The organism is Bradyrhizobium nitroreducens, from assembly GCF_002776695.1.
Lineage (GTDB): Bacteria > Pseudomonadota > Alphaproteobacteria > Rhizobiales > Xanthobacteraceae > Bradyrhizobium > Bradyrhizobium nitroreducens.
In genome coordinates this window covers 2,191,603-2,246,985 of sequence record NZ_LFJC01000003.1, presented here as the reverse complement: position 1 = coordinate 2,246,985, position 55,383 = coordinate 2,191,603, and the positions used below count along the sequence as shown (strand labels likewise).

The window sequence follows — 55,383 nt, the reverse complement described above, 5'->3', positions numbered from 1 at the left end:
GCCATTTCGCTGGTATGCCAGCATTGCCCCGACGGGCGGGAATGTGTCATGTAGACCCGGGTTTTGCGAGATGGCGCACCACCTGCGCCCACGGCCAAGAGAGCAAGAATTCGATGAGAAACTTCCATTTCCCCGGCAGGTCCACGGTCCACGCCACCAACGCGATGGTTGCGACCTCGCACCCGCAGGCCTCGCTCGCGGCAATCGAGGTGCTGCGGGAGGGCGGCACTGCGGTAGATGCGGCGGTGGCCGGCTCGGCCCTGCTCGGCGTGATCGAGCCGCAATCGACCGGTATCGGCGGCGACTGTTTCGCACTGGTCCAGCCGCGGGGTGAGGGCAAGATCATCGCCTATAACGGCTCCGGCCGCGCGCCGAAGGCGGCGAATGCCGACTGGTATCTCGAGCGCAAGATCAACTCGGTGCCGCTGACCTCGGCGCATGCGGTTTCGATTCCCGGCGTGATCGATGCCTTTGCAACCGTGCTGCGCGATCACGGCAAGTTCGGCTTCGACCGCCTGCTGCAGCCCGCGATCAAGGCGGCCGAGGAAGGCTATGTCGTCGCCCCCCGCATCGCCTTCGACTGGAAGAACCAGTTCGAGAAGCTGAAGGCCGGCACCAACACCGTGCGCTACCTGCTGCCGGGCGGCAAGCCGCCGGTGGCCGGCGACGTCATCCGCCAGGCCGAGCTCGGCAAGACCCTGCGCGCGATCGCCAAGGACGGCCGCGACGGCTTCTACAAGGGCGCGGTCGCCGAAGACATGGTCGAGACGCTGCGCGGGATCGGTGGCCTCCACACCCTCGACGATTTCGCCGCGCACACCACCGAGACGACTTCGCCGATCGGCACCATGTACAAGGGCTATGACTTCTGGCAGTGCCCGCCGAACGGCCCGGGCGTCACCGCCCTCTTGATGCTCAACATCCTGTCGCGCTTCGATTTGACGAAGTACGCGCCCGTCAGCGTCGAGCGTTTCCATCTCGAGGCGGAAGCCGCGCGCATCGCCTACATGAACCGCGAGATGCACGTCGCCTCTCCCGAGCACATGAAGATCAATGTCGCCGAGATGCTGGAGAAGGGTTTTGCTGACGAGTATATCAGCAAGATCCGCATGGACGGCATGCTCGACCTGCCGAACGTCGCGCCGCCGATGAATCCGTCGACCATCTACATCACGGTGGTGGACAAGGACCGCAACGTCTGCTCGTTCATCAATTCGGTCGCGCATTCCTTCGGTTCGGCGATCGTCTCGAACAAGACCGGCGTGTTGTTCCAGAACCGGGCCGGCGGCTTCCGCATCCAGCCCGGCCATCCCAACTGCATCGAGGGTGGCAAGCGGCCGTTGCACACCATCATGCCGGGCCTGCTCACCAAGGGCGGCCGCTCCACCATGTCGTTCGCCGTGATGGGCGGACAGTACCAGCCGACCGGCCAGACCCATGTCTTGACCAACATCCTCGATTACGGCTGCGACGTGCAGGAGGCGATCGACATGCCGCGCGGCCTGCACTACGAGGGCCAGTATCAGCTTGAGGACAGCGTGCCGGCCGCGATCGTCGAGGGGCTGAAGAAGCTCGGTCACAAGACCACCAGCGTGGTCGGCCCGCTCGGCGGCGCCCAGGCGATCTGGATCGATTGGGACAAGGGCACGCTCACCGGCGGTTCCGATCCGCGCAAGGACGGCTGCGCGCTCGGCTACTGATCGAGGCGCAAGGGCTGGAAACGTTACCCTCGTTGCGCTAGACACCTTCCGCCTCAAACGGAAGGTGTCTTATGCAGCGTCTCCAGCGCGCGCTTCTCACTCTGATGTCGGCACTCGCGATCACGGTGATCGCCGGCGTGTCGCATTTCGTTTCCACCACGGCCTCGGCCCAGACCGCAGGAAAAACCATGACCACAGCTTCAGGCTTGCAGATCATCGATTCCACCGTCGGTACCGGCGCCTCGCCGCAGCCCGGACAGATCTGCGTGATGCACTACACCGGCTGGCTCTACGAGAACGGCCAGAAGGGCAAGAAATTCGACAGCTCCGTCGATCGCAAGGAGCCGTTCGAATTCCCGATCGGCAAGGGCCGCGTCATCGCGGGCTGGGACGAGGGTGTCGCCTCCATGAAGGTCGGCGGCAAGCGCACGCTCATCATCCCGCCGCAGCTCGGCTACGGCGCGCGCGGCGCGGGCGGCGTGATCCCGCCGAACGCGACGCTGATGTTCGACGTGGAATTGCTCGCGGTGAAGTGACGGCGCAGCCGTCATTCCGGGGCGGCTCGAAGAGCCGAACCCGGAATCTCGAGATTCCGGGTTCGGTGCTTCGCACCGCCCCGGAATGACAGCAAAAGAAGACCGGCCTTTCGGCCGGTCTTCTCGCTTCAGATGCCGCGCGTCATTCCGCCGCGCGCTTGGCCGCGGCTGCGGCGCGATCGATCGCCTCCTTCGCAGCGTCCTTGGCATCGCCCATGGCCTGCTGGCCCTTGCCCTTCACTTCCTGGACCACGCCTTCGCCCTTCATGCGCTCGGAACCGGTGGCTTCACCGATGCCCTGCTTGGCCTTGCCGATCGCCTCGTTGGCGGTACCCTTGATCTTGTCGGTCGTGCTGCCCATGAAACTCTCCTTTCATCTTGCTCGCAAAGACAACGTCCCTGAGCTACGAGGGTTCCGAATTTGGTATGGCTCGCGGTAGCTGCTTCGGGTTAGTTTGCCGCGCACGGAACCAACAGAAAGCAAGTCCCATGACCGGCCATGACCATTCGCACTCCCACCATGATCACGATCATCATCATGATGATCGCTGGAAACATGACGGCGTGCGCGTCATTCCCGGCAATCAGCTCGACACCAACGTGCCTTCGACGGCTGGCATGGACCGTGCCGCCGCCATCAATTTCGCCCGTGTCGGCGCGCAAAAATTGTGGGCCGGCACCGTCAGCATCAAGCCCGACGCCAAGACCGGCGCGCATCATCACGGCCATCTCGAAAGCGTGATCTATGTCGTGAAGGGCAAGGCGCGGATGCGCTGGGGCGAGAGCCTGCAATTCACCGCGGAGGCCGGTCCCGGCGATTTCATCTTCGTCCCGCCTTACGTGCCGCACCAGGAGATCAACGCCAGCCCGGACGAGGTGCTGGAATGCGTGCTGGTGCGCAGCGACGGCGAGGCGGTCGCGATCAATCTCGACATCGAGCCGGTCGAGAAGCCCGAGACCGTGCTGTGGATCGACCCCGTGCACCGGGACCCGAACGAGAAGAAGTAGGGTTGTTCCGAGGGACCCGGTTCGGTGCGACAAAGATTCCGCTGATCCCAGGTCGAAAAATATCCTGAAGCGGTGTCGGATGGCCGTCGGCCCGTCCGTCCTTGGGCTGAAACCGCCCCAAGGAGCCTCCGATGCCCAAGATGATCTTCGTCAGCTTGCCGGTGACCGACCTTGCGCGCGCCACCGCCTTCTACGAGGCGGTCGGCGCGGCCAAGAACCCGCAGTTCAGCGACGACACGGCGTCCTGCATGGTCTTTTCCGAGACCATCTTCGCGATGCTGATGACCCACGACAAATTCCGCCAGTTCACGCCGAAGCCGATCGCTGACGCCAGGACCTCCAACCAGGTGCTGCTTTGCCTGTCCGCGGACAGCCGCGGCGACGTCGACGACATCGTCGGCAGGGCCGAGGCCGCCGGCGGCGTGGCCGATCCCAGCCCGAAGGACGAATACAGCTTCATGTACGGTCGCAGCTTCGAAGATCCGGACGGACACATGTGGGGTGTGAACTGGATGGACCTCGCGGCCGCGCCTCTGCAGCCCGACATGGCGAACGCCTGAACGAAGTCCGTGAGATCAAAGAACTGAAGAGGAGCTTTCACGATGTCCAAGGTCGTACCCTGCATGTGGTTCAACGGCGATGCCGAAGAAGCTGCGAAGTTCTACACCTCGCTCGTGCCGAATTCGGCCGTCACGCACGTCCAGCGTAACGTCGCGGATGGTCCGTCCGGCAAGGAAGGCTCCGTGCTCGTCGTCGAGTTCACGGTGGCGGGGCAGCCGCTGGTCGCGCTCAACGGCGGCATGAAGATGGAATATACCCACGCCATCTCGCTGATGATCCATTGCGACGACCAGGCCCAGGTCGATGGCGTCTGGAATGCGTTTCTCGCCCATGGCGGCAAGGAAGAGCAGTGCGGCTGGCTGAGGGATCGCTGGGGCGTGGCCTGGCAGGTGGTGCCGAAAGTGATGTTCGAGTTCCTGTCGAGCCCCGATAGGGCCGCGGCCGCGCGCGCGATGCAGGCCATGATGAAGATGGTCAAGCTCGACGTCGAGGCACTGCGCCGGGCGTTCGAGGGCAGGTCGGCGGCGTAGTAGGGATGCTCTCGCCATATACACGCGTACTGGCTGCCCCGGTCAAGCCGGGGCATGACAGCGGAACTTGAGGCAAGATCTCGCCGCTAGAGCATTTTCGGTTCTGATTGAATCAGAACCGAAGCTCTAGATTCCTGTTTTGACGCGTTTTCTTCACGCGAACCGGTGTCCACTTCGCTCGAAAACGCTCTAGTAATTGATCCTCAGCCCCACGCCGCCATGGATGGTGTTGCCGACCGGTTGCGGGCCGAGTGTGCCGTTGGCGAAGAGATCCACGATCCAGCCCTTCTGCACGCGGAAGCCGAGGCGGCCGCCATATTCGAACCAGCCCTGGTTGCCCATGGTCGGCACCACCACGCCGTTGCCGGTCACGGTGGCGACGATGCCGCTGTGGCTCGCAAACGACTGCACCCAGCCGCCATTGATGTTGGTCTCGATAGTGCCGCCGAACAGATGCGTCCACTGGCCGCCGATCTTGACGAGACTGGTGCGGTCGGTGCCGGTCGCGATCGTGGCGTCGAACGGGTTGAAGGCCACGGCACTGTCGCTATAGCCGGACACGCGCTGCCAGAGCTGCCAGACCTCGATCGAGGCTGCGACCTCGTCGCGCGGCGAGATGCGGCTCATCCAGCCGGCGCGACCATAGACCGCGTAGTTGGAGGCATTGGTCGAGCTCGTGACGCTCACCGGCCCGAGGCTGGTGTCGTAGCTGCGGGTGTAGCGCGCCTTCTCCCACGGCGTCAGGATGGTGCCGACGTCGAAGAACGGGCGCGACGAGCCCCAGTCGGTGAAGTCGTAGCGCAGGGCGAAGGCGCCGATCGGGGCGCTGGTGATCTTGTAGCCGCCCTCGTTGTATTGCGTGTAGGCGATACCGGCGAGCAGCGACAGATTGTTGGTCAATTCCTTGCGGCCGTGGATGCCGGCCGAGAACGAGCCGGCCGAGCCGAATGCGCTGATGCAATCGCTGCAATTGACCTGCTCGTTGACACCGAGCAGGACCGTGCCGAGCACCCGGTTGGTGATCATCTGGTTGAAGCGCTGGTCGGCGAGGCCGCCGACCGAATTGCCGCTGGAATCGGCGCCGGTCGGTGTCGGACTCGGCGACGGATAGGGATTGGGCGACGGCGAAGGTGAAGGATACGGGCTTGGCGAGGGCGACGGCGAGCAGCCTTCCTCACAATTGGTGAGGTTCAGGGTCGCGGCGGAGGCCGGCTGCTGAATACTCCATGCCAGCGTCACGGTGGCCATGGCCGCCAGTGCGACGGCAAGAACGAGCTCGCGGATACGCACCGTTGCCATCGTCAGCGCCCGCACAGCATGCCGTCGTCATGGACGGCGGGCGTGATGGTCGGCGTGGCGTCGGCATACTGGTTGACCGAGCACAGCCCGGCGCTCGCAGCGCAATTGGCGGCGAAAGTCCAGGGTGGCGTATTGGTCTTGGTGATGCTCACCTTGCCGCCGGTCGACGTGATGATCGCGGTGTCGCCCGGCTGGGTCAGTTGCACGCATTGGGAGCTCGTCGTGCAGACGCTGGCCGCGCCGTCCTGAAGCACCACGACGGAGCGGCCTCGCTGCGAGAGGATGTCGAGCGTGGTGCCGCGCACGCCGATCGTCGCAAGCGGCGTCGTGATCTTGTAGGCGGTCTTCTCGGAATGACCGGTGACGAAACGGAATGCGCCGGTGGTCATGCGGATCGCGACGTCGCGATAGCTGTGCTCGTCGTTGAAGACGGTGCGGTCGAGCTTCAACGTGGCGCTGGGCCCAAGCGACAGATTGGTGCTGTCGGCCATCACGAAGCGCGCGGCGCTGTCGGCGCCGGTGCGCACGGTCTCGTCGCGCAACATGCTGTCGCCGACGCTGATCGGCGTGGTCGTCGCGGCCACGCGCACAACTTCATTCTGGATCACGACGGCTTCGCCGACGCGCGTCTGCGCATGTGCGCAAGTGCCTGCGCACAATGCGGCCGACAACAGAGTGGGGAAAAGCCAGAAACGCAAATTCATTTCGCAAACCGATCGATGTGTCCCTGATCGTACCGGATCGCGCGCGCCTGCGATGTGGCGGAATTATCACAAGCGGCGCTGGACGTGCGTTATGCTTAGTGACAGTTGCGGCGGAATGCGTTCAATGAAAACCGAGATCTTCATTTTTGTCCGCGGTGACGCAAATTTGCCACGCAAAGCATCCCCACAGCAGCTGCTTGAACGGTCTGCAGTTCCGAGAGTGTCGCGAAGCGCAGTGGTTGCTGTCGCAATTTTCCTGGTCGCCCATCTCGCGCTGCTGATCGGCCTGACGACACCCGAGAAGTTCGTCTTCGACGAGGTGCACTACGTGCCGGCGGCGCGGCAGATGCTGGCACCGGCGATGTCGCAGCCGATGCTCAATCCGATGCATCCGCCACTGGCCAAGGAGCTGATCGCGGCCTCGATCGCGGCCTTCGGCGACAATGCGCTCGGCTGGCGTTATCCCGCGACATTGTTCGGCGCATTGGCGGTCGTCGCGATCTATCTGTGCGGCCTCGCGCTGTTCGCCGCGCAAGGGCCCGCCATCGCCGCGGCGCTGATCGCGGCATTCAACCAGATGCTCTATGTGCAGGCGCGCATCGCCATGCTCGATATCTTTACGCTCGGCTTCGGCCTGCTCGCGACCGCCGCCTTCATGCACGGATTTCGACGCGAGCGGCCGCAGGCGCTGTTCGCGCTCGCGGGCGCGCTGTTCGGCTGTGCCGCCGCCTGCAAATGGAGCGGCCTGTTTCCGCTCGGCGTCTGTATCGTCGTCGTCACGGTGATCCGCCTGATGCAGGGCTGGCGCACGCTATTCGCCGACGCGAGGCCGGACGACTGGTATCGGCCCGACCTCTGGCCCGGCCTGAGGCTGCATCATCTCGTGCTGTGCTTCGCGATCCTGCCCGGCGTGGCGTATCTTGCCGCTTTCGTTCCGCTCTATGGATTGTCGCTGCCGGATCTGGTCGAGGCGCAGCGCCGGATCTTCGCCGACAACACCACGACCGCGATTGCCGGCCACACCTATATGAGTTCATGGCCGTCCTGGCCGCTGCTGGCGCGCCCGGTGTGGTTTCTGTTCGACAAGAGCTCGGAAGACAATGTCTCCGCGGTCGTCTTCCTCGGCAATCCCCTGGTGTTGTGGCCGGCCCTGCTCGCGCTCGTGCTCGTGCTGCGCGACTTCGTCGTCGAGCGCCGCTGGGACGCGTTCCTGATCGCGGCGTTCTATTTCGGTCCCTGGCTTGCCTGGGCCTTGCTGCCGCGCACGCTGGGTTTCATCTACTATTATCTGCCGGCCGCCACGGCGGCCTCGCTCGCACTGGTCTATGTGCTGCGCCGGGACGGCCTGCCGCGCTGGCTGCTCTGGGCCTATGTCGGTCTTGCCGGGGTCGGCTTTGCGGTCATGCTGCCGATCTCCGCGGCCTTTATCGGCACCTCGATGCGGAGCTTCGGCCAGCTGATGTTGTTCCAGAGCTGGATCTAGTGCCCGCTTGCGTGCATAGCCTCGGTAGAATTGTCTTGCCTGAATCAATTGTCGCGTGTGGACTGGACCGACCTTCTCGGAATCGGAGAGTCGCCCGGTGAATATGGAGGACCTCAGCGCCAGGCCGGGCCATCCCAATGCCGACTGGTTGCGGGCCGTCGTCGATACCGCGGTGGACGGCGTGATCCTGATCGACGCGCGCGGCGGCGTCCTGATGTTCAATCCGGCCTGCGAGAAGCTGTTCGGCTATTCCGCCGAGGAGGTCATCGGGCGGAACGTCAAGGTCCTGATGCCGTCGTCCTACCGCAATGCGCATGACGGCTATCTACAAAATTACCACATCAGCGGCGAGCGCAAGATCATCGGCATCGGCCGCGAAGTGGTGGGCCAGCGCAAGGATGGCTCGACCTTCATGATGCATTTGTCGGTCGGCGAGAGCAAGCAGGCGGCCGGCGATTCGATCTTCGTCGGCATCATTCACGACCTCACCGAGCGCGAGCGGGTCGAGCGCGAGCTGCGCGAGAGCGCCGCTCGGTTGCGCGCTGTCGTCGACACCGCCGTCGACGGCGTGATCCTGATCGATTCCGACGGCATCATCCTGAAGTTCAATCCGGCCTGCGAGCGGCTTTTCAAATATCGCGACAACGAGGTTCTCGGGCAGAACGTCCGGATGCTGATGCCGGAGCCCTATCGCTCCGAGCACGACGGGTATATCCGCAATTTCATCGCCACTGGCGACAAGAAGATCATCGGCATCGGACGCGAGGTGACGGGTCGGCGCAAGGACGGCACGACCTTCCCGATGGACCTGTCGGTCGGCGAGGCCCAGCAGGACGGCTCCTCCATCTTCGTCGGCATGATCCACGACCTGACCGATCGCAAGCGTACCGAGGCGCAGCTGATGCGGGCGCAGAAGATGGAGGCGGTCGGACAGCTGTCTGGTGGCATCGCTCACGACTTCAACAATCTCCTCACCGTGATCGTCGGCAACGCCGAATATCTGTCCGAGCAATTGGTGCCGCGCGAGGATCTGAAGCGCCTCGCCGACGACATCTGCAGCGCCGGCGAACGCGGCGCCGAGCTGACGCAGCGCCTGCTCGCCTTCAGTCGCAAGCAGCTGCTGCGGCCGGTCGAGACCGAATGCAACAAGCTGATCGAATCCATGTACAAGCTGCTGCGGCGAACGCTGCGTGAGGACATCGAGATCACCACCCAGGCCGATCCTTTGCTGCGGCACGCCTTTGCCGACCCCGCGCAGCTGGAATCGGCGATCCTCAACCTCGCGCTGAACGCCCAGGATGCGATGGCATCAGGTGGACGCCTGACCATTTCGGCGGCGAACGCATCGCTCGATGCGGGCGATCACAACGTTCATCCCGACGTAGCAGCGGGCGAATATGTCGTGATCGCGGTGACTGACACCGGCTCCGGCATGGCGAAGCAGGTGCTGGAACGCGTGTTCGAACCCTTCTTCACCACCAAGGAGGTCGGCAAGGGCAGCGGGCTCGGGCTCAGCATGGTCTACGGCTTCGTCAAGCAATCCAACGGCCATGTCACGATCTACAGCGAGCCGGGCCTTGGAACGACCGTGCGGATCTATCTTCCGGCCGTGCTGACCAAGTCGCAGGGCGTGCCGCTGGCAGTCGAGAAGGAGGTCGCGCAGAGCGGTTCGGAGATCGTGCTGGTCGTCGAGGACGATCCGTTCGTCCGGTCCTACGCGGTCATGAGCCTGCAGAGCCTGGGCTACAAGGTGATTTCCGCCGTCGATGGCAAGTCGGCCCTGCAGGCGCTTGCGGCAACACCGCATATCGACCTGCTGTTCTCCGACGTCGTCATGCCAGGAGGCGTCAACGGGTGGGAGCTGGCGGGCCTCGCCCGCAAGGAGAGGCCCGAGCTGCACGTGCTGCTGACCTCGGGTTACGCCCTCGAAACGCTGGCGGCGAACGGCCACGTCCGGCAGGGCGCCTTGATCCTGGAAAAGCCTTACCGCAAGGCTGAGCTCGCACGGCTGGTCCGCGAGGCGCTCGCCGCACCGGTGCCGGTCTGAGCGCGGACCGCCTGCCGGAGGAACGGCAGGCGGTGATCGTCATCGGATCATTTCGACGCGGTCTTGGTGTCCATGTTCACGACCTGGACGCGGCGGTTGATCGGATCGGCGCCGTTGGCGGTATCCTTCAGCTTGGTCTTGCCGTAACCGACGGTGACCAGATCAGTGCCGTTGAGGCCGTAGTTCTGCACCAGGTACTTCTTGATCGTGTCGGCCCGCCGCTCGGAGAGCCCTTGATTGTACTCTTCGCCGCCGATCGCGTCGGTATGGCCGGCGACTACGAAGGTCGAGCCCTTGAGTGCCGGGTCGGAGAGAGCCTTGCCGAGCGCCTGCACCGAGGACATTGAGGTCTTGGCGATATTGGCCGAGTTGTAGTCGAACTGGATCTCCAGATCGATCTTCGGCTTGGTCGCGGCGAGCTCGGCGATCTGCTCGCGTTCGCCGGTCGAAAGCGAGCGGGTCGAGCGGTTGCGCACCGTATTCAGGAAGGTCGCTTCCTTGGCCTGCGCGGTCGTGTCGGCCTGCGGACCGACGGACAGTCCGCGGGTCGCCGGCTTCGGCTTCAGTGCATCCAGGATCTGGCCGGTGGTGACGTTGTTGTCGCCGGCCAGAGCCAGGCCGGCCGTCATCGACAGCGCGGCGGAAAGGGTTATCGCCTTCAGTCCAAAGAACTTATCAAAACGGGTCATTGTCGTATCCTCGATGTTACGCCTGATAGCGATTTGATGCTGCGAGCATAGGGTGGGTTCAAAAGCCCTGATGTGATCCTGGTCACGGTGGCTACAGCGCTTGCAGGCTCGGTCTCATGTATTTCCCGGCGTTCCGGGCGGTGGAGCGGCCTGTTTCGCGGCCGCTCCGGGGCCGGGGCCGATTGTCCCAATAGCAGTGGTCGTCATCTCCGCAGGAAAGGTTCACGCGGCGGCCGGCCCGGTGTGATCGAAATCACGTTGAGGCGCACGGGCTCCTGGATCGTGCCCGCGGGGAGAGGCCGGTCATGTGTCTCGCCGCCGGCACCGCGTCCGGAGACCTCTGCACGCCGATCATCGCAAAGCCGTGGCCGCGCGGCCCGGCCGCGAACAAGAAATCGGCCAGATGCGCGCCGCGGCAAGGCCCTGTGCAAGCCGGATGTCGCGACCGGCAGTCTCGGTGACCGGCCCAAAGCGCCGAAGGATGGCCGTTGAAGCGCCTCGTCATTGCATCGCAGCAAGAAAATTGTCTTCTCCGCGAAACGTCGGCGCGAGAGAATACGTAATTGCGAAGGCCGGCATGACGCCGGTTTCGTTTTACGGAGGAGACTTTTCGATGAAGATCTTGCTCACGGCCGCAGCCTTTGTCGCGTTCACCCTGTCGCTGTCCCCGGCCTCCGCCGCGATGATGGCGTGCACCAAGGACAACATGATGAAGTCGGCCGCGATGATGGGCGGCACGCCCGACACACCGGCCAAGATGGCGTCGAACAAGGAAATGGCCATGGCCAACACCGACATGAGCAATGGCAAGATGAAGAGCGCCTGCATGCACTACATGAAGTCGCAGAAGGCCATGATGGCGAAGTAGGTCCGGACGACGTCAAGCGGCCGCGCTGTCAGCAGATGGCAGCGCGGCTTTTTCTTTGTGCGTCGGTTGCTTTCTCCCGGCGCGAATCCCGCTACATTGCGTTCTGCAATGTCACGCGCGCCTAAACCGTTTCCTCTCGCCACGACTCAGGCCCGGCAGATCTGGCTGCATGCCCAGCGGCTGGATGAGCGTACCCCGTTCGGCGAGGGAGCACAGGCCGTCGCGGATGCGGTCGCCCATCTCGGCTATGTTCAGATCGACACCATCAACGTCATCGAGCGCTGCCACCACCACATCCTGTTCAGCCGCATCCCGTCCTACCGCCGCGCCGATCTGCGTCAGGCCCAGAGTCTCGACAAAAGCGTCTTCGAATATTGGACGCATGCGCTCTCCTACGTGCCGGCCGGTGACTTCCGCTTTTTTCTCCCGGCGATGCGCGAGCACCGCCGCGAGGGTCACAAATGGTACGCTTCGGTCAAGCCTGCCGACACCCGCAAGGTGATGCGGCTGCTGCGCGCCGGCCCGCTGACGATCCGCGACATCGAGGACGACGTGCTCACCGAGAAGGAGCACCTCTGGCAGAGCCGGAAACCTTCGAAGCGGGCGCTGCAGCTCGCCTTCTACACGGGCGTCGCAACCGTCAGTGAGCGCCAGGGGATGCTCAAGACCTATGAGCTGATGACGCGCCATTTCGGCTGGGACAAGCTGCCGAAGCCGGCCTCGAGCAAGGACATCACGGCCTATCTGCTCGACCGCGCGCTGCGGTCGCAAGGCGTGGTCAGCCTCGATTCGACCTGCCATCTCGACGCACCGCGCAAGAAGGCGGTGGCCGGCCTGATCGCCGCGCGCGTCCGCCGCGGCGAGCTTGTTCCCGTCGCGCTCGAGGGCGCCGGCAAGCAGGAACATTGGGCGGCGCCGGCGGTGCTGGAAGCCGGCGGCGAGGGGGCATCGCCCGATCTCGTCCACATCCTCTCGCCGTTCGATCCCCTGATCATCCAGCGCAAGCGGACCAATCTCGTCTTCGGCTACAACCATCTGTTCGAAGCCTATGTGCCGAAGGCCAAGCGCAAGCTCGGCTATTTTGCGCTGCCCGTGCTGGTCGGCGACGAGATCGTCGCCGCGCTCGATCTGAAGACCGACCGGCAGGCGAGGAAGTTGTTGATGCAGAAATGGACCTGGGTCGGGCAGGGCAGGAAGACCGCAGGCCGCAAGGAGCTCAAGCAGAAGATCGAGGACGAGCTCGACCGTTTCGAGCGGTTTCAGCTCTCGGAGTGAACGTAGGGCCGTCACCTGATCCGGACGACAACCTTCCCCTTCGCTCTGCCTTTTGCAAGGTAGGCGAGAGCTTCCCTGGCCTGCGCAAGGGGGAACACCTTGTCGATCACCGGCCGGATGTCGCCGGCCTTGAGAATCTCGCCGATCTGAGAGAGCTGATTTCCATCCGGATGCACAAACAGGAACGAATATTCGGCGCCCCGCTTGCCGGCGCCGCGTATGATCTTGCGGCTCAGCATGCCGAACAGGAACACCATGAAGAAGTTCATGCCCCGGGCGCGAGCGAATGCAGCGTCTGGTGGTCCGACCAGCGAGACGACAGTGCTTCCGCGCTTCAATATGCCGAGCGATTTCTCGATCGCATCGCCCCTGATTGTGCCAAGCACGGCATCGTAGTCCCGCAGCACTGTCTCAAATTGCTGCTTGCTGTAGTCAATCACCTCGTCGGCGCCGAGGCTTCGCACCAGGTCCACGTTTCCGCTGCTGGTCGTCGTTCCTACCTTCGCGCCAAGATATTTGGCAAGTTGGATGGCGAACGTTCCGATCCCACCGGCACCTGCCGGAATGAACACCTTCTGGCCGGGCTTGAGGCGTGCACGCTCCTTCAGCGCTTGCCACGACGTCAGTGCGACCATCGGGAGTGACGCCGCCTGGACAAAGTCCAGGTTCGGCGGTTTGAGCGCAGCGGCGGTCTCGGGAATGACCGCAAACTCGGCGAGTGCGCCCGTGCCCATGTCGAAGATGCTGGCAAAGATTTCGTCGCCCGGCTTGAACCGGGTCACCAGGTTTCCGACTTCGACCACCACCCCGGCCAGATCGCTGCCCAGCGTCGCCGGGAGCTGAAAGCGCAGAATCGGTTTGAATGTTCCTTTCGGAATCATGTTGTCGATCGGGTTCAAGCCCGCGGCGTGGACCTGGACGAGAATTTCGTCCGGCTTCGGCGTCGGCCGAGGCAGGTCGGCGAACGTGAGCTGATCGGCCTTGCCATACTGCTTGAAGATGAGTGCTTTCATGTCGCTGTGTCCCAATCGGTGTGCGCCGGGAGCGGCGGCGCCCGCGCGAGTCAAAAAGCTCGTGCTGGACGGGAAGACGCAGAGGTCGGCCGGGCATCAAGTCGAAGATCCTTTCGGATCCCTGCGTCCACGAGTCCGGCGGGAGCAAACCTGCGAAGCAACCGCAGGCGGTTCGCGAGCTTGCCGGCTGCGTACCGGATCTTGGGATGCGCCGCGTTCGCGGCATCCAGCACGGCTTCTGCGACTACGTCCGGCGATTCGGCGGTTGCCATTACCTCGTTTATCCGCCGGCTCACGCCCGCGCGCGCCTCGCGATAATCCTCGAGCTTGTCGTCCGGCTCCATGAAGTTCGAATCGAATGGTGTCTTCGTGTAGGCGGGTTCGATGATGGAGACCCTGATGCCCCGCGTGCGCAACTCGTGGTCGAGGGACTCCGAATAACCCTCCACCGCGTGCTTGGTCGCGGCGTAGAGCGCCCCGTAGGGCATCGGCAGAAAACCAAGAACCGAACCGATATTGATGATGCGGCCGCTGCCCTGGCGGCGCATCTGGGGCAGGACGGCGCGCGTCATCCGGACCAGCCCAAAAAAATTGGTCTCGAAGATCTTCCGAGCCTGCTCGATCGAACTCTCCTCCGCTCCGGCGGGGGCAACCCCGAAGCCGGCGTTATTCACGAGAAGATCGATGCGATCCTCGCGCTGGATGACCTCGCCGACCGCGGCCGTCACGGAAGCGTCGTTGGTCACGTCGAGGGTCAGCATCTCGAAAGACTGCTTGGCTGGCTGATGTCCGCGTCTACTGGTGCCGTAGACCTTGTAGCCGACCGCCGCCAGGCGCTGCGCGGTGGCTTCACCGATGCCCGACGAGGCGCCCGTCACCAGAGCAATCTTTGCGTTGGTCATGATCTTCTCCTGACGCTCAGCGGCGTTCGCCGAATTTTGATGACGATCGTAATTATTGAATTAGATGGCGGTCGTAATTATAATTGTCAAGCCTTCCGATTCGGGATCTTCGATATGCGCGTTTCCAAGGAACGAGCGGCTGACAACCGCGACCGAATTCTAACGGCGGCTTCGCGCCTGATCCGGGAGCGCGGAATAGCCGGCGTTGGAGTTGATACCCTAACCGAGGCCGCCGGTATGACCCACGGCAGCCTCTACAGCCAATTCGGCTCCAAGCAGCGGCTGGTCGAGGAAGCCATTGCGGCGGCAATCGTCTCCAAAGGTCGAGAGCTCGGTGAGATGTCCACGGTCGGCGATTACGTTTCCGAGTATCTCTCGCCGGCGCACCGGGATGAACCAGGAAGCGGATGCCCCTTTGCGGCGCTGTGCTCTGAAATGCATCGCCAGAGCCAGGGAGCGCGCGAGCGCTTTACCGCCGGCGTGAGGGGCATGATTGGATGGCTCGGCGCCCGCCTGGGTTCGGGGACCAGGCAACGCCAGCGCGACGAGGATGCGATCGTGACTCTTGCTTCCCTGGTCGGCGCGATCGTGCTTGCCCGCGCAGTGAGCGATCCAAAATTGTCAGACGAGATTCTGCGGGCCACACGGAAGAAACTGACTCGTTAGCTAGCTTTTGCCCGTGCTGCAAATCTCGGTGAGCCGATCCAGCCAGATGCCGACTACGATGCCGGCGAAGTAGGCCGTCAGATTCCACAGCGAGAAGATGCGGCCGAGCAGCAGCGCGCCGGCCGTGGTGAGCCGGAACGCATCGAGCCAAGGCGTGTGCAGCAAGCGTGAGAACTCGACGATGAACGCGATCACCGCTGCGATGGCTGCAATCTGTGTCCGCGTCAGCCGCGGTAGCAAAACCCCTGCCAGCAAGAACACCATGGTGGCCCACAACAGCGAGCCGCCGTACTTGACGACGAACGCAGGCAGCCCAAGCGGAAAGCCGTACCAGCGCAACGACAGTCCGCAGGCAATGACGATCAGTGCGAGGGCGGCGCGGATCAGCGATGTCCGGAGCGGTGCAATGGGTTGATCCGGCTGCGTCCCGTGCATTGCTCACTCCATTGACTCTTTGCCGGCGATGCTGAAAACCCCGGATCAGCTCACAAAAGCAATAACCCGGGGGAAGCCATGAGCCAGACCACCACCTATGCCGGTTCCGCCGGCGCCACCAAATCGGAGATCGAGACCTCGACCATCCGCGCCATCTCATGGCGCCTGATCCCGTTCCTGGTGCTGGCCTACTTCTTCTCCTATCTCGATCGCGTCAATCTCGGCTTCGCCGCGCTGACCATGAACGCCGAGCTGAAGTTCACGCCGCTGATCTTCTCCTGGGGCGCCGGGATCTTCTTCATCGGCTATTTCATCTTCGAGGTGCCGAGCAATCTGGCGCTGGAGAAGTTCGGCGCCAGCCGCTGGATTGCCCGGATCATGGTGACCTGGGGCGTCATCTCCGCTCTGATGGCGATGGTCAGCGGCGTCACCAGCTTCTACGTCCTGCGCTTCCTGCTCGGTGTCGCAGAGGCCGGCTTCTTTCCCGGCATCATCCTCTATCTCACCTACTGGTATCCGGCCGAATATCGCGCTCGCTTCCTTGCGGCCTTCGCCATCGCCGTGCCGGTCTCGACTGTGATCGGCGCGCCGATCTCGGGCCTGTTGCTCGGGCTCGACGGTGCGATGGGCCTCAAGGGCTGGCAGTGGCTGTTCATCATCGAGGGCATTCCCTCGGTGCTGCTCGGCATCGTCACCTGGTTCTATCTCACCGACAAGCCGGAGAAGGCGGATTGGCTCTCGGCCGAGCAGAAGGCCTGGCTCAAGGCCAAGCTCGATTCGGAGATCGCGGCCAAGCAGGCGGTGAAGCATTTCTCGCTCGGCGAAGCGCTGTCCTCGCCCAAGGTGATCGCGCTCAGCCTGATCTATTTCGGCTTCGTCGGCGCGCTCTACGGCATGCAGTTCTGGCTGCCGCAGATCGTCAAGGCGTTCGGGCTGACCAATGCGCAGACCGGCTTCGTCACCGCGATCCCGTATCTGTTCGGCACCATCGCGATGATCCTGTGGGCGCGGCACTCCGATGCGACGCGCGAGCGGGTGATGCATGTCGGCGCGCCGTTGCTGCTGACCGCTGTCGCGCTCGGTGCGTCCTCCTATCTGACCGATCCGACCATGACGATGGTGGTGCTGACGGTCGCGGCCATCGGCGTGTTCTGCTGCTTCGGCGTGTTCTGGACCCTGCCGACCGCCTGGCTCTCCGGCACCGCGGCTGCCGGTGGCATCGCGCTGATCAACTCGATCGGCAATCTCGCCGGCTTCGGCGGGCCGTATCTGATCGGCTGGGTCAAGGAAGCCACGGGCCAGACCTCGACCGGCCTCCTGGTGCTCGCCGTATTGCCTCTGCTCGCCGGCATCCTGGTGTTCGTCGGCGGCCACGACAGCAAGCACGAGTTTGCCGGGCAGGGGCGGTAGAGCCGCAAGCCGCGTGTACGGTCCTGTAGGGTAGGCAAAGCGCAGCGTGCCCGCGGATAGTGTCGTGGGCACGGCGCTACCGCGCCTTTGCCTACCCTACGACATCCGGGCTGAGGCCTGACCTCGGCGTGCCTACCGGAGCACCTTCCTGCGAATAGGTATCCGCCTTGTTACCGCCCCTTAACGATCACGCTTTCCTGATGACTGACGATTATTGACTTTTATCAGTGATTAGTCGACATTCCTCTCATTCGAGATGCAGGAGTGTCCTTCGATGTTCGTCCGGTCGGTTTTGTCGAGCTATTCCAGGCTGTTGGCAGGCGTGTCGCTGGCCCTGATGGCGGCGACCCTGGCCGGGTGCAATGACACCGTCGCCGAGAAGGCCGAGCCGCCGCGGCCGGTTCTGGTCGCCACCGCGCATTATGATGCCGAGACCCCCGAGCGTAGCTTTGTCGGCACCGTCAGGCCCCGGATCGAGAGCGATCTCGGCTTCCGCGTTGCCGGCAAGGTCGCCAAGCGACTCGTGGAAGTCGGCCAGACCGTCGAGATCGGCCAGCCGCTCGCCACTCTCGACGAGGTCGATCTGAAGCTGCAGGCCGAGCAGGCCGCCGCCGAGCAGACCGCCGCGACCGGCGTGCTGGCCCAGGCCGCCGCCGCCGAGCAGCGCGCCAAGGACCTCAAGGCCAAGGGCTGGACCACCGACGCGCAGATGGATTCGAGCCGTGCCACCGCGGACGAAGCCCGCGCCCGCCTGAACCGCGCCGAGCGCGCGCTCGAGCTCAGCAAGAATTCCCTTTCCTACGCGACGCTCAACGCCGACGCCCGTGGCGTCGTCACCGCAACGCTGATCGAGCCCGGCCAGGTGGTCGCCGCGGGCCAGGCCTCGATCCGCGTCGCCCGCTTTGCCGAAAAGGAAGCGGTCGTCGCGATCCCTGAGACGCTGGTCGGACGTGCCAAGTCGGGCGTCGCCAGCGTCACCCTTTGGTCCGAGCCGAACAAGAAATATGCGGCCAAGCTGCGTGAGATCGCACCGGCGGCCGATCCGGCCACGCGCACCTATCTTGCGAAGTTCTCGCTGCCCGAGGCCGACGACAAGGTCGCGCTCGGCATGACCGCGACGCTGACGCTGTCGGACGCCGCGACCGAGCGTGTCGCGCGGCTGCCGCTGTCGGCGCTGTTCAACGAAGGCGGCAAGCCGTCCTTCTACGTCGTCGACGACAACGGCGCGCTCACTCTGAAGCCGGTCGTGGTGAAGTCCTACGAGAGCAACGACGTGGTCATCACCGGCGGCGTGGAAGAGGGCGCCAAGATCGTCGCCCTCGGCGTGCAGAAGCTCGATCCGGGCCAGCGGGTGCGGGTCGTCTCGTCCCTGTCGTTTTAGTTCCTTGTCATTCCGGGGCGGTGCGCAGCGCCGCACCCGGAATCTCGAGATTCCGGGTCTGGTCCTTCGGACCATCCCGGAATGACGAGAGAAGTAAGTTACGTCGTGTGAGGTGAGTTTCGGCCTTTGTCCCTAAGCAAAGGCTGAAGCGGCGAAGCGATCCAGAACCTGCCCAGCCCCCTGGATTGCTTCGCTGCCTCCCGACGACGGTTTGAACTGAGCGGCTGTCGTTATTGCAACTGGATCGTGTTTCGGAGAGAGCGATGAAGCGCTTCAACCTTTCGGCCTGGGCCGTCAGCCATCCGACGCTGGTTCTCTTCCTGATGCTCGTGCTCGGCGTCGCCGGCTTCTTCTCCTACGAGAAGCTCGGCCGCGCCGAGGATCCGTTCTTCACGGTGAAGGTGGTCAACGTCTCCGTGATCTGGCCCGGCGCGACCGCGCAGGAAATGCAGACGCAGGTCGCCGATCCCATCGAGAAGAAGCTCCAGGAGCTGCCCTATTTCGAGAAGGTGCAGACCTATTCCAAGCCCGCCTTCACCGCGCTCCAGGTCACCTTCCGCGACAACACGCCGCCGAAGGACGTGCCCTATCTCTTCTATCTCCTGCGCAAGAAGCTGGTCGACGTGCAGGGCCAGTTGCCGTCGGGCATTCTCGGGCCCGTCGTCAACGACGAGTTCTCCGACGTCGATTCCATCCTCTACATGATGACCGGCGACGGCGCCGATTATGCCCAGCTCAAGAAGGTCTCCGAGGGATTCCGTCAGCGCCTGTTGAAGGTGCCTGGCGTGACCAAGGTCGACGTCTACGGCAACCAGGACGAGCGCATCTTCGTCGAGTTCAGCCACGCCAAGCTCGCCACCCTCGGCATCACGCCGCAGGCGCTGTTCGATTCGCTCGCCAAGCAGAACAACGTGACGCCGGCCGGCACGGTCGAGACCTCCTCGCAGCGCGTGCCGCTGCGCGTCACCGGCGCGCTCGACGGCGCCAAGGCGGTCGCCGAAACGCCGGTCGAGAGCAACGGTCGCGTCTTCCGCTTGGGGGACATCGCCACGGTCACCCACGGCTATGTCGATCCGCCGAGCTTCGTCGTTCGCCAGGAAGGCAAGGCAGCGATCGGCATCGGCGTCGTCACCGCCAAGGGCGCCAACATCCTCGAGCTCGGCAAGGAGGTCGAGAAGGCGACGGCCGAGTTCATGAAGGCCGTGCCGCAGGGCATCGACGTCAAGCTCATCGCCGACCAGCCCAAGGTGGTCGAGCACGCCGTCGGCGAGTTCGTGCACTCCTTCATGGAGGCGCTCGTCATCGTGCTGTTCGTTTCGTTCCTGGCGCTGGGCTGGCGCACCGGCATCGTGGTCGCACTGTCGGTGCCCTTGGTGCTCGGCATCGTCTTCATCGTCATGAACGCGATGTCGCTCGACCTTCATCGTATCACGCTCGGCGCGCTGATCATCGCGCTCGGCCTGCTCGTCGACGACGCCATCATCGCGGTCGAGATGATGGTGGTGAAGATGGAGCAGGGCTGGGACCGCATGCGCGCGGCGTCCTTTGCCTGGGAATCCACCGCGTTTCCGATGCTCACGGGAACGCTGGTCACGGCCGCTGGCTTCCTCCCCATCGGCTTTGCCAATTCGGCGGTCGGCGAGTATGCCGGCAGCATCTTCTGGATCGTGGCGATCGCGCTGGTCGCCTCCTGGTTCGTGGCGGTGATCTTCACGCCCTATATCGGCGTCAAGCTGCTGCCGGAGATGAAGGCGCACCACAATCACGATCCGCATGCGGTCTACGAGACCCGCATGTACCGCGGCCTGCGCGCCATCGTGCAATGGTGCGTCAACCACCGCATCACCGTGGTGGCCGCGACCGTCGGCGTCTTCGTCGCCTCGATCGTCGGGTTCGGCCATGTCCAGCAGCAGTTCTTCCCGCTCTCGGAGCGGCCCGAGCTGTTCTTCCAGCTGCGCCTGCCCGAGGGCACCGCCTTCAACGTCACCGAGAAGGCGGTGAAGCAGGCCGAGACGCTGCTGAAGGACGACAAGGACATCGAGACCTACACGTCCTATGTCGGCCAGGGCTCGCCGCGCTTCTGGCTCGGCCTCAATCCGCAACTGCCGAACGAGGCCTTTGCCGAGATCGTCGTCGTCGCCAAGGGCGTCGAGGCGCGTGAACGCATCAAGGCCAAGATCGAGAACGCGGTTGCCGACGGCATGCTGTCCGAGGCGCGCGTCCGCGTCGATCGCTTCAACTTCGGCCCGCCCGTCGGCTTCCCCGTCCAGTTCCGCGTGATCGGCCCCGACGCCAACAAGGTGCGCGAGATCGCCTACCAGGTCCGCGACGTCATGCGGCAGAACAAGAGCGTCAAGGACGTCCAGCTCGACTGGAACGAGCAGTCGCCTTACCTCAAGCTCGTCGTCGACCAGGACCGCGCCCGCGCCATGGGCCTGACCCCGCAGGACGTCTCGCAGGCGCTCGCGATGCTGATCTCGGGCTCGCAGGTCACGACCGTGCGCGACGGCATCGAGAAGATCGGCGTGGTCGCCCGTGCGGTCCCGTCCGAGCGCCTCGACCTCGGCGGCGTCGGCGACCTCACCATCACCTCGCGCAATGGCGTCGCCGTGCCGCTGCAGCAGATCGCCAAGATCGAGTATGCGCATGAGGAGCCGATCATGTGGCGGCGCAACCGCGACATGGCCATCACCGTGCGCTCCGACGTCGTCGACGGCGTGCAGGCCCCTGATGTCACGGGCCAGATCACGCCAAAGCTGAAGGCGATCAAGGATCACCTCGAGCCGGCCTACCGCATCGAGGCGGGCGGTGCGTTCGAGGAATCCGCCAAGGGCAATGCCTCGATCTTCATCCTCTTCCCGGTGATGGTCATGGTGATGCTGACGCTGCTGATGATCCAGCTGCAGAGCTTCTCGCGCCTGATCCTGGTGTTCCTGACCGCGCCGCTCGGCATCGTCGGCGCCTCGCTCGGCCTCAACGTCGCCAACGCCCCGTTCGGCTTCGTGGCGCTGCTCGGCCTGATCGCGCTGGCCGGCATGATCATGCGCAACACCGTCATCCTGGTCGACCAGATCGAGACCGACGTCTCCCACGGCCTGACCCGGCGCGAGGCGATTGTGGAGGCGACCGTCCGCCGTGCCCGTCCGGTGGTGCTGACGGCGCTCGCCGCCATCCTGGCCATGATCCCGCTGTCGCGCTCGGCTTTCTGGGGCCCGATGGCGATCACCATCATGGGGGGCCTCTTCGTCGCGACCTTCCTCACCCTGCTGTACCTGCCGGGCCTCTATGCACTCTGGTTCAGGAAGAGCCTGGACGAGGCCGGTACGCCGGAACAGCCGGCCGCGCCGCAGCATGGCAGCGATGAACATCCGGCAATTCCGCTTGCTGAAGCGGCTGAATAAGTGAGATGAAGTGCTACTGACGAGTCCTGACAGATGACACTGGTTGCGGAACATATCGAAGGCGACACCCGGGATCGGATCCTCGAGGTGGCCGAGCGGCTGTTCCGCCAGATCGGCTACCAGAAGACCACGGTCGGCGACATCGCCAAGGAGCTCAGGATGAGCCCCGCCAATGTCTATCGCTTCTTCGAATCGAAGAAGGCGATCCATCAGGCGGTGGCCCGCTCGCTCATGGGCGAGGTCGAGCTCGAGGCGCAGCGGATCGTGGCGCGGCCCGGTCCGGTGCCGGAGCGCTTCCGGGAATTGCTCAACACCATCCATCGCATGAACACCGAGCGCTATGTCGGCGACAACAAGTTGCACGAGATGGTCGAGATCGCGATGCAGGAGGATTGGCAGGTCTGCGTCAACCATATGGAGTGCATCGCCGGATTTGTCGGCCAGATGATCGCCCAGGGCGTGGCCTCCGGCGAGTTTGAGGCGAGGGATCTCCAGCTGGCCTCGCTGTGCGCCTGCACTGCGATGATGCGCTTCTTCCACCCCCAGATGATCGCCCAGTGCGCCACCAAGCCGGGCCCGACCATCGACCAGATGATCGATTTCGTCATCGCGGGTCTGTCGCCGCGCCACTGACGGGCGCGGAATTTCTCCTGTAAGCAGACCGACGTAGCCCGGATGGAGCGTAGCGCAATCCGGGATGGATCAGCGTTGTGCCCGCGGCCCCGGATTACGCTTCGCTCCATCCGGGCTACCAGGATGAGGAAAGACCCCGCGTGACCGACAAAGACCTGTACTTCTACGAGCCCTCCAAGGGCCACGGCCTCAAGCACGATCCCTTCAACGCCATCATCGCGCCGCGCCCGATCGGCTGGATCTCCTCCCGCGACGCCAAGGGTCACGTCAATCTCGCGCCCTACAGCTTCTTCAATGCGTTCTGCTATGTGCCGCCGATCATCGGCTTCTCCTCCACCAACTGGAAGGACACGGTCGAGAACATCCAGCAGACCGGTGAGTTCGTGTGGAATCTCGCCACGATGGACCTCGCCAAGCACATGAATGCGACCGCCGCGCATGTCGGCCCTGAAGTCGACGAGTTCAAGCTTGCGGGCCTCACCGCCGTGCCCGGCAAGCTCGTCAACGTGCCGCGCGTCGGCGAAAGCCCTGTCGCCTTCGAATGCAAGGTGTCCGATATCGTCCGCCTCAAAGGCGCCGACGGCAAGGAGGCCGATGCCTGGCTGACGCTGGGCGAGGTCGTCGCCGTGCACATCGACAAGGCCATGATCAAGGACGGCGTCTACCAGACCGCCGCCGCCCGCCCGATCGTCCGCGCCGGCCGCCGCGGCGACTACTTCGAGATCAAGCCGGAAAACATGTTCGAGATGGTGCGGCCGGATTAGGCCGGGCGCGCTCTCTCCGCTGTCATTCCGGGGCGACGCGTAGCGTCGCGCCCGGAATCCATTTAGCGGCAGAGCGCGTGGATGAATGGATTCTCAGGTGCGCAAGTGCGCACCATAGCTCGCGCCAAGAGGCGCGCCCCGGAATGACGTGGGGAGACATCTCTCCCCATCCCCCTCCCGGAACTGCCAGCACGACCCGGCCGTTATGGTCTCGGGGGCGGCCGCCCGGCCGCGTCAATTTTGCCCGCGAAGTGTTCACGCACCCCGGCCACTTTCCGCTAAAATGCCCGACAACCGCGCCGATGCATGAGGTCCGCCATGAGCTTCCGCCGCGACACCCTGACAAAGCCGATCTTCTCCTGGGCCCGCGGCGTGCTGCCGGCGATGTCCGACACCGAGCGCGAGGCGCTGGAGGCGGGCGACGTCTGGTGGGACGCCGATCTCTTCACCGGCAACCCCGATTGGTCGAAGCTGTTGAAAATTGCGCCGGCCAAATTGACGGAGGAGGAACGGGCCTTCCTCGACGGCCCCGTCGAAGAGCTCTGCGCCATGCTCGACGAGTGGAAGATCTTCTGGGAATGGCGCGACCTGCCGCAGGACGTCTGGCACTTCGTCAAGCGCGAGAGATTCTTCGGCATGATCATCCCCAAGGAGTTCGGCGGCCTCGGCTTCTCGCCCTATGCGCATTCGGAAGTGGTGCGCAAGATCTCGACCCGCTCGATCGCTGCCGCGGTCACAGTCATGGTGCCGAATTCGCTCGGCCCCGGCGAACTCCTCATGCGCTTCGGCACGAAAGAGCAGCAGGCGCACTGGCTGCCGCGCCTCGCCGATGGCCGCGACATTCCCTGCTTTGGTCTGACCAGCCCCGAGGCCGGCTCCGATGCCGCCTCCATGGTCGACACCGGGATCATCTGCAAAGGCGACTTCGACGGCCGGGAGGTCATCGGGCTCAGGCTTAACTGGCACAAGCGCTACATCACGCTTGGCCCGGTCGCGACACTGCTGGGTCTCGCCTTCAAGGCTTACGACCCGGATCATCTCGTTGGCCAGCGGGAGGAGCTCGGCATCACGGTCGCGCTGATCCCGACCAATCTGCCCGGTGTCGAGATCGGCCAACGCCACCTGCCGTCGATGCAGGTCTTCCAGAACGGCCCCAATTGGGGCCGCGACGTCTTCATTCCGCTCGATTACGTCATCGGCGGCCAGGAGCGGTTGGGACAGGGCTGGAAGATGCTGATGACCGCACTCGCCGCCGGCCGCGGCATCTCGCTGCCGTCGCTCTCTGCTGCGGGTGCCGCCTATGCGGCGCGCACCACCGGCGCCTATGCCCGCATCCGCGAGCAGTTCGGCATCTCCATCTCCAAGTTTGAAGGTGTCGAGGAGCCGCTGGCGCGGATCGTCGCGACCGCCTATCAGCTCGACGCGGCGCGCCGGCTGACCTGTGCGGCGCTCAATGCCGGCGTCCATCCCGCCGTCATCTCCGGGATCATGAAGCTGCACGCGACCGAGCGGATGCGCACTGCGGTCGACGACGCCATGGACATTCATGGCGGCAAGGCCGTGATCGACGGTCCGCAGAACTATCTCGGCAATCTGCATCGCGCCGTGCCGGTCGGCATCACGGTGGAAGGCGCCAACATCCTCACCCGCAATCTCATCGTGTTCGGGCAGGGCGCGATCCGGGCGCATCCCTATCTGCTCGACGAGATGAACGCGCTCGCCGATACCGATCGCGAGCGTGGGCTCACCGCCTTCGACAAGGCGTTCTGGAAACATGTCGGCCACAGTTTTCAGACCCTGTTCCGGGCCTTCGGCCGGAGCTGGACCTTTGGCACCTTCGCGATGGCGCCTGACGCCGGCGATGCCACGACATTCTACCGCCAGCTCTCGCGCTACTCGGCGGCCTTTGCGCTCTGTGCCGATATGGCGCTGCTCACGCTCGGCGGCGCGCTGAAGCGCAAGGAGATGCTGTCGGCGCGCTTCGGCGACATCCTGTCCGAGCTCTACCTGCTGTCGGCAGCGCTGAAGCGCTGGGAGGAGGAAGGCCGGCAGAAGGAGGATTTTGCCGCGCTGGAATGGTGCATGGCGACCGGCTTCAAAACCATCGAGAACCGGCTTGCCGAAATCCTCGCCAATCTGCCCAATCGCTTCGTCGCCGGCTTCCTCAAGTTCGTTGTCCAGCCCTTCGGCGCCCGCGTGCTCGGCCCCTCCGACCGGGTCGTGCACCAATGTGCGAGCCTGGTGCTGGAGCCCTCGGCCGCGCGCGAGCGCCTCACGCCGGATCTGGCCCATGTCGATGATGATGGCGGCTTCGCCCGGTTGGAGCATGCGTTCAAGCTGGTTACTGCCACCGACGCGATCGCCAAGCGCATGCGCGCCGCGCACATCAACGACTGGAAGGACGCCGTGGCCAAGGGCGTGATCACGCAGACCGAGGGTGAGCAGCTTGCCGCCGCTCACGAAGCCGTCACAAAAGTCATTGAGGTCGACGATTTCGCGCCGGAGGCGCTGTCGCCGATTTACAAGAAAACCGTGAATGTGCATCAGTTCTTTCAGGAACTCGGTGAGCAGAGGGCGGCGAGCTGATGGCACGACCGGTATTCATCATCGACGGCAGCCGGACGCCGTTTCTGAAGGCGCGCTCGGGGCCCGGACCGTTCACGCCGGTCGATCTCGCCGTGCAATGCGGACGGCCGCTGCTGGCGCGCCAGCCGTTTTCGCCGGACAGCTTCGACCAGGTCATCCTCGGCTGCGTCAACGTGATCGCGGACGAGATGAATCCGGCTCGCGTCGCCGCGCTCCGGCTCGGCATGGGCGAGGACATGGTCGCCTTCACCGTGCAGATCAATTGCGGCTCCGGCATGCAGTCGATCGACACCGCCTACCGCTACATCCGCGAAGGCCACGCCGACATGATCCTGGCCGGCGGCACCGAGGCCTTGAGCCACGCGCCGTTGGTCTGGCCGAATTCCGGCGTACGCTGGTTCGCCGGCCTTGCCACCGCCAAAGGGGTGGCCGCGAAGCTTGCCGCCTCGTTCAAGCTGCGCCCGCGCGATCTCAAGCCGATCATCGGCCTCGAGCGCGGGCTGACCGATCCCGTCACCGATCTGAACATGGGCCAGACCGCCGAGGTCGTCGGTCATCTCTTCGGCATTACGCGCGCACAGTCGGATGCCTACGCTGCCGAGAGCCATCGCCGGCTCGCGCATGCGCAAGGCGCGGGCTTTCTCAAGGACGAGGTCGAAACCGCGTTCGCACGCGACGGCAAGTTCTTCGACCATGACGACGGCGTGCGGCCGGACTCGACGGCCGAGACGCTGGCAAAGCTGAAGCCGGTGTTCGAACGCCCCTGGGGCCAGGTCACCGCCGGCAATTCCTCGCAAATCACCGACGGCGCCTCCTGGGTGATCCTCGCCTCCGACGCGGCGGTCGCAAAGCACAAGCTCACGCCGAAAGCCGCCATCGTCGACAGCAACTGGGCCGCGCTCGATCCCAGCATCATGGGTCTCGGCCCGGTGATGTCTGCAACACCATTGCTCCAGCGCAACGGACTCACCCTCAAGGATGTCGAGACCTGGGAGCTGAACGAGGCTTTTGCGACGCAGGTGCTCGGCTGCCTCGCCGCCTGGAACGACGACAAATTCTGCCGCGAGATCCTTGGGCTCGACGGCGCGGCCGGGGAGATCGACCGTGACAAGCTCAACGTCGATGGCGGCGCGATCTCGCTCGGCCATCCCGTCGGCACCTCCGGCAACCGCATCGTGCTGCATCTCGTCAACGCGATGAAGCGGCTCGGCACGCGGCGTGGTGTCGCGACCGAGTGCATCGGCGGCGGGCTCGGTGGCGCCATGCTGATCGAGGCGGTGTGACCATGGAGTCCAAGATCATGACCGCGCTCGGCGACCGCGTCCTCGAGCTCGGACCCAAGCCGGGAACAGACAGCCCGTACAAGCACTTCAAGCTGACGCGCGATGAAGACGGCGTCGCCTGGCTACTGTTCGACCGCGCCGATGCAAGCGCCAACACGCTGTCCTCCGACGTGATGGAGGAGTTCGACGCCGTGCTTGCGGCGATCGAGACCGAGCGTCCGGCCGGCCTCGTGATCCGCTCCGCAAAGCCGTCCGGCTTCATCGCGGGCGCCGATGTCAACGAATTCCGCGGCGCATCCGATCCCGACATGATGGAGACACGTATCCGCGCCGCGCACGCCGTCGTCGATCATCTGGAGGCATTGAAGCTGCCGACGGTCGCGGTGATCCACGGCTTCTGCCTCGGCGGCGGGCTCGAGGTGGCGTTGGCCTGTCAATCGCGCATCGCGATCGAGGGCGCGCGCTTCGGCTTCCCGGAGGTGATGCTCGGCCTGCATCCCGGTCTCGGTGGCACCGCGCGCTTCACCGCGCTGGTCAATCCCACCCAGTCGATGGCGATGATGCTGACCGGCCGCATCATGGACGCGCGCCGCGCCCGATCGCTCGGCCTCGTCGACACCGTCACCCAGGAGCGCCACGTGCGTAACGCGGTGAAGGACGCCCTGTTCGGCCGGCTCAAGCGGGCGCGTCCGGGCCTCCTGACGCGCGCGGCGAACCTTGGTCCCGTGCGCGGGCTTCTTGCCAAACGCATGCGCTCTGAGGCGGCGAAGGCCGCATCCCGCGAGCACTATCCCGCGCCTTACGCGCTGATCGATCTCTGGGAGGCTCATGGCGGCAGCAAGGCCGCGATGCTGAAGGCGGAGCAGGCCTCGTTCGCCCGGCTGATGGTGACGCCGACCGCGCAGAACCTGATCCGCGTCTTTTTCCTGCGCGAGCAGATGAAGAAGGCCGCAGGCTCGGGCAACACCATCAAGCACGTCCACGTCATCGGCGCCGGCGCCATGGGCGGCGACATCGCGGCTTGGGTGGCCGGGCAGGGCTTTCGCGTCTCGCTCGCCGACATGAAGGCCGAGCCGATCGCGGGTGCGGTGAAGCGCGCCGCCGAGCTCTACGGCAAGATCATCCGCAAGCCGACCGATGTCCGCGACGCGCTCGATCGCCTGATCCCTGATATGGACGGTGAGGGCGTTCGCAACGCCGATCTCATCATCGAGGCGGTGCCGGAGAAGCTCGAGCTCAAGCAGAAAGTCTATGCCGGGATCGAGCCGCGGATGAAACCGGGCGCGATCCTTGCGACCAACACGTCGAGCATCCCGCTGCAGGACTTGCGCACCACCCTGGCGCGGCCGGAGCGGCTGATCGGCCTGCACTTCTTCAATCCGGTGTCGCGGCTGCAATTGGTCGAGGTCGTCAGCCATGACGGCAACGACGAACAGGTGTTGAAGCACGCCCTCGCTTTCGTCGGCGCGATCGACCGCTTGCCATTGCCCGTGAAGAGCTCGCCGGGCTTCCTCGTCAACCGCGCGCTGACGCCCTACATGCTGGAAGCCATGGTGATGCTGGACGAGAAGATCGATCCGCGCCTGATCGACGCCGCGGCCGAGCAGTTCGGCATGCCGATGGGCCCGATCGAGCTCGCCGACCAGGTCGGGCTCGACATCTGCCTCGACGTCGGCGACATGCTGCGCACGAAATTCGGCGATCTGCTGCCGCCGACGCCGGCCTGGCTGCGCGACAAGGTGGCCAAGGGCGAGCTCGGCCGCAAGACCGGCAAGGGCTTTTACACCTGGAAGGACGGCAAGGCGGAGAAGGCGCCGCTGCCCGAGACCGGCCCGCGCGTCACCGACCAGATGATCGATCGCCTGGTGCTGCCGATGTCCAATGTCTGCGTTGCCTGCTTGCGCGAAGGCATCGTGGACGATGCCGATGCAGTCGACGGCGCCATGATCTTCGGGACCGGCTATGCACCGTTCCGTGGCGGGCCGTTGAACTATGCGCGCACACGGGGTGTGGAGAATGTCGTGTCCACTCTGCGCGGGCTCGCCGATCGCTTCGGCGCGCGTTTCGCGCCGGATGCGGGCTGGGACCGTTTGCAATAGGGGCTGTCGATAGAAAAGATGCTATCCTGGGTGGTGGAGCCCTTGGGGAGTATCGCCGATGCCGACGATCCCGTTCTTCAAGCATGCGACCCTGCGCGAGATCATCATCACGCGGCTGTGCTGCGCGGCCGATATCGTCGTGATCCTTTGTTGCACAGGCTATCTCGTCGGGCGTTATCCCGAGGTGGGATTGCACTGGCCGTGGTTGATCGTGGCGGTTCTGGCCGGATACTTTCTCGCCGACCTCTTTTCGGGGCTGGTGCATTGGGTGGTCGACACCTGGCTCGACGAGGGGATGCTCGGCCGCGGCATCGCGATCACGCGCGAGCATCACAGCCACCCCGGCCACGTCCTGCTCTATGGATTTCTCGACCAGGCGTCTCTTGGTGCGGCGCCGAGCGCGGTGGTGATCGGAGCCGCGGCCGGCGTCACGGCCCTGTTTCCGGCATCCGCGCTCACCTGTGCGCTGATGATCGTCTGGTTCGTGATCGCGACCTGCATGCTGTTTGGCATGAGCTTTCACAATCTCGCGCACCGGCAGGTCCGCCCGTTGCCCCTGCGCATGGCGCAACGGCTGCATCTGGTCTGCTCACCCGAGCATCATTGGTGTCATCATCGTGACCACACCATCCGCTATTGTGTCATCAATGGATGGGCCAATTATCCCTGTGATCGTCTCCGGCTGTGGAGCAGGCTGGAACGGCTGGTCACGGCAACGACCGGACGCGCGCCGCGGGCCGACGATGCGGAGTGGCAACGCAAACTGAGCGATACCGGAATCACCGTGGGGTTGCCGCAGCCCAATGGATAGCGCAAGCTCGTCTCGTGGGGATGTTGCGCAAGGCGCCGCGGCTTTGTATCCAGAACCGACAGCCGCGGGAGATCGACGATATGACCGACACGCACGTCCACGCCCCTATCAACACCGACACCGGGCCGAACGGCGATCTCTGCATCCGTACGCTGGCGATGCCCGCCGACACCAACGCCAATGGCGACATCTTCGGCGGCTGGCTGCTGAGCCAGATGGATGTCGGCGGCGGCGTGTTTGCTTCGAAGGTCGCGAAGTCGCGGACCGTGACGGTCGCGATCGAAGCGATGAATTTTCGCAAAGCGGTCTATGTCGGCGATCTCGTCTCGGTCTACGCCAATCTCGTGCGGGTGGGCCGCACCTCGCTCACCGTGCACCTGGAAGCGTGGGCGCTGCGTCGCGGGGAGGAGCATCCGTTTCTCGTCACCGACGGCAACTTCACCTACGTCTCGATCGACGAGCACGGCCGCCCGCAGGAAGTTCGTTCGACCGTCGCGCCCATTGCGACGTAATCGCGCGCGGCGCTCCGCCCCATCTCACGAAAATTTGCGACCGATGAAACGCGGCGCCGATGGGTCAACGCGTCGCGGGTTTGCCAAGAACGGGTCATAAAACGGATGAGGTCCGAGCGTACTCAATGCACGTCGATTCGGGGTGGAGACCGGTTGATTTGCCCTCAGGAACCTTTGGGCAGAGATGCCGTTATTTGCCCGCACTGAGGAATCTACGGGCCATGCCGGACAGCTACATCATCGAAGTGAATTCACAGACCGCGGGCATCGTCGTCCGCGGCCACCGGGGCTACTGCTTCTTCGCCTCATCCCACCAGTTCAATCGCCTCGAAGGCCAGCTCTTTCGCAATGCCCGCGAAGCCGAGCGTGCTGCTCGCAAGCTGGTGAATGGTGATGTGAAGGAAGCGGCGTAAGCGCCTTGCTCGTCATTCCCTGGCGCGCGACGCGCGAGCCCGGAATTGCTCACGCTGCAGAAATTGCCGACCAACGGATTCCGGGCCCGCCCTTTCGGCGCGTCCCAGAATGAAATCGTTGATCACAATTTCGTCGCGGAGCGCGACAGCAGCTTCCAGTCGTCGCCCTGCTTCAGCCAGTTCATCAGGATGTGAAGGCTGTTTGCCACTTTCTGTCCGCCGGTCATCATCTCGGCCATCCAGTGGAAGCGCACGACCGCGGCGGGACCGACGATCTTGATGGTCGGGTCCTTGTAGGCAATCGACAGGAATTCGGTCTTGCCGTCGGTGGCGTTGGCGATGAAGGCCGCCTTGTCCTCGAGGAAGCCGTTGGAATGGCTGTAGCTCAGATCGTCCGCGCACAGAGCGCCGAGCGCCTTCGGATCGGCTGCGATCTGGGCGAGGCGAAATGCCTCGACTTTCCTTGCCACCGCCTCGTGGTCCGTCGTGGCAGCATGATCGCGATTCAGTGTCATCATATGTTCCATCTGCCTCTTCCTTCTCCCCTTGTGGGAGAAGGTGGCGCGAAGCGCCGGATGAGGGGTTGTCTCCGTTTGCGAAACTGTTTGTGAGGATGGCGACCCCTCACCCGTCTCGCCGCTATCGCGGCGAGCCACCCTCTCCCACAAGGGGAGAGGGCGAGCAGGCGCATCACAACTTGGTCGCAGCCCGCGAGAGCAGCTTCCACTCGTCGCCCTGCTTCTGCCAGTTCATCAGGATGTGAAGATTGGTCGGCACTTTCTTCCCATCGGCCGCCATCTCCTGTTCCGCCACCCAGTGGAAGCGCACGATCGCGGCGGGGCCGACGACCTTGATGGTCGGATCCTTGTAGTCGATCGACAGGAATTTTGATTTGCCGTCGGTGGCGTTGGCGATGAAGGTCGCCTTGTCCTCGACCTTGCCGCTGGAATGGCTGTAGCTCAGATCGTCCCAGCACAGCGCGCCGAGCGCCTTGGGGTCGGCCGCGATCTGGGCGAGGCGGAAGGCCTCGACCTTTTTCGCCACCGCCTCTTCGTCTGCCGAGGCGGCAAGCGCCGGCGTCGAGAGCGCAAGCGCGGACACCGCGAGAGTCGAAAGAGCCAGGTCGCGTCGGTTGATCATCGTTTCCTCCTTTTTGATCTTGCAATGAGTGTTGCAGCCGCGCTCGACTTTGTCGAGTGGCGCATTGTCGTCATGTTCATGCGTCATTGCGCGTGAGAGACCGTATTGATACGTCTTTCGCATTGATGCATCGCGGATTTGGGAAAGTAGAGAAATGATCGAGGCAATCGGCAGGGCATTGCTGTTCGACATCGACGGCACGCTCTCCAACACCGACCCGTTGCATCTCAAGGCCTTCAACCAGGTGCTGGGTCCCCGCGGCCATGTGTTCGACCACGCGCGCTTCTCCAGGGAGCTGCAGGGCTTCGCCAATGTATCGATCGGCGAGCGCTTCCTGCCCGACGAAACACCGGCGCGGCGTGCCGCGATCCTCGCCGAGAAGGAGGAGATTTTTCGCACGCTCGTGGCCGGGCAGATCGAACCGTTGCCGGGCCTGATGGCGCTGCTCGACCGTGCGGACGCGTCCGGCGTTCCCATGGTTGCCGTGACCAATGCGCCGCGTCTCAACGCCGAACTGCTGCTGGCGGGGCTCGGCATCACCGAACGGTTCAAGGCAATCGTGATCGGCGACGAGCTGCCCCACGGCAAGCCGCACCCGCTGCCCTATCAGGAGGGGCTGCGCTTCGTCGGAGGCAGTGCTGCGGCCTCGGTCGCGTTCGAGGATTCGCGCTCCGGCGTGCAATCGGCGACCGCCGCCGGCATTCCGACGATCGGAATCCGGACCAGCCTCAGCCATGCCGATCTGGTGGGCGCTGGCGCCGTTGACTCCGCAAGTGCCTTCGACGATCCGGATCTGCTCGCGCGCCTTGCCGCCGCGATGGCATGGTGAGCCCTCATCCGTTAACCGTGATCGGCGCGCGCATTGACCGAAGACGCGAACCGCCGCACCATGCGTCCTCCTGATTTGAGGCCTTTGCCGTGACCGGACTGACCCATCGCCAAGCCGAAATCCTCAACATCGCGCGGGCCTCGGGCCGTGTCATGGTCGAGGAGCTCGCGCGCCGCTTCGAAGTCTCCGCGCAGACCATCCGCAAGGATCTCAACGACCTCTGCGAGCGGAGGTCGCTCACCCGCATCCATGGCGGCGCCATCATCGCCTCCGGGGTCGAAAACCTCGCCTATGAGGCGCGGCGCTTCGTCGCCGCCGACGAGAAGAAGGCGATCGGAGCCGCCGCCGCCTCCCTGATCCCGAACGGCTGCTCGCTCTTCATCAACATCGGCACCACGACCGAGGAGGTCGCGAGCGCGCTGACCTCGCACGAGGATCTCCTCGTCATCACCAACAATCTCAACGTCGCGATGCTGCTCTATCGTCATCCCCGCATCGAGGTGGTGGTCGCCGGCGGCACGGTCCGGCGCGCCGACGGCGCCGTGGTCGGCTCGACCGCGACGCAGCTGATCGGCCAGTTCAAGGTCGATTACGCCATCATCGGCGCCTCCGCGATCGATGAAGAGGGCGCGTTGCTCGACTTCGACTATCGCGAGGTGCAGGTCGCGCAAGCCATCATCGCCAATGCCCGTACCGTCATGCTGGTCGCCGATTCCACGAAACTGCGCCGCAGCGCGCCGGTGCGCATTGCCCACATCACCCAGATCCAGACCTTCGTCACCGACCAGGAGCTGCCCGAGCGCCTCGCCACGATCTGCCACAGCAAGGGCATCGAAGTGGTGGAAGCGCTGCCGAAGGGGGCGGACATCGACGATGCGCCGGCCGAGGTGCAGGATGCGGCACCGGAGGGTGCGCCGGTGGTGCGGCTGCGATAGGGCTCAAGCGTCGTCCCATGGATTAAGTAGCGCGACGCCCGTAGGTTCGAAATCCCCCACATTGCGCGTCACGACCGTCAAACCGTGAACGAGCGCGGTCGCGGCAATGAGGGCGTCGCGCTCAGCCCGCGGATTAGGAACGTGCAGTTGCGCGCAACGCTGTGCCACGGCCGTATCGATCGTCAGGATTCGCCCCTCGAAGCGGGCCAGAATATGATCGTCGATCCAGGTGCGCAGGATCGCACCTTGCACGGCGTCCTTACGCGCGATCAGGCGCGCGCCAAGCTCAATTTCAAGGATTGAGATAGCTGACATGAAGAAACTCGCGGCGGGCACTGCATTGGCCCAAGCGAGGACGTTGCGGTCAGCCTTATCCCGGCGCCTCAGTTCTGAGACAACGTTGGTGTCCAGCAGAAACATCAATCGAGGTCGGCGGGCCTGGAGATCCCACCGCCGATGCGGGGCGGATCGAAATCGAAATCCGCGTCCGCCTGTGCCAGGGCATCGGCCAGACTGATGTGCCCGCCGCTCAAGCGCAGATAGTCTTCGATACTCAGTAGGACATGCGCCGGACGGCCGCGGTCGGTGATGAAGACGGGCCCCTTCGACGCCGCCTTCTTGGCGCCGCTCGTATCCTGGTGGAACTCTCGGCTGGTCAGGGTGGTCGCCATCCTCTGTGCGTCCTCGCCGCGACAATGCTTCGTGGGTCAATGATATGTAGAGATGTTTCTACTTTCAAGTCTTGAGCCCGCCGGAGCGAGAGGAGCCGACCGTTTTTGCCGCGCGACCGAACCATTTGCCTTCAGACTTGCCCTCGCTTCTGCCTTTTTCTCCATCGAACTGCCCCCAAAAAAGTTCCTCTTTCGCTTCCTTCCGCCTCTCTTTCATCTTGCTTTCGTTTTTCGGTGTGATCTAATCAAAAACGAAAGTAGCCGCCCGACGGAACGGGCGGCCGTCGGGGGATGCGTCTGTTGGAGCGTATTTTCGACCTCGCCATCATCGGAGGCGGTGTTAACGGCTGCGGCATCGCGCGTGACGCGGTGGGGCGCGGCAATACCGTCTTCCTGTGCGAAATGAACGATTTGGCGAGCGGGACATCGTCCTGGTCGACCAAGCTGGTGCATGGCGGCCTGCGCTATCTCGAATATTACGAGTTTCGGCTGGTCCGCGAGGCGCTGATCGAGCGCGAGATCCTCTGGGGCATCGCGCCCCACATCATCCGCCCCCTGCGTTTCGTCTTGCCGCATCACGCCGGCCTGCGGCCGGCCTGGCTACTGCGTCTCGGCCTCTTCCTCTACGATCACATCGGCGGTCGGCACCTGCTGCCGGCGACCCGCTCGGTCGACCTCAGGCGTGACGAGGTCGGCAAGCCGCTGATCCCGAATCGCTACAGCCGCGCGTTCGAATATTCCGACTGCTTCGTCGACGACGCGCGTCTCGTCGTGCTCAACGCGCGCGATGCTGCCGACAAGGGCGCCGAGATTCGTACCCGCACCCGCGCAACGCATATCAAGCAGTCCGACGGCCTCTGGACCGTCGACATGGTCAACACGCTGACGGGTGAGCGCTCGTCGATCCAGGCAAAGGCTCTGGTCAATGCCGGCGGGCCCTGGGTCGAGGACGTCCTCGGCCGCGGCGCCGGCGTCAATGCGAAAGCCAAGGTGCGCCTGGTCCAGGGCTCGCACATCGTGGTCAGGAAGCTGTACGACCACGACCGCGCCTACATGTTCCAGAACGCCGACGGCCGCATCATCTTCGTGATCCCTTACCAGGACGATTTCACGTTGATCGGCACGACGGACCGCGACTATGACGGCGATCCCGCCAAGGTGAAGGCGACGCCGGAGGAGATAGAATATCTCTGCAAGGCGGCCAGCGAGTATCTGGCCAGGGCGGTGACGCCGGACGACGTGGTCTGGACCTATTCCGGCGTCCGTCCGCTCTATGACGACGGCGCGAGCGAAGCCAAGGCCGCGACGCGCGACTACGTGTTCGAGCTCGACACGCCCGGCGGGGTGCCGCTGTTGTCGATCTATGGCGGCAAGATCACGACCTACCGCCGCCTCGCCGAGGAGGCGCTGGAGCGGCTCGCGCCTTATCTGCGCAGCGCAAAGGCGCGTGAGGGCTGGACCGGCAAATGGCCGCTGCCCGGCGGTGACATGAGCGTATCCGACATCGACGGCCTGATCGCCGAGCTCCAGCGCGGCTATCCCTTCCTCACGCACGAGCATGCAAGGCGGCTGGCGCGCGCCTACGGCACGAGGGCCGTGAAGCTGCTCGGCGATGCGAAGTCGGCGGCCGATCTGGGGCAGGCCTTCGGTGCGACGCTGACCGAGCGCGAGGTCCGCTACCTCATGGCCAATGAATGGGCCATCACCGCCGAGGACGTGGTCTGGCGCCGCTCCAAGCTCGGCCTGCGACTATCTGCCGACGAGATCTCTGCCTTGGACGACTGGATCAGGACCCACGCTGTGCCGCACAGTCCCCTGCTGGAAGCGGGAGGACGCCCATGACCGTGACGCTCGACCACGTGACCCGGACCGTCGATGGCGTGCCGCACATCCGCGACGTCTCGCTGACGCTGGAGAGCGGCACGCTCAACGTGCTGCTCGGGCCGACGCTGTCCGGCAAAACCTCGATCATGCGGTTGCTCGCCGGGCTCGACAAGCCGACCAGTGGCAAGGTGGTGGTGAACGGCAAGGACGTCACCGGCGCCGACGTGCGCCAGCGTTCGGTCGCGATGGTCTATCAGCAGTTCATCAACTACCCCTCGCTCACGGTCTACGAGAACATCGCCTCGCCGCTCCGCGTGCAGGGCAAGCCGCGCGACGAGATCGAGGCGCGCGTCGCCGAGGCCGCAAGATTGCTGCGGCTCGAGCCGTTCCTGAAGCGCACGCCGCTCCACCTTTCCGGCGGCCAGCAGCAGCGCACCGCGATCGCGCGGGCGCTGGTCAAGGGCGCCGATCTCGTGCTGCTCGACGAGCCGCTCGCCAATCTCGACTACAAGCTCCGCGAGGAACTGCGCGCCGAGCTGCCCCGCATCTTCGAGGCCTCCGGAGCGATCTTCGTCTATGCCACCACCGAGCCGACCGAGGCGCTGCTGCTCGGCGGCAACACGGTGTGCATGTGGGAAGGCGAGGCGCTTCAGATGGGCGAGACCGCCAACGTCTACCGGCGACCGCAGACCCTGCGTGTCGCTCAGGTGTTTTCCGATCCGCCGCTCAATGTCGTCGGCATCGAGAAGAAAAACGGCTCGGTGCAATATGCCGGCGGCGCGGCATCGCCAGCCTCCGGTCTCTATTCAGGCCTTGCCGACGGGACCTATCGCGTCGGCTTCCGCGCGCATCAGCTCGCGCTCGCCAATGGCGAGGCCGACCGCCACGCCTTCCACGCCACTGTCACGGTGACCGAGATCACCGGTTCGGAGAGTTTCGTGCATCTGACCCGCGACGGATCGAACTGGGTGGCGGTGCTGCACGGCGTGCACGAGTTCGAGCCCGGCCAGACGCTCGACGCCGTGCTCGATCCCAATGATGTTTTCGTCTTCGACGCCGCCGACCGCTTGGTCGCGGCGCCCGGCATAGCGTTTTCAAGCGAAGTGCGTAGCGGTTCGCGTGAAGAAAACGCGTCAACTATTAGAAGCTCTTGAGGGAGGTGCGACATGGCCCGCATTGACCTCGTCGATCTCGCCCATTCCTACGGCGGCAATGACGCGCCGCAGGAAAGCTTTGCGCTGAAGCCCGTCACCATGACCTGGCGGCAGGGCGGCGCCTATGCGCTGCTCGGCCCGAGTGGTTGCGGCAAGACCACGCTGCTCAACGTCATCTCCGGCATCATCACGCCGTCGCGGGGGAAGATACTGTTCGACGGCAAGGACATCACACCGTTGTCAACCCAAAAGCGCAACATCGCGCAGGTGTTCCAGTTTCCGGTGATCTACGACACCATGACGGTCGGACAGAACCTGGCGTTTCCGCTGAAGAACCGCGGCGTGCCGAAGGCGGAGATCGACAAGCGCGTCGCCGAGATCGGCCGCCTGCTCGATCTCGAACCCCATCTGAACCGCAAGGCCACGCGCCTCACGGCCGACGCCAAGCAGAAGATCTCGCTCGGCCGCGGTCTCGTCCGCTCCGACGTCGCCGCCGTGCTGTTCGACGAGCCGCTGACCGTGATCGACCCCGAGCTGAAATGGCAGCTGCGCTCGAAGCTGAAGGCGCTGCATCGCGAGCTCGACCTCACGATGATCTACGTCACCCACGACCAGACCGAGGCGCTGACCTTCGCCGACACCGTCGTCGTCATGCATGACGGCCGCGTGGTGCAGAGCGGCACCCCGGCCGAGCTGTTCGACAAGCCGGCGCATACCTTCGTCGGCTATTTCATCGGCTCGCCCGGCATGAACATCATTCCGGCGGAGGTGAGGGGGCGCGAGGCGCGTATCGGCGGCCACGTCATCGTGCTCAACCGCGCCTACGACAATCTGCCTGCCGGCGCCAAGATCGAGATCGGGGTCCGTCCCGAATTCGTCGAGGTCGTGGCGCCTGCGCCGGGCCTGCTGACTGCGAAGATCGAGCGCATCGACGATCTCGGCCGTATCCGCTTTGCGCGGACGCGCCTCGGTGACGCCAAGCTCGCGGCGCGCGCGCCGGCGGGCTTCACGTCATCCGACGGCGACGCCGGGCTGAAGTTCGATCCGTCGCACGTTCACGTCTATGCCGACAGCCTTCTGGTGGAGGGAGCCGCCTGATGGACAAGACCGTCAACCAAAAAGCCTGGTTCCTGGTGCTGCCGGTGTTCCTGGTCGTCGCTTTCTCGGCGGTGCTGCCGCTGATGACGGTGGTGAACTATTCGATGCAGGACACCTTCGGCAACAACCAGTTCTTCTGGAACGGCGTCGGCTGGTTCAAGGAGCTGCTCGATCCCTCGACCGATCTCGGCGGCCGCTTCCTCGCCTCGCTCGGCCGCAACCTGTTCTTCTCGCTGGTGATCCTCGCCATCGAGGTGCCGCTCGGCATCGTCGTCGCGCTGTCGATGCCGCGCGATGGCTGGACCGTGGCGGCCTGCCTCGTCATCCTCGCGCTGCCGCTGCTCATTCCGTGGAACGTGGTCGGCACGATCTGGCAGATCTTCGGACGTCCCGACATCGGTCTGCTCGGCTACGTGCTCAATGCCGCGGGCATCGACTACAATTACGTCTCCAACGACATCGATGCCTGGGTCACCGTCATCGTGATGGACGTCTGGCACTGGACCAGCCTCGTCGCGCTGCTCTGCTATGCCGGCCTGAAGTCGATCCCCGAAGCCTATTACCAGGCCGCGCAGATCGATGGCGCCTCGCGCTGGGCCGTGTTCAAGGCGATCCAGCTGCCGAAGATGAACCGCGTGCTGCTGATCGCGGTGCTGCTGCGCTTCATGGACAGCTTCATGATCTACACCGAGCCGTTCGTCGTCACCGGCGGCGGCCCCGGCAACTCCACCACCTTCGTGTCGATCGAGCTCGTCAAGATCGCGCTCGGACAGTTCGATCTCGGCAAGGCCGCGGCGCTGTCGCTGGTCTACAACCTCATCATCCTGATCGTCTGCTGGATCTTCTACACCGTCATGACCAATGCGGGCGCCGAGCGGAAGCCCCAGGAAGGAGCCGCGTGATGCATTCGATTCCCGGCCGCCGCCTCATCATGGGGCTGTTCCTGATCTTCCTGCTGCTGCCGATCTACTGGCTGGTCAACATGAGCTTCAAGACCAACAGCGAGATCGTCTCGACGATGACGCTGTGGCCGCACACGCCGACGCTGCAGCACTACAAGCGCATCTTCACCGACGAGAGCTGGTATTCCGGCTACATCAACTCGCTGGAATACGTCGTCCTCAACACCATCATATCGATCTCGGTGGCGCTGCCGGCTGCCTACGCCTTCTCGCGCTACCGCTTCCTCGGCGACAAGCATTTGTTCTTCTGGCTGCTGTCGAACCGCATGGCGCCGGCCGCGGTCTACGCGCTGCCGTTCTTCAATCTGTATTCGGCGATCGGCCTGTTCGACACGCCGTGGGCCGTCGCGCTCGCGCACTGCATCTTCAACGTGCCGCTGGCGGTGTGGATCCTGGAAGGCTTCGTGTCCGGCGTGCCGCGCGAGATCGACGAAACGGCATTCCTGGACGGCTATTCCTTCCCGCGCTTCTTCATCAAGATCCTGGTGCCGCTGATCGCGAGCGGAATCGGCGTCGCCGCCTTCTTCTGCTTCATGTTCTCCTGGGTCGAGCTGTTGCTGGCGCGCACGCTGACCTCGGTGTCGGCCAAGCCGATCGCCGCCATCATGACGCGCACGGTGTCGGCATCGGGCATGGACTGGGGCCTGCTGGCGGCCGCCGGCGTGCTCACCATCATCCCGGGCGCGCTCGTGATCTGGTTCGTCCGTAACTACATCGCGCGCGGTTTCGCGCTCGGTCGCGTCTAAGGAGGCATCAATGGAATCCATCGCATGGATGGCCTGGACGCTGCCGACGGCGATCTTCTTCGTCGCGCTGGCCTGCACGCTCGCCGTGATGACGTGGCTGGCGGCGGTCTATCCCGAGGCCGAGCGGGTCGGCGTGCTGCGGATCCCGACCACGCGCGGCGATCGCCTGTTCATCTCGCTGATCACGGCGGCGGTCATCCACCTTCTCTGGATCGGCTTCTTCGGCACCGATGCGATCGCAACGCTGCCGATCGGCGAGGAGGGCGTCGAGATTTCGCGCCTGTGGCTTGCAAGTGGAATTTCGCTGGCGACGGCCGTGCTTATTTTCCGCACGGTCTGAAGCTCGCGAAGGGACGGCCAGATCCGGGGGCAATCCGGGTCTGTATAAAAGTTTGTCGCTGCAACGGAGGAACAACATGCGACAGTTTAGGAGAAGGAAAGGTCCATTGACCAAGAGCAGTTTTCTGACCATGTCCAGCGCCGCCGCCATCATTGCGGTGTCGTTCGCCGTCTCGGCGCCGGTCCGCGCCGCCGACGACGCCGTGATCCAGAAGTGGATCGCGGAATTCCAACCCTCGACGCTGTCGAAGGAAGACCAGAAGAAGGAGCTGGAGTGGTTCGCCAAGGCCGCCGAGCCCTTCAAGGGCATGGAGATCAACGTCGTCTCCGAGACCATCACCACGCACGAATATGAATCGCAGACGCTGGCCAAGGCGTTCTCCGAGCTCACCGGCATCAAGCTCAAGCACGACCTCATCCAGGAAGGTGACGTCGTCGAGAAGCTGCAGACCCAGATGCAGTCCGGCAAGAACGTCTATGACGGCTGGATCAACGATAGCGACCTGATCGGCACGCATTTCCGCTACGGCCAGACGGTCGTGCTGTCGGACTACATGACCGGCGAGGGCAAGGACGTCACCGACCCCATGCTCGACGTCAACGACTTCATCGGCAAGTCGTTCACCACCGGTCCCGACGGCAAGCTCTACCAGCTGCCCGACCAGCAGTTCGCCAATCTCTACTGGTTCCGCTACGACTGGTTCACCAACCCCGACTACAAGGCCAAGTTCAAGGCCAAGTACGGCTACGAGCTCGGCGTGCCCGTGAACTGGTCCGCCTATGAGGACATCGCCGAGTTCTTCACGAACGACATCAAGGAGATCAACGGCGTCAAGGTCTACGGCCATATGGACTATGGCAAGAAGGACCCCTCGCTCGGATGGCGCTTCACCGACGCCTGGCTGTCGATGGCCGGCAACGGCGACAAGGGCATTCCGAACGGCCTGCCGGTCGACGAGTGGGGCATCCGCATGGAAGGCTGCCGCCCGGTCGGCTCCTCGGTCGAGCGTGGCGGCGACACCAACGGTCCGGCCGCGGTCTACTCGATCACCAAGTATCTCGAGTGGCTGAAGAAGTATGCGCCGCCGCAGGCGCAGGGCATGACGTTCTCCGAAGCTGGTCCCGTGCCGGCCCAGGGCAACATCGCCCAGCAGATGTTCTGGTACACCGCCTTCACCGCCGACATGGTGAAGCCGGGCATCGCCGTGATGAACGCGGACGGTACGCCGAAATGGCGTATGGCGCCCTCGCCGCACGGTGCGTACTGGAAGGAAGGCATGAAGCTCGGCTATCAGGACGCCGGCTCCGTGACGCTTCTGAAGTCGACCCCGGCGGATCGCCGCAAGGCGGCCTGGCTCTATCTCCAGTTCATCATCTCCAAGTCGGTGAGCTTGAAGAAGAGCCATGTCGGTCTCACCTTCATCCGTGAATCCGACATCTGGGACAAGTCGTTCACCGAGCGTGCGCCGAAGCTCGGCGGCCTGATCGAGTTCTACCGCTCGCCCGCGCGCGTGCAGTGGACCCCGACCGGCAACAACGTGCCCGACTATCCGAAGCTCGCGCAGCTGTGGTGGCAGAACATCGGCGATGCGTCGTCCGGTGCGAAGACGCCGCAACAGGCGATGGACGCACTCGCGGCGGCTCAGGACTCCGTCATGGAGCGCCTCGAGAAGTCCAACGTGCAGGGCGCCTGCGGTCCGAAGCTCCACAAGAAGGAGAAGCCGGAGTACTGGTTTGCGAAGGCCGAGAAGGACGGCACCATCGCGCCCCAGCGCAAGCTTGCCAACGAGAAGCCGAAGGGCGAGACGGTCGACTACGACACGCTGATCAAGTCGTGGCCGGCGACCCCGCCGAAGCGCGCGGAAGCGAAGTAAGCGCGTCGAGCGTCATCAAATGCGAAAGGCCGGGAGCGATCCCGGCCTTTTCTTTCGTGCTTGTGATGATGTGGGACGCGCGGCCCACACACTCGATGTCATTGCCCGCGGAAGCGGGCAATCCAGTATTCCAGAGACGGCCGTGATTGAATCGAGAGGCCGCGGCGTACTGGATGCCCCTTCGGTTCGCGGGGCATGACGGTTGGTCGTGTGGAGGCTGGCTACTCCGCCGGTTCGGCCGCCAGCGTCGGGTAATCCGTGTAGCCCTTGGCGCCGCCGCCGTAGAACGTGTTCTTGTCCCAATCGTTCAGCGCGGCGCCCTGCTTCAGCCGCTCGACGAGGTCGGGGTTGGAGATGAACGGCTTGCCGAAGGCGATGAGATCGGCCGCGTTGGCGTCCAGCACCTTGGTGGCGAGATCGAAGTCGTAGCCGTTGTTGGCGACGTAGGCGCCGGCAAAGCGCTTACGCAAGGCTGCATAGTCGAACGGCGCGATATCGCGCGGCCCGCCCGTGGCACCTTCGACCACGTGGAGATAGACCAGCTTGAGCGCGCTGAGCCCGTCGACGATGTGATCGTACAGCGCCTGCGGGTTGGAATCCGAGATGTCGTTGGCCGGCGTCACCGGCGAGATGCGGATGCCGGTGTGCTCGGCGCCGGCCTCGGCGACGACGGCCTTGGAGACCTCCAGCATCAGCCGCGCGCGGTTCTCGATCGAGCCGCCATAGGCGTCGGTGCGCTTGTTGGTGCCGTCCTTGGCGAACTGCTCGAGCAGATAGCCGTTGGCGCCGTGGATCTCGACGCCGTCGAAGCCGGCTTCCAGCGCGTTCTTCGTGGCGCGCCTGAAGTCGTCGATAATCCCCGGAATTTCGGAGAGCTCGAGCGCACGCGGCTCGGAGACGTCGGCGAAGCCGCCGTTCACGAAGGTCTTGCCCTTGGCGCGGATCGCGCTCGGCGCCACCGGGGCGGCACCGTTCGCCTGGAGGTCGACATGCGAGATGCGGCCGACATGCCAGAGCTGGATGAAGATCTTGCCGCCGCGCGCATGAACCTTGTCGGTGACCTTGCGCCAGCCGGCGACCTGGTCCTTGGAATAGATGCCGGGGGTGTCCTGGTAGCCCTGGCCCTGCTGCGAGACCTGGCTTGCTTCGGTGATCAGGAGACCTGCGGAGGCGCGCTGGCCGTAATAGTCGGCCGCGAGCGCACCGGGCACGAACGTGCCGGGTACGGCGCGGTTACGCGTCAGCGGCGCCATGACGAGGCGGTTGGCCAGCGTGATCGGGCCGAGCTTGTAGGTCTCAAACAATTTGGTCGAACGGCTCATGGGGAATGCTTCCAGGCGGTGAGAGGTCCGGAACACTTGTGCATCGCGGCAATCAGCGCAAGGTGGGAGCCATACGGAAAGTGCAGGCGAGCTACGCGGTAGGGACCGCGTAGCATATTTCATGTGCAATTCCGGCCACCGCAGCAGCATCCTGCTGTACGGCCGTGCGATTGCGCAAATCAGTTCAGGCCCATGAAATCGCGCTTGCCGATCTCGACGCCGTTGTGGCGCAAAATGCCGTGGGCAGTCGCGCAGTGGAAATAGAAGTTCGGCAGCGAGAACGCGCTGAGGAATTGTTGGCCCTTCAGGGTCGTGGTCTTATCGGGCCCGCTCGGGAAGGTGACGTCCTTGCTCTCGGCCCCCTCGAACTGCTCGGGCTTGAACGACTTCACGTAGTCGATCGTCTTCGCCAGCCGCTGCTTCAATTCCGCAAAGCTGGTCTCGGTGTCGGGGGTCGAGGGCACCTCGCTATGGGTCAGCCGCGCGCAGCCCTTGGTGGCGAAATCGCTGACGAGCTGGATCTGCCGCGACAGCGGCAGCATGTCCGGAAACAGGCGGGAGCCGAGCAACACGCTCGGGTCGATCTTTTTCGCCGCGCAATGCGCCTCGGCTTTGGTGAGCAGCCCGGTCATGCTGTTCAGCATCTGCAAATAGGCGGGAACGACGGCGTCGTAGAAGGACATGTGATGCTCGCTTGTGAAGGGGAAATCTCAGGAGAAAACCTGAGCCACTCACATGGGAGCCTCATGGAAAAATACAATCGCGCAAAGCCGCTTGTGCGATGCGAAAATTCTATCGCGCCACAGCTCCGCTGTCGTCGTCCCCGCACCCGTCGCAGTCATCGCCCGGCCTTGACCGGGCGATCCAGTACTCCGCGACGGGAATTGTTCGAACCAACTATGGCTGCGGCGTACTGGATGCCCCGGTCAAGCCGGGGCATGACAGCGAATGGAGCTTTACCGCACGGTCCCCGCCGGCTGGGCCTGCGCCGTGCCGCCCCGCATGCGGGCGAGCAGCTCGGCGGTCGGCCAGGAATCGGCGGGCAGGCCGAACTTGACCTGCATCGCCTTCACGGCGGCGCGGCTCTGCTGGCCCAGCACGCCGTCGACCTTGCCGACATTGAAGCCGGCACGCACCAGGAGCTGCTGCAATTCCTTGAGCTCGTTGAACGGCAGCTGCGGCACCGGTTGGGCCGGTTTGCGCATGGGGGCGGCGCCCGCGATGCGCGAGGCGAGATAGCCCGCCGTCGTCGAATAGATCAGCGAGTTATTCCACTCGGTGTAGGCGGCGAAATTGGCGTAGGCCATGAAAGCCGGACCAAAGCGTCCCATCGGCAGCAGCACGGACGCCGCGAGATTGTCGTTCGGCAGCGGTCGTCCGTCGGGATAGGTGACGCCGAGCTGCGCCCAGGTCGAGCGCGGCTCGCGCACCGTGAGATCAGTCTTCTCCCACGGCAGGTTCGGCGGCACCTTGATCTCTTCCAGCCAAGGCTCGCCGCGCCGCCATTTCAGGCCGTTGGCGATGTAGTTCGCGGTCGAGCCGATCACGTCGGCGCCCGAGCGCAGCAGGTCGCGCCGTCCGTCGCCGTCATAGTCGACGGCATAGTTGACATAGTGCACGGGCAGGAACTGGGTCTGCCCGAGCTCGCCGGCCCAGGAGCCGATCATCTCGTCGGGATGCAGGTCGCCGCGGTCGATGATCTTCAGCGCGGCGATGGTCTCGTTCACGAACATCTCGGAGCGGCGGCAGTCATAGGCGAGCGACACCAGCGATTTCAGCGTCGGCAGATTGCCCATGTTGGCGCCGAAGTCGCTCTCCAGGCCCCAGAATGCGGCGATCACCGCCGGCGGCACGCCGTATTCCTTCTCGGCGCGCGCGAATGCGGCAGCGTATTGCTTGATGTGCTGCTGGCCGTTCTGCATGCGATAGGGCGCGGCCATGCGTCCGGCGAATTCGGTGAAGAGCTGGCCGAACACCCGCTGGCCGCGGTCGCGATTGACGATGCCCTGGTCGTAGACGAGATAGGGCGAAGCCTCCGCGATCGTCCGCTGCGACACGCCGGCGGCGACCGCTTGTTGCTTCACGTCGGCCAGGAAACGATCGAAGCTCGCGCCGTTATGGCATGAGGCGGCGCGGGGCGAGGGGGCCGTTGCTCTGGGCGCTGCGGTCCTTCCGGGCGGCGGCTGGAGCTGGGCGGAGGCGGGAAAGGACAGCGCAGCGAGTGCAACGGCCGCGATCGCAAGTCGGGTCTGGAGCATGGAGTTTCCGGCGGGGAGGGAACGCTTGGATTCTGGACGAAGTTTAATGGAAGTATGGTGCGCGAACCAGTGCCGCGGCTCCGCGACGCACCTCGAAACCTTGCACTCCGGCCGGGGTCATCCCTACCTCATTCTTGCCGGCCTGCGGACGCCTCCAGCGGCCGCGGCTGGCCCCAGGAGACGGCCATGAACTATCTTCGTACCGCAATGCTGCTTGCCGGCCTGACCGCTCTGTTCATGGGCGTCGGCTATCTGATCGGCGGTGCCTCAGGCGCCATGATCGCGCTCGTCATTGCCGCCGCGACCAATCTCTTCACCTACTGGAACTCCGATCGCATGGTGCTGTCGATGTATGGCGCCCATCAGGTCGACCGTTCGACCGCGCCGGAGCTGGTCGGGCTCGTCGCCGAGCTTGCGGGCCGGGCGGGCCTGCCGATGCCGCGCGTGTTCCTGATGGACGAGGCCCAGCCGAACGCCTTCGCGACCGGCCGCAACCCCGAGAACGCCGCGGTCGCCGTCACCACCGGCCTGATGCGCCAGCTCAGCCGCGAGGAGCTCGCCGGCGTGATCGCGCATGAGCTCGCCCATATCAAGAATCACGATACGCTGCTGATGACGATCACTGCGACCATTGCCGGCGCGATCTCGATGTTGGCGCAGTTCGGCATGTTCTTCGGCGGCAATCGCGAGAACAACAATGGTCTCGGCGTCGTCGGCTCCATCCTGATGATGATCCTCGCCCCGCTGGGCGCCATGCTGGTGCAGATGGCGATCAGCCGCACCCGCGAATATGCCGCGGATAATCTCGGTGCGCGCATCGCGGGACAGCCGATGTGGTTGGCCTCGGCGCTGGTAAAGATCGAGGGGGCCGCGCATCAGGTGCCGAACTACGAGGCCGAGCGAAACCCGGCGACCGCGCACATGTTCATCATCAACCCGCTGTCGGGTCATGGCGTGGACAATCTGTTCGCCACCCATCCCTCGACGCAGAACCGTATTGCCGCGCTTCGGCAGCTTGCGGCCGAGCTCGGCGCGCGGGCCGCTCCGTCGGTCGGCGCCAACGAGAATTATCCCCCGCGCGGCCCGTGGGGGCGCTCCTCGTCGGGTGGTCCCTCGCGCGGCCCCTGGGGCTGACGGAACTTCGAAGGGAGATTCGCGCTTTGTGACCTGCCGCACACAGGTTCGTCCCGGCCGGTGCTAACAGCGGGGGAGATGCTTTCTTCGAAAGGGGATGCGTGGCCGGCAAAATGCCGGTCGCCGTCGAAGATGACCAGAACTGTCGTGCCATTGCTGATCGTCCTGTGTGTGCTCATCGGTTTGTCGACGCACATGGTCGTCAACTGCGGTGACGAGGACGAGCCCGACGTCTGCTCGGCCGTGATCGGCTTCTCGCCGTTGCGGGGATCGCTGATCGCCTTTGCCTATGAGGGGCGCGGACGGATCGCGCTGCGGCATGGCGACTTCAAGCGGGCGATCGCCGATTTCGACGAGGCCATTCACCTCAACCCCAACCGCGCTGCGCTCTATCGCGACCGCGCGATGGCGCGCCGTCTGAACGGCGACTTCGAGCTCGCCATCGCCGACTATGACGAGGCGATCGCGCATGATCCCAGGCTCGCCGCACCCTATCACCAGCGCGGCCTCGCGCTCGCCGCCACCGGCGATCTCGATCGCGCCATCCTGAGCTACAATACGGCGGTCCGCCTCGATCCCAGGGATGCCGAGGCCCGCCTCGACCGCGGCCTGGCATTCCTCGCCCGCGGCCAGGCCGACGACGCGCGTGCCGATTTCGAGGCGGCGCTGGCGCTGCCATCCGGCAAGGACGGCCGCGCCCGCGAAGCCGCCCGCGCCAAGCTCGCCGAACTGGCGAGCGCCGAGCCGGCCCAGGTCTCGGGGCCGAGGAGGTGAGAGGAGTCTCTCCGCGGAGTCCGGAATCGGAGGGGTGACAAAGGCGCCCTTGCGCCGTGCCCACGATCTCTTCAATACGGCAACAGGCGCGTGGGCACGCTTCGCCTTGCCCATTACGATGCTGCCCCTCTCACAAGGGGGAAGGAAGAAACCAGCAGCTACTTCGCCTTCTTGGCTTTCGCTTTCTTCGCCTTGGCGGCCTTCTTCGGCGCCTTCTCGGCCTTCGTCTTCTCCGCCTTCACCGCGATGGGCGTGCTGGCGGCGATCCGCATCGAGCGGGCATAGCTGTCGGCGACGTTGTCGGCGGACATCTGCAGGCGCTTGGCGGCAGCAATGGCCTGCTCCAGGGTGGCCTTGGCCATCATCTTGAAGCGGTCGGCGGTCTCCTTGCTCTTGGCCTTGGCCGCCAGGCCGTTGAAGCGATCCCGCCGCTCCTTGGCACGGGTCATCAGGCCCGTATGCAACTGCTTGGCCAGCTGCCGGATCACGACATCCAGGTCGGCGTCCGCCATGTTCTCTTATCCTCTTCGAAAAACGCTATCGATGCGGGCGGGACTATGCAGATCGGGCCCTGCCTTGGCAATTCCCGGCTGTGAATCATCCGCAGCTTCCACCGGCCAAAACTGAAAAAGCCGCGCAGATCGCGCGGCTTTTTGCGTGTCGGTCGGGGGCGCCTCACTGCAGCGAGGCAACCGGGCCGTTTGCCGCCGTCGGCGTGGGGTCGAACCCGAACACGCCGACCAGATATTTGTAATAGTCCGGCATCTTCTCCTTGAGCGCCTCGCGCGACTTCGGATCGTGGAATTCGCTCTTTCCGGAGAGGAAGATGCTGGCGGTCACCGCGAAGAATTCCATGGGGTTCTTCAGCGCGTAGGATTCCTTGGGTAGCTGGTCCTTGGACTTGGCCAGGGCATAATAGGTGATCACGCCCTTGTTCGCATAGCCGTCCGGCAGCAGCCGCGCGTGATAGGCGTGGAGCAGCTCATGCAGCAGCACGGCCTCCTTCTCGTAGCGCATCATGTCCGGCCGCAGCATGATCACGCCGAGCCCGGAATCGACCGCGAGGTCGACGGCGTTCGGATTGGTCCAGCGCTGCTTGTTGGGATCCCACACCGTCAGCGTCCGTGGAACGGTGCGGCGGATATCGGGCGTGACCCGGCCGTAGCACGCGGTCGCGGCGCCTTCGTCCAGGCAGGCCAGCTCGCTGGCGACGATCGGCACGGTATGGAAGAAACGCAGCACGCGCGGCGACAGGCCCGCGCCTTCGACCAGGTCGATCTGCTGCTTCAGATTGTCGGTGAGCTTGTCGACGTCCTTGCGGTCGGAATTCTCCGACAGGTCGAACATGTAGCCGCGGTAGCTCTGGAAGCCCGGCGGCAGCGGCTGCGCCGCGTCGGCCTCGAGCGATCCGGCACGAGTTGGACCGGCAAAGAGCGCGCCGACGATGGTCGCGGTCAGCAGCAACGCAATGCGCATGATGAACCCCCTGATGTCACTTCGCCCGGCAGAATAAGGCCGCCGTTGCTTGCGAAAAGTGAGTGGGGCGAGACTAAGGCGCCGATGTTGAGGCGTGCTTAACCGTTGGTTGCAGAACGCGAAGGTGGATTAGTGCGGGGTTAACCAAGCATGGATCGGGAGCGCACTTCGGCGTAACATCGGCTCCGGGCCCAGAGCCCGAAAGTCCAGACAGCCGAAGGGAGGATGCCATGTATGCCGCCATCCGTCAGGCCAAGGCGAAAAGCGGGAGCGCGGAAGAGCTGGCGCGCCGCATCAAGGACGGCGCCGTTCCGATCATCAGCGACGTCGACGGCTTCCGCGCCTATTACGTCGTCTATGCCGGCGACGACACCGTCACCGCGATCTCCATCTTCGACAAGTTCGAGCAGGCCGAGGAAGCGAACAGGCGCGCGGTCGCCTGGATCGAGAAGGATCTCGGCCCGTTGCTGGCAGGACATGCGAGCGCGGCCGCGGGGCCGGTGATCGTGCACACGCTGGCGTGAGGCGTTCTCGTGCCCCGGACGCAGCGCAGCGCCCCTTCGGCGGTGCGCTGCAGAGCCGGGGCCCATGCGAGAGGGCAATTCGCAGCTGCTGGGTCCCGGCTCTGCGCAGCAGCGCAAGCGCTGCAGCGCGTCCGGGACACGAGAGCTGAATACCGTCACAACTCCCGCGCATTCGAGAACGCAAAACTTGACACCCGCCGCGTTGTCTCGTCCAAAATCAGCGTGCGCGTGATCGGCGGTTCGGCGCGCTGGGCGCAGTTTTCGCGCTCGCAGAGGCGGCAATTGACGCCGATCGGCGTGCCCTCGGTCTTCTCGAGGTCCATGCCGGCGGCATAGGTCAGACGCGCGGCGTGGCGGATCTCGCAGCCGAGGCCAATGGCGAAGCGCGGCTGCGGCAGCGGGTGTGGCGCGACGGGGCGGCGCACCATCTGCGCGATCGAGAAATAGCGAGTGCCGTCGGACAGCTCGATCACCTGCTTGAGCAGGCGATCGGGCGTGTCGAAGGTCGAGTGCACGTTCCACAACGGACAGGTGCCGCCGAACTTCGAGAACGGGAAGGTGCCGGAGGAAAAGCGCTTGGACACGTTGCCGGCATTGTCGACGCGGAGCAGGAAGAACGGAATGCCGCGCGCGTTCGGTCGCTGCAGGGTGGTGAGGCGGTGGCAGACCTGCTCGAAGCCGGAATTGAAGCGCTGTGCCAGCACGTGGATGTCATAGTTGAGCGCCTCGGCGGCGGCCAGGAATGCCGGATAGGGCATCATCACGGCAGCAGCAAAGTAATTGCCGAGCGTGATGCGGAACAGGCGGCGCGGGGCGTCGTCGAGCGGTCCGGCGCGGCCGATGATGGTCTCCAGGGCTTGTGCGCATTCCCCTAAGCCGAGCTGGAAGGCGAGCTGGAACGCGCGGCCGGGCGGATCGACCAGCTCCGAGATCAGGAGCTGGCGGCGGTGGCGGTCGAAACGCCTGAGCGTCTCGCGCATCACGTCGACGGGCATGATGCGGGTCTGGATCGAATGCTTTTCCCGCAAGCGCGCCGCGAGCGCGGCATACAGTCCCTCGGCCGGAACGTTCAGCTCGTCGCGAAGATTCTCCGCGGCCTGCTCCAGCTCCGGGAAATAATTGCGGTTGGCCTCGATCAGCTCGCGCACGCGCTCGACCGGATTGGCCTCATAGCGCGTGCCGACGTCGCGGTCGGCCATTTGCGCGGCCGCCAGCGTCTCGCCCTGGCGCGCCTCGGTATAGGCCGCGTAGAGACGCTGCAGCGCATGGGTGACGCCGGGGCAGAGCTCGGCGAGGTCGCGCAGCTCCTGCTTGGGCACGTCGATCTGGCGGAACAAGGGATCGGAGAAGATCTCGTTCAGCTCGGCGAAGAAGCGGTCCTCGTCGGCGCTGGCGAGATCGCGCAGATCGAGGTCGTAGGTCTCAGCCAGCCGCAGCAGGATCTGCGCCGTCACCGGTCGCTGGTTCCGCTCGATCAGGTTGACATAGCTCGGCGAGATCCCGAGCCCCTCGGCGATCTGGGTCTGTGACAGTCCCAATTGCTGTCGGATGCGCCGGAAACGCGGGCCGACGAACAGTTTCTTCCCGGATTCGGCGGCCATGTCTTTCGATCTCCATCGGCATCAAGGACAGCTTTGCTGACCTATATCTTTACAAAATTTACAAAATGACATCTATTACATGTTCTTATGTTACATGACATCACCAATAAAAGACAAGCCATCTGTACGAAGTTTCCCTTTTCGCGTTTACCTCCTGACACGCATCTCGCAATGCAGTGTCAAGAATGTCGATGGCAAGCCATCGCCATCGTCAGCGAAAGGATCAGGCACATGAACTACCAGCCCCGCGGCATCAGCACCCTCCAGGGCCCGTCCTCGTATCTGGACGAGGTCAAGGCGGCCCAGGCGCTCCTCGAGACCCAGCCCACCTGGAATGGCGTGTCGGCCGAGGCCGTCGCCCGCATGCGCCTGCAGAACCGTTTCAAGACCGGTCTCGACGTCGCCCGCTACACCGCGGCGCTGATGCGCGCCGACATGGCCGCCTATGACAAGGACCCCACGAAGTACACCCAGTCGCTGGGTTGCTGGCACGGCTTCATCGCCCAGCAGAAGCTGATCTCGGTCAAGAAGCATTTCGGCGGCAAGACCGACCGTACCTATCTGTACCTCTCGGGCTGGATGATCGCGGCGCTGCGCTCCGAGTTCGGCCCGCTGCCCGACCAGTCGATGCACGAGAAGACCTCGGTGCCGGCGCTGATCGAGGAGCTCTACACCTTCCTGCGTCAGGCCGACTCCCGTGAGCTCAACGACATCTTCCGCCTGCTCGACAAGGCCCGCAAGGAAGGCGACAAGACCCGCGAGAAGGAGCTGATCGCGCAGATCGACAACTTCCAGACCCATGTCGTCCCCGTCATCGCCGACATCGACGCCGGCTTCGGCAACGCGGAAGCGACCTATCTGCTCGCCAAGAAGATGATCGAAGCGGGTGCCTGCGCGCTGCAGATCGAGAACCAGGTCTCGGACGAGAAGCAGTGCGGTCACCAGGACGGCAAGGTCACCGTGCCGCACGAGGTCTTCCTGGCGAAGATCCGTGCCTGCCGCCATGCGTTCCTCGAGCTCGGCGTCGAAGACGGCATCATCGTCACCCGCACCGACTCGCTCGGCGCCGGCCTGACGCAGCAGATCGCCGTCAGCCACAAGCCGGGCGACATCGGCGACCAGTACAACAGCTTCCTCGACTGCGAGGAAATCACCGCTGAGAACGCCCGCAATGGCGACGTCATCATCAACCGCAATGGCAAGTTGATGCGTCCGAAGCGGCTGCCCTCCAACCTCTACCAGTTCCGCTCCGGCACCGGCGCAGACCGCTGCGTGCTCGACTGCATCACCTCGCTGCAGAACGGCGCCGACCTGCTCTGGATCGAGACCGAGAAGCCGCATATCGAGCAGATCGCCAGCATGGTCGACCGCATCCGCAAGGTCGTCCCCAACGCGAAGCTCGCCTACAACAACTCGCCGTCGTTCAACTGGACGCTCAACTTCCGTTGGCAGGTGTTCGATGCCTGGAAGGAAGCCGGCAAGGACGTCAGCAAGTACAACCGTGCCGAACTGATGAAGGCGGAGTACGACGACACGCCGCTGGGCAAGGAAGCCGACGACCGCATCCGCACCTTCCAGGCGGATTCGGCCAAGCGCGCCGGTATCTTCCACCACCTGATCACGTTGCCGACCTACCACACGGCGGCGCTCTCGACCGACAATCTCGCCCGAGAGTATTTCGGCGAGCAGGGCATGCTGGGCTACGTCAAGAACGTCCAGCGCGCCGAGATCCGTCAGGGCATCGCCTGCGTGAAGCACCAGAACATGGCCGGCTCCGACATCGGTGACGACCACAAGGAGTACTTCGCGGGCGAGGCTGCCCTGAAGGCGGGCGGTGCTCACAACACGATGAACCAGTTCGGCTAACGAATCTCGACTTCGACAGGAGACTGACAATGACCAAAGGCAGCAATTTCTGGGTGATCGGCGGCGAGTTCGGTTCGATGAACTTCCACAAGCTCGTGGAAGGCTCGGCCCAGGTCAAAGGCCCCTTCAAGACCCGCAAGGAGGCCGAGGACTGCTGGAAGGAAGTCTCGGAAGAGAGCCGCCACAAGGCCGGCGTCCGCTTCTCGATCGTGGAAGAGCCCGCGCGCGTGTCGGCCTAAGGGCCGGCAGCCGATCTGACTTAAGAAGACGTCCAAGGACGGATGGTCCCATCCAGGCTCTGCCTGGGTGGGATCGTCTGTTTTTGGCACAGGTGAAACGCCTGTGGGCGCCCCTAAGCCTCTGGAATTGTGGGTCTTTGCGGAGGGTGTGGTTGCTGATAGGTTAATGCGGATAAGTCGAGGACGAGGCCGCCTATGTCAGAGCCCGAGACCAGCGGGACCCATCCCGGCCAGCCGCGCCCGGTGCGGCTGCGCGATGCACTGCTGCGCGCGCGAATCGAGGCCGCCGACCGGACCGGCGTCGTCGTCGATCTCCGCGACGCCGAGGTGGCGCGGCTCGAGATCCTCAACGACGCGCTCGATCCCCTGTTCGCGCAGGTGCCCGACCGGATCGATTTGTTCGACCGCGGCATCAGTCAGGGCGATACGCCGAGACTCTGGATCGACGTCGTCGCTCACATCGTGATGGGGCGCGACAAGCGGATGTACCGTTTCGTTCAGGACACCCGGTTCGGCCGCATCGTGCTCGCCGAATCGCACGACACCGCTGCCATCGTCGAAGCCGTGACCGACTATGTCGCGCGCCGCATGGTCGAGCGCGAGCGCGCGATGGTGATCCCGCCCGAACCGCAAGCACCGGCCGCGGAGCAGCCGGCCCGTTCGCGCTTCTGGCCGTTCGTGTTCGGCTTCGTGCTGGGCGCGGCCGCGCTGTTTGGGTTCGCGGTGCTGGCGGCGTTGCGGAGCTGGTGATCGTTTGCTCTGTCATTCCGGGGCATGCGAAGCATGAACCCGGAATCCATCGAGCCGCCGCGCTTGCAGGTAGATGGATTCCGGGCTCGCGCTGCCGCGCGCCCCGGAATGACGGCGAACTAAATCAACCGCGCATGCTTGATCTGCCCGATCTGAAATCCCGCGCCGAGCCCGCGCACCGTCTGCTCGCAGCGCCAGCCGGCATTGTCCTTCTCGATCGTGAACAGATTATACGCCGCCGCCGGATAGTGCCCGTGCGCGAGCGCGGAAGCCGAGGGCACCCCGAGCACGGGAATGTTGCCGTTCGGACCTTCGACCCATATCGTCGAATGAATGTGGTCGTGCCCGTGCAGGACCAGCTCGACTCCATGACGCTTCAGCAGTGCCAGCAGGGCGGGCGCGTCCGTCATCCGTTTCTGCCGTGCGGACGACTTCAGCGGATGATGCACCAGCAGCACGCGGAAGACGTCCTCGGCGGCGAGGCTCTCGAGGAGCGCTTCGAGCGCTGCGAGCTGATCGCGCCCGAGCGTGCCCGTCGCCATCAGCGGCAGGGTCGGCACCGCCGTCGACAGGCTGATCAGCGCCAGCGGCCCGCGCCGACGCACCGAGGGAAAACCGATGCGGCCGTCGTCGCCTGTGAGATAGGGCGCAAAGGTCTCGCCGAAGCGATGAAAGGTGGCGCGGACATAGGCGTCGTGATTGCCCGGGATCGTGGTGACGCGGTCGGGCGGTCCGACATCGTCGAGCCAGGCGCGGGCAGGGGCGAACTCGGCTTCCAGCGCCAAATTGACGAGATCGCCCGTCACCGCGATGTGGTCGGGCGCCTGCGCCTTCATGTCGGCGACCAGCGCGTCGAGC

Annotated in this window: 54 protein-coding genes and 1 pseudogene (1 of these 55 only partly in view); 36 read left to right on the top strand and 19 right to left on the bottom strand. The window is 64.5% G+C overall.

What is annotated here, in order from left to right; genetic code table 11:
• The first annotated feature begins 113 nt into the window (after positions 1-113).
• A complete protein-coding gene (gene ggt / locus TSA1_RS11060) occupies positions 114-1,700 on the top strand; it encodes a gamma-glutamyltransferase (protein WP_100176379.1) in 1,587 nt (528 codons plus the stop codon).
• A gap of 71 nt (positions 1,701-1,771) precedes the next feature.
• Positions 1,772-2,236, top strand: coding sequence for an FKBP-type peptidyl-prolyl cis-trans isomerase (locus tag TSA1_RS11055; RefSeq protein ID WP_100176378.1), 465 nt, complete (start codon positions 1,772-1,774; stop codon positions 2,234-2,236).
• A 142-nt stretch (positions 2,237-2,378) separates the two neighbouring features.
• On the opposite strand, the gene TSA1_RS11050 is transcribed toward TSA1_RS11055, so the two are convergent.
• Entirely contained in the window at positions 2,379-2,597 is a 219-nt protein-coding gene (locus TSA1_RS11050; protein ID WP_100176377.1) for a CsbD family protein, read from the bottom strand.
• A gap of 128 nt (positions 2,598-2,725) precedes the next feature.
• Between TSA1_RS11050 and TSA1_RS11045 the strand changes: the two genes are divergently transcribed.
• The 3 genes from TSA1_RS11045 to TSA1_RS11035 all read left to right on the top strand — a co-directional run bounded on the left by TSA1_RS11045 (position 2,726) and on the right by TSA1_RS11035 (position 4,335).
• On the top strand, positions 2,726-3,244 hold the full coding sequence (locus TSA1_RS11045; protein ID WP_100176376.1) for a cupin domain-containing protein: 519 nt from the start codon (positions 2,726-2,728) through the stop codon (positions 3,242-3,244).
• Positions 3,245-3,375: 131 nt separating this feature from the next.
• Positions 3,376-3,804: a VOC family protein gene (locus TSA1_RS11040; protein ID WP_100176375.1), complete on the top strand. Its 429-nt coding sequence runs from the start codon at positions 3,376-3,378 to the stop codon at positions 3,802-3,804.
• A 42-nt stretch (positions 3,805-3,846) separates the two neighbouring features.
• Positions 3,847-4,335: a VOC family protein gene (locus TSA1_RS11035; RefSeq protein WP_100176374.1), complete on the top strand. Its 489-nt coding sequence runs from the start codon at positions 3,847-3,849 to the stop codon at positions 4,333-4,335.
• Between the two features lie 189 nt (positions 4,336-4,524).
• Here the strand turns inward: TSA1_RS11035 and TSA1_RS11030 are convergent, their stop codons facing one another.
• Entirely contained in the window at positions 4,525-5,634 is a 1,110-nt protein-coding gene (locus TSA1_RS11030) for a hypothetical protein (RefSeq protein WP_174718855.1), read from the bottom strand.
• A 2-nt stretch (positions 5,635-5,636) separates the two neighbouring features.
• Positions 5,637-6,338, bottom strand: a complete 702-nt coding sequence (locus tag TSA1_RS11025; RefSeq protein WP_100176372.1) for a FecR family protein — start codon at positions 6,336-6,338, stop codon at positions 5,637-5,639.
• 52 nt (positions 6,339-6,390) lie between these two features.
• On the opposite strand from TSA1_RS11025, the gene TSA1_RS11020 reads away from it, so the two are divergent.
• Both TSA1_RS11020 and TSA1_RS11015 read left to right on the top strand, forming a co-directional pair.
• Complete coding sequence (locus tag TSA1_RS11020) at positions 6,391-7,821, top strand: phospholipid carrier-dependent glycosyltransferase (RefSeq protein ID WP_100176371.1); 1,431 nt, start codon at positions 6,391-6,393, stop codon at positions 7,819-7,821.
• Positions 7,822-7,924: 103 nt separating this feature from the next.
• Positions 7,925-9,868 (top strand): hybrid sensor histidine kinase/response regulator, encoded by a 1,944-nt coding sequence (locus tag TSA1_RS11015; RefSeq protein WP_100176370.1) that lies wholly within the window; start codon positions 7,925-7,927, stop codon positions 9,866-9,868.
• 47 nt (positions 9,869-9,915) lie between these two features.
• On the opposite strand, the gene TSA1_RS11010 is transcribed toward TSA1_RS11015, so the two are convergent.
• Complete coding sequence (locus TSA1_RS11010; protein WP_100176369.1) at positions 9,916-10,557, bottom strand: OmpA family protein; 642 nt, start codon at positions 10,555-10,557, stop codon at positions 9,916-9,918.
• A gap of 613 nt (positions 10,558-11,170) precedes the next feature.
• Here TSA1_RS11010 and TSA1_RS11000 point away from each other — a divergent pair.
• Together TSA1_RS11000 and TSA1_RS10995 are read left to right on the top strand one after the other, a co-directional pair.
• The gene (locus tag TSA1_RS11000) at positions 11,171-11,425 is read left to right on the top strand and encodes a hypothetical protein (protein ID WP_063196637.1); all 255 of its coding nucleotides are present in this window, start codon (positions 11,171-11,173) and stop codon (positions 11,423-11,425) included.
• Between the two features lie 108 nt (positions 11,426-11,533).
• Positions 11,534-12,700 (top strand): winged helix-turn-helix domain-containing protein, encoded by a 1,167-nt coding sequence (locus TSA1_RS10995; protein ID WP_100176367.1) that lies wholly within the window; start codon positions 11,534-11,536, stop codon positions 12,698-12,700.
• 11 nt (positions 12,701-12,711) lie between these two features.
• Here TSA1_RS10995 and TSA1_RS10990 read toward each other — a convergent pair whose 3' ends face one another.
• Entirely contained in the window at positions 12,712-13,713 is a 1,002-nt protein-coding gene (locus TSA1_RS10990) for an NADP-dependent oxidoreductase (RefSeq protein ID WP_100176366.1), read from the bottom strand.
• 50 nt (positions 13,714-13,763) lie between these two features.
• Entirely contained in the window at positions 13,764-14,615 is an 852-nt protein-coding gene (locus TSA1_RS10985; protein ID WP_100176365.1) for an oxidoreductase, read from the bottom strand.
• A 39-nt stretch (positions 14,616-14,654) separates the two neighbouring features.
• Here TSA1_RS10985 and TSA1_RS10980 point away from each other — a divergent pair, with 39 nt between their 5' ends.
• Positions 14,655-15,281 (top strand): TetR/AcrR family transcriptional regulator, encoded by a 627-nt coding sequence (locus TSA1_RS10980; protein WP_245448204.1) that lies wholly within the window; start codon positions 14,655-14,657, stop codon positions 15,279-15,281.
• Here the strand turns inward: TSA1_RS10980 and TSA1_RS10975 are convergent, their stop codons facing one another.
• A complete protein-coding gene (locus tag TSA1_RS10975; protein WP_100176364.1) occupies positions 15,282-15,716 on the bottom strand; it encodes a ribosomal maturation YjgA family protein in 435 nt (144 codons plus the stop codon).
• Positions 15,717-15,794: 78 nt separating this feature from the next.
• On the opposite strand from TSA1_RS10975, the gene TSA1_RS10970 reads away from it, so the two are divergent.
• From TSA1_RS10970 to TSA1_RS10920, 11 genes and pseudogenes are all read left to right on the top strand, one after another.
• Positions 15,795-17,126, top strand: a complete 1,332-nt coding sequence (locus TSA1_RS10970) for an MFS transporter (RefSeq protein ID WP_100176363.1) — start codon at positions 15,795-15,797, stop codon at positions 17,124-17,126.
• Positions 17,127-17,400: 274 nt separating this feature from the next.
• Positions 17,401-18,507 (top strand): efflux RND transporter periplasmic adaptor subunit, encoded by a 1,107-nt coding sequence (locus tag TSA1_RS10965; protein ID WP_100176362.1) that lies wholly within the window; start codon positions 17,401-17,403, stop codon positions 18,505-18,507.
• A 263-nt stretch (positions 18,508-18,770) separates the two neighbouring features.
• Complete coding sequence (locus TSA1_RS10960) at positions 18,771-21,908, top strand: efflux RND transporter permease subunit (protein WP_100176361.1); 3,138 nt, start codon at positions 18,771-18,773, stop codon at positions 21,906-21,908.
• A gap of 33 nt (positions 21,909-21,941) precedes the next feature.
• The gene (locus TSA1_RS10955) at positions 21,942-22,541 is read left to right on the top strand and encodes a TetR/AcrR family transcriptional regulator (protein WP_100176360.1); all 600 of its coding nucleotides are present in this window, start codon (positions 21,942-21,944) and stop codon (positions 22,539-22,541) included.
• Between the two features lie 140 nt (positions 22,542-22,681).
• On the top strand, positions 22,682-23,305 hold the full coding sequence (locus tag TSA1_RS10950) for a flavin reductase family protein (protein ID WP_100181079.1): 624 nt from the start codon (positions 22,682-22,684) through the stop codon (positions 23,303-23,305).
• A 318-nt stretch (positions 23,306-23,623) separates the two neighbouring features.
• Positions 23,624-25,891 carry an acyl-CoA dehydrogenase gene (locus tag TSA1_RS10945; protein ID WP_174718854.1) on the top strand — a complete coding sequence of 756 codons (2,268 nt, stop codon included), beginning with the start codon at positions 23,624-23,626 and terminating at the stop codon, positions 25,889-25,891.
• Positions 25,891-27,174, top strand: coding sequence for an acetyl-CoA C-acetyltransferase (locus tag TSA1_RS10940; RefSeq protein WP_100176358.1), 1,284 nt, complete (start codon positions 25,891-25,893; stop codon positions 27,172-27,174). Before TSA1_RS10945 ends, TSA1_RS10940 begins: the two co-directional genes overlap by 1 nt.
• A 2-nt stretch (positions 27,175-27,176) precedes the next feature.
• Positions 27,177-29,273, top strand: coding sequence for a 3-hydroxyacyl-CoA dehydrogenase NAD-binding domain-containing protein (locus TSA1_RS10935; RefSeq protein WP_174718853.1), 2,097 nt, complete (start codon positions 27,177-27,179; stop codon positions 29,271-29,273).
• Positions 29,274-29,331: 58 nt separating this feature from the next.
• A pseudogene (locus TSA1_RS10930) lies at positions 29,332-29,955 on the top strand (fatty acid desaturase CarF family protein); the annotation flags it as partial.
• Between the two features lie 209 nt (positions 29,956-30,164).
• A complete protein-coding gene (locus TSA1_RS10925) occupies positions 30,165-30,596 on the top strand; it encodes an acyl-CoA thioesterase (protein ID WP_100181078.1) in 432 nt (143 codons plus the stop codon).
• 221 nt (positions 30,597-30,817) lie between these two features.
• Positions 30,818-31,009 (top strand): hypothetical protein, encoded by a 192-nt coding sequence (locus tag TSA1_RS10920; RefSeq protein WP_100176355.1) that lies wholly within the window; start codon positions 30,818-30,820, stop codon positions 31,007-31,009.
• Positions 31,010-31,131: 122 nt separating this feature from the next.
• Here the strand turns inward: TSA1_RS10920 and TSA1_RS10915 are convergent, their stop codons facing one another.
• Positions 31,132-31,536, bottom strand: coding sequence for a nuclear transport factor 2 family protein (locus tag TSA1_RS10915; RefSeq protein WP_430649763.1), 405 nt, complete (start codon positions 31,534-31,536; stop codon positions 31,132-31,134).
• A gap of 163 nt (positions 31,537-31,699) precedes the next feature.
• The gene (locus tag TSA1_RS10910) at positions 31,700-32,149 is read right to left on the bottom strand and encodes a nuclear transport factor 2 family protein (RefSeq protein WP_100181076.1); all 450 of its coding nucleotides are present in this window, start codon (positions 32,147-32,149) and stop codon (positions 31,700-31,702) included.
• Between the two features lie 154 nt (positions 32,150-32,303).
• Between TSA1_RS10910 and TSA1_RS10905 the strand changes: the two genes are divergently transcribed.
• Both TSA1_RS10905 and TSA1_RS10900 read left to right on the top strand, forming a co-directional pair.
• Entirely contained in the window at positions 32,304-32,978 is a 675-nt protein-coding gene (locus TSA1_RS10905; protein ID WP_100176354.1) for an HAD family hydrolase, read from the top strand.
• Between the two features lie 89 nt (positions 32,979-33,067).
• Positions 33,068-33,913: a DeoR/GlpR family DNA-binding transcription regulator gene (locus tag TSA1_RS10900; RefSeq protein ID WP_100176353.1), complete on the top strand. Its 846-nt coding sequence runs from the start codon at positions 33,068-33,070 to the stop codon at positions 33,911-33,913.
• A 3-nt stretch (positions 33,914-33,916) separates the two neighbouring features.
• Here TSA1_RS10900 and TSA1_RS10895 read toward each other — a convergent pair whose 3' ends face one another.
• From TSA1_RS10895 to TSA1_RS39300, 3 genes are all read right to left on the bottom strand, one after another.
• Positions 33,917-34,333, bottom strand: coding sequence for a type II toxin-antitoxin system VapC family toxin (locus TSA1_RS10895; protein WP_100176352.1), 417 nt, complete (start codon positions 34,331-34,333; stop codon positions 33,917-33,919).
• Positions 34,333-34,584, bottom strand: coding sequence for a type II toxin-antitoxin system prevent-host-death family antitoxin (locus TSA1_RS10890; RefSeq protein WP_100176351.1), 252 nt, complete (start codon positions 34,582-34,584; stop codon positions 34,333-34,335). The genes TSA1_RS10895 and TSA1_RS10890 overlap by 1 nt, the downstream gene beginning before the upstream one ends.
• Before the next feature lie 64 nt (positions 34,585-34,648).
• Complete coding sequence (locus TSA1_RS39300; RefSeq protein ID WP_161497216.1) at positions 34,649-34,801, bottom strand: hypothetical protein; 153 nt, start codon at positions 34,799-34,801, stop codon at positions 34,649-34,651.
• 74 nt (positions 34,802-34,875) lie between these two features.
• Here TSA1_RS39300 and glpD point away from each other — a divergent pair, with 74 nt between their 5' ends.
• The 7 genes from glpD (at position 34,876) to TSA1_RS10855 (ending at position 42,581) form a co-directional block, all read left to right on the top strand.
• Positions 34,876-36,426, top strand: a complete 1,551-nt coding sequence (glpD, locus tag TSA1_RS10885) for a glycerol-3-phosphate dehydrogenase (RefSeq protein ID WP_100176350.1) — start codon at positions 34,876-34,878, stop codon at positions 36,424-36,426.
• Positions 36,423-37,562, top strand: coding sequence for an ABC transporter ATP-binding protein (locus tag TSA1_RS10880; protein WP_100176349.1), 1,140 nt, complete (start codon positions 36,423-36,425; stop codon positions 37,560-37,562). Before glpD ends, TSA1_RS10880 begins: the two co-directional genes overlap by 4 nt.
• Before the next feature lie 12 nt (positions 37,563-37,574).
• Positions 37,575-38,660: an ABC transporter ATP-binding protein gene (locus TSA1_RS10875; RefSeq protein ID WP_100176348.1), complete on the top strand. Its 1,086-nt coding sequence runs from the start codon at positions 37,575-37,577 to the stop codon at positions 38,658-38,660.
• Positions 38,660-39,562: a carbohydrate ABC transporter permease gene (locus TSA1_RS10870; protein WP_100176347.1), complete on the top strand. Its 903-nt coding sequence runs from the start codon at positions 38,660-38,662 to the stop codon at positions 39,560-39,562. Before TSA1_RS10875 ends, TSA1_RS10870 begins: the two co-directional genes overlap by 1 nt.
• Positions 39,562-40,368, top strand: a complete 807-nt coding sequence (locus TSA1_RS10865; RefSeq protein ID WP_097666933.1) for a carbohydrate ABC transporter permease — start codon at positions 39,562-39,564, stop codon at positions 40,366-40,368. Before TSA1_RS10870 ends, TSA1_RS10865 begins: the two co-directional genes overlap by 1 nt.
• 10 nt (positions 40,369-40,378) lie before the next feature.
• The gene (locus TSA1_RS10860) at positions 40,379-40,708 is read left to right on the top strand and encodes a DUF2160 domain-containing protein (RefSeq protein WP_100176346.1); all 330 of its coding nucleotides are present in this window, start codon (positions 40,379-40,381) and stop codon (positions 40,706-40,708) included.
• 130 nt (positions 40,709-40,838) lie between these two features.
• Positions 40,839-42,581, top strand: coding sequence for an ABC transporter substrate-binding protein (locus TSA1_RS10855; RefSeq protein WP_174719296.1), 1,743 nt, complete (start codon positions 40,839-40,841; stop codon positions 42,579-42,581).
• 221 nt (positions 42,582-42,802) lie between these two features.
• Here the strand turns inward: TSA1_RS10855 and TSA1_RS10850 are convergent, their stop codons facing one another.
• From TSA1_RS10850 to TSA1_RS10840, 3 genes are all read right to left on the bottom strand, one after another.
• The gene (locus TSA1_RS10850) at positions 42,803-43,903 is read right to left on the bottom strand and encodes an alkene reductase (RefSeq protein WP_100176344.1); all 1,101 of its coding nucleotides are present in this window, start codon (positions 43,901-43,903) and stop codon (positions 42,803-42,805) included.
• A gap of 179 nt (positions 43,904-44,082) precedes the next feature.
• Complete coding sequence (locus TSA1_RS10845) at positions 44,083-44,586, bottom strand: DUF1993 domain-containing protein (RefSeq protein ID WP_100176343.1); 504 nt, start codon at positions 44,584-44,586, stop codon at positions 44,083-44,085.
• Positions 44,587-44,859: 273 nt separating this feature from the next.
• On the bottom strand, positions 44,860-46,161 hold the full coding sequence (locus tag TSA1_RS10840; protein WP_100176342.1) for a lytic murein transglycosylase: 1,302 nt from the start codon (positions 46,159-46,161) through the stop codon (positions 44,860-44,862).
• Positions 46,162-46,347: 186 nt separating this feature from the next.
• Here TSA1_RS10840 and htpX point away from each other — a divergent pair, with 186 nt between their 5' ends.
• Complete coding sequence (gene htpX, locus TSA1_RS10835; RefSeq protein ID WP_100176341.1) at positions 46,348-47,295, top strand: zinc metalloprotease HtpX; 948 nt, start codon at positions 46,348-46,350, stop codon at positions 47,293-47,295.
• Between the two features lie 132 nt (positions 47,296-47,427).
• Entirely contained in the window at positions 47,428-48,069 is a 642-nt protein-coding gene (locus TSA1_RS10830) for a tetratricopeptide repeat protein (protein ID WP_174718852.1), read from the top strand.
• A 158-nt stretch (positions 48,070-48,227) separates the two neighbouring features.
• Here TSA1_RS10830 and TSA1_RS10825 read toward each other — a convergent pair whose 3' ends face one another.
• Together TSA1_RS10825 and TSA1_RS10820 are read right to left on the bottom strand one after the other, a co-directional pair.
• The gene (locus TSA1_RS10825) at positions 48,228-48,581 is read right to left on the bottom strand and encodes a valine--tRNA ligase (protein ID WP_100176339.1); all 354 of its coding nucleotides are present in this window, start codon (positions 48,579-48,581) and stop codon (positions 48,228-48,230) included.
• 163 nt (positions 48,582-48,744) lie between these two features.
• Positions 48,745-49,545 (bottom strand): hypothetical protein, encoded by an 801-nt coding sequence (locus TSA1_RS10820; protein WP_100176338.1) that lies wholly within the window; start codon positions 49,543-49,545, stop codon positions 48,745-48,747.
• A 230-nt stretch (positions 49,546-49,775) separates the two neighbouring features.
• On the opposite strand from TSA1_RS10820, the gene TSA1_RS39625 reads away from it, so the two are divergent.
• Positions 49,776-50,069, top strand: coding sequence for an antibiotic biosynthesis monooxygenase (locus TSA1_RS39625; RefSeq protein ID WP_142251619.1), 294 nt, complete (start codon positions 49,776-49,778; stop codon positions 50,067-50,069).
• A gap of 155 nt (positions 50,070-50,224) precedes the next feature.
• On the opposite strand, the gene TSA1_RS10810 is transcribed toward TSA1_RS39625, so the two are convergent.
• Positions 50,225-51,670, bottom strand: a complete 1,446-nt coding sequence (locus TSA1_RS10810; RefSeq protein ID WP_100176337.1) for a helix-turn-helix domain-containing protein — start codon at positions 51,668-51,670, stop codon at positions 50,225-50,227.
• A 231-nt stretch (positions 51,671-51,901) separates the two neighbouring features.
• Here TSA1_RS10810 and TSA1_RS10805 point away from each other — a divergent pair, with 231 nt between their 5' ends.
• The 3 genes from TSA1_RS10805 to TSA1_RS10795 all read left to right on the top strand — a co-directional run bounded on the left by TSA1_RS10805 (position 51,902) and on the right by TSA1_RS10795 (position 54,525).
• Entirely contained in the window at positions 51,902-53,536 is a 1,635-nt protein-coding gene (locus TSA1_RS10805; RefSeq protein WP_100176336.1) for an isocitrate lyase, read from the top strand.
• A 29-nt stretch (positions 53,537-53,565) separates the two neighbouring features.
• A complete protein-coding gene (locus TSA1_RS10800) occupies positions 53,566-53,775 on the top strand; it encodes a DUF4170 domain-containing protein (protein ID WP_100176335.1) in 210 nt (69 codons plus the stop codon).
• Positions 53,776-53,970: 195 nt separating this feature from the next.
• Positions 53,971-54,525 carry a hypothetical protein gene (locus tag TSA1_RS10795; protein WP_100176334.1) on the top strand — a complete coding sequence of 185 codons (555 nt, stop codon included), beginning with the start codon at positions 53,971-53,973 and terminating at the stop codon, positions 54,523-54,525.
• Positions 54,526-54,644: 119 nt separating this feature from the next.
• Here the strand turns inward: TSA1_RS10795 and TSA1_RS10790 are convergent, their stop codons facing one another.
• On the bottom strand, positions 54,645-55,383 hold the 3' portion of the coding sequence (locus TSA1_RS10790; protein ID WP_100181075.1) for a metallophosphoesterase family protein. 143 nt of this gene lie beyond the right edge of the window; only the last 739 of its 882 coding nucleotides appear in the window; its start codon lies beyond the right edge, outside the window; the stop codon is at positions 54,645-54,647.

Excerpts from the sequence above, each read along its gene's own strand:
- ggt (WP_100176379.1), top strand. The coding sequence starts at position 114 with ATGAGAAACTTCCATTTCCCCGGCAGGTCCACGGTCCACGCCACCAAC.
- TSA1_RS11055 (WP_100176378.1), top strand. The coding sequence starts at position 1,772 with ATGCAGCGTCTCCAGCGCGCGCTTCTCACTCTGATGTCGGCACTCGCG.
- TSA1_RS11050 (WP_100176377.1), bottom strand. The coding sequence starts at position 2,597 with ATGGGCAGCACGACCGACAAGATCAAGGGTACCGCCAACGAGGCGATC.
- TSA1_RS11045 (WP_100176376.1), top strand. The coding sequence starts at position 2,726 with ATGACCGGCCATGACCATTCGCACTCCCACCATGATCACGATCATCAT.
- TSA1_RS11040 (WP_100176375.1), top strand. The coding sequence starts at position 3,376 with ATGCCCAAGATGATCTTCGTCAGCTTGCCGGTGACCGACCTTGCGCGC.
- TSA1_RS11035 (WP_100176374.1), top strand. The coding sequence starts at position 3,847 with ATGTCCAAGGTCGTACCCTGCATGTGGTTCAACGGCGATGCCGAAGAA.
- TSA1_RS11030 (WP_174718855.1), bottom strand. The coding sequence starts at position 5,634 with ATGGCAACGGTGCGTATCCGCGAGCTCGTTCTTGCCGTCGCACTGGCG.
- TSA1_RS11025 (WP_100176372.1), bottom strand. The coding sequence starts at position 6,338 with ATGAATTTGCGTTTCTGGCTTTTCCCCACTCTGTTGTCGGCCGCATTG.
- TSA1_RS11020 (WP_100176371.1), top strand. The coding sequence starts at position 6,391 with ATGTGGCGGAATTATCACAAGCGGCGCTGGACGTGCGTTATGCTTAGT.
- TSA1_RS11015 (WP_100176370.1), top strand. The coding sequence starts at position 7,925 with ATGGAGGACCTCAGCGCCAGGCCGGGCCATCCCAATGCCGACTGGTTG.
- TSA1_RS11010 (WP_100176369.1), bottom strand. The coding sequence starts at position 10,557 with ATGACCCGTTTTGATAAGTTCTTTGGACTGAAGGCGATAACCCTTTCC.
- TSA1_RS11000 (WP_063196637.1), top strand. The coding sequence starts at position 11,171 with ATGAAGATCTTGCTCACGGCCGCAGCCTTTGTCGCGTTCACCCTGTCG.
- TSA1_RS10995 (WP_100176367.1), top strand. The coding sequence starts at position 11,534 with ATGTCACGCGCGCCTAAACCGTTTCCTCTCGCCACGACTCAGGCCCGG.
- TSA1_RS10990 (WP_100176366.1), bottom strand. The coding sequence starts at position 13,713 with ATGAAAGCACTCATCTTCAAGCAGTATGGCAAGGCCGATCAGCTCACG.
- TSA1_RS10985 (WP_100176365.1), bottom strand. The coding sequence starts at position 14,615 with ATGACCAACGCAAAGATTGCTCTGGTGACGGGCGCCTCGTCGGGCATC.
- TSA1_RS10980 (WP_245448204.1), top strand. The coding sequence starts at position 14,655 with ATGACGATCGTAATTATTGAATTAGATGGCGGTCGTAATTATAATTGT.
- TSA1_RS10975 (WP_100176364.1), bottom strand. The coding sequence starts at position 15,716 with ATGCACGGGACGCAGCCGGATCAACCCATTGCACCGCTCCGGACATCG.
- TSA1_RS10970 (WP_100176363.1), top strand. The coding sequence starts at position 15,795 with ATGAGCCAGACCACCACCTATGCCGGTTCCGCCGGCGCCACCAAATCG.
- TSA1_RS10965 (WP_100176362.1), top strand. The coding sequence starts at position 17,401 with ATGTTCGTCCGGTCGGTTTTGTCGAGCTATTCCAGGCTGTTGGCAGGC.
- TSA1_RS10960 (WP_100176361.1), top strand. The coding sequence starts at position 18,771 with ATGAAGCGCTTCAACCTTTCGGCCTGGGCCGTCAGCCATCCGACGCTG.
- TSA1_RS10955 (WP_100176360.1), top strand. The coding sequence starts at position 21,942 with ATGACACTGGTTGCGGAACATATCGAAGGCGACACCCGGGATCGGATC.
- TSA1_RS10945 (WP_174718854.1), top strand. The coding sequence starts at position 23,624 with ATGAGCTTCCGCCGCGACACCCTGACAAAGCCGATCTTCTCCTGGGCC.
- TSA1_RS10940 (WP_100176358.1), top strand. The coding sequence starts at position 25,891 with ATGGCACGACCGGTATTCATCATCGACGGCAGCCGGACGCCGTTTCTG.
- TSA1_RS10935 (WP_174718853.1), top strand. The coding sequence starts at position 27,177 with ATGGAGTCCAAGATCATGACCGCGCTCGGCGACCGCGTCCTCGAGCTC.
- TSA1_RS10925 (WP_100181078.1), top strand. The coding sequence starts at position 30,165 with ATGACCGACACGCACGTCCACGCCCCTATCAACACCGACACCGGGCCG.
- TSA1_RS10920 (WP_100176355.1), top strand. The coding sequence starts at position 30,818 with ATGCCGGACAGCTACATCATCGAAGTGAATTCACAGACCGCGGGCATC.
- TSA1_RS10915 (WP_430649763.1), bottom strand. The coding sequence starts at position 31,536 with ATGGAACATATGATGACACTGAATCGCGATCATGCTGCCACGACGGAC.
- TSA1_RS10910 (WP_100181076.1), bottom strand. The coding sequence starts at position 32,149 with ATGATCAACCGACGCGACCTGGCTCTTTCGACTCTCGCGGTGTCCGCG.
- TSA1_RS10905 (WP_100176354.1), top strand. The coding sequence starts at position 32,304 with ATGATCGAGGCAATCGGCAGGGCATTGCTGTTCGACATCGACGGCACG.
- TSA1_RS10895 (WP_100176352.1), bottom strand. The coding sequence starts at position 34,333 with ATGTTTCTGCTGGACACCAACGTTGTCTCAGAACTGAGGCGCCGGGAT.
- TSA1_RS10890 (WP_100176351.1), bottom strand. The coding sequence starts at position 34,584 with ATGGCGACCACCCTGACCAGCCGAGAGTTCCACCAGGATACGAGCGGC.
- TSA1_RS39300 (WP_161497216.1), bottom strand. The coding sequence starts at position 34,801 with ATGAAAGAGAGGCGGAAGGAAGCGAAAGAGGAACTTTTTTGGGGGCAG.
- glpD (WP_100176350.1), top strand. The coding sequence starts at position 34,876 with ATGCGTCTGTTGGAGCGTATTTTCGACCTCGCCATCATCGGAGGCGGT.
- TSA1_RS10880 (WP_100176349.1), top strand. The coding sequence starts at position 36,423 with ATGACCGTGACGCTCGACCACGTGACCCGGACCGTCGATGGCGTGCCG.
- TSA1_RS10875 (WP_100176348.1), top strand. The coding sequence starts at position 37,575 with ATGGCCCGCATTGACCTCGTCGATCTCGCCCATTCCTACGGCGGCAAT.
- TSA1_RS10870 (WP_100176347.1), top strand. The coding sequence starts at position 38,660 with ATGGACAAGACCGTCAACCAAAAAGCCTGGTTCCTGGTGCTGCCGGTG.
- TSA1_RS10865 (WP_097666933.1), top strand. The coding sequence starts at position 39,562 with ATGCATTCGATTCCCGGCCGCCGCCTCATCATGGGGCTGTTCCTGATC.
- TSA1_RS10860 (WP_100176346.1), top strand. The coding sequence starts at position 40,379 with ATGGAATCCATCGCATGGATGGCCTGGACGCTGCCGACGGCGATCTTC.
- TSA1_RS10855 (WP_174719296.1), top strand. The coding sequence starts at position 40,839 with ATGTCCAGCGCCGCCGCCATCATTGCGGTGTCGTTCGCCGTCTCGGCG.
- TSA1_RS10850 (WP_100176344.1), bottom strand. The coding sequence starts at position 43,903 with ATGAGCCGTTCGACCAAATTGTTTGAGACCTACAAGCTCGGCCCGATC.
- TSA1_RS10845 (WP_100176343.1), bottom strand. The coding sequence starts at position 44,586 with ATGTCCTTCTACGACGCCGTCGTTCCCGCCTATTTGCAGATGCTGAAC.
- TSA1_RS10840 (WP_100176342.1), bottom strand. The coding sequence starts at position 46,161 with ATGCTCCAGACCCGACTTGCGATCGCGGCCGTTGCACTCGCTGCGCTG.
- htpX (WP_100176341.1), top strand. The coding sequence starts at position 46,348 with ATGAACTATCTTCGTACCGCAATGCTGCTTGCCGGCCTGACCGCTCTG.
- TSA1_RS10830 (WP_174718852.1), top strand. The coding sequence starts at position 47,428 with ATGACCAGAACTGTCGTGCCATTGCTGATCGTCCTGTGTGTGCTCATC.
- TSA1_RS10825 (WP_100176339.1), bottom strand. The coding sequence starts at position 48,581 with ATGGCGGACGCCGACCTGGATGTCGTGATCCGGCAGCTGGCCAAGCAG.
- TSA1_RS10820 (WP_100176338.1), bottom strand. The coding sequence starts at position 49,545 with ATGCGCATTGCGTTGCTGCTGACCGCGACCATCGTCGGCGCGCTCTTT.
- TSA1_RS39625 (WP_142251619.1), top strand. The coding sequence starts at position 49,776 with ATGTATGCCGCCATCCGTCAGGCCAAGGCGAAAAGCGGGAGCGCGGAA.
- TSA1_RS10810 (WP_100176337.1), bottom strand. The coding sequence starts at position 51,670 with ATGGCCGCCGAATCCGGGAAGAAACTGTTCGTCGGCCCGCGTTTCCGG.
- TSA1_RS10805 (WP_100176336.1), top strand. The coding sequence starts at position 51,902 with ATGAACTACCAGCCCCGCGGCATCAGCACCCTCCAGGGCCCGTCCTCG.
- TSA1_RS10800 (WP_100176335.1), top strand. The coding sequence starts at position 53,566 with ATGACCAAAGGCAGCAATTTCTGGGTGATCGGCGGCGAGTTCGGTTCG.
- TSA1_RS10795 (WP_100176334.1), top strand. The coding sequence starts at position 53,971 with ATGTCAGAGCCCGAGACCAGCGGGACCCATCCCGGCCAGCCGCGCCCG.